This is a genomic window from Frigoribacterium sp. CFBP 13707 (assembly GCF_014842245.1).
In the GTDB taxonomy this organism is placed as follows: Bacteria; Actinomycetota; Actinomycetes; order Actinomycetales; family Microbacteriaceae; genus Frigoribacterium; species Frigoribacterium endophyticum.
In genome coordinates, this window is the sequence record NZ_JACYVL010000001.1 from 121,566 (window position 1) to 178,756 (window position 57,191).

General features: G+C 74.1%; 48 protein-coding genes and 2 tRNA genes (2 of these 50 cut by a window edge). 15 read left to right on the forward strand and 35 right to left on the reverse strand.

All coding sequences use genetic code 11. The features are described from left to right. Together IFT45_RS00580 and IFT45_RS00585 are read left to right on the forward strand one after the other, a co-directional pair. Nucleotides 1–655, forward strand: the 3' portion of a protein-coding gene (locus IFT45_RS00580) for a DUF4184 family protein (protein WP_192126174.1). The gene continues 158 nt to the left of window position 1, outside the view; only the last 655 of its 813 coding nucleotides appear in the window; its start codon lies off the left edge, out of view; it ends in the stop codon at nt 653–655. Nucleotides 656–930: 275 nt separating this feature from the next. Continuing rightward, nucleotides 931–2,382: a serine hydrolase gene (locus IFT45_RS00585; RefSeq protein ID WP_192126176.1), complete on the forward strand. Its 1,452-nt coding sequence runs from the start codon at nt 931–933 to the stop codon at nt 2,380–2,382. A gap of 28 nt (nt 2,383–2,410) precedes the next feature. Here IFT45_RS00585 and IFT45_RS00590 read toward each other — a convergent pair whose 3' ends face one another. The 5 genes from IFT45_RS00590 to IFT45_RS00610 all read right to left on the reverse strand — a co-directional run bounded on the left by IFT45_RS00590 (nt 2,411) and on the right by IFT45_RS00610 (nt 7,030). Beyond that, nucleotides 2,411–2,866, reverse strand: coding sequence for an SRPBCC domain-containing protein (locus IFT45_RS00590; protein ID WP_056056505.1), 456 nt, complete (start codon nt 2,864–2,866; stop codon nt 2,411–2,413). Continuing rightward, the gene (locus IFT45_RS00595; RefSeq protein WP_192126178.1) at nt 2,863–4,329 is read right to left on the reverse strand and encodes an NAD(P)/FAD-dependent oxidoreductase; all 1,467 of its coding nucleotides are present in this window, start codon (nt 4,327–4,329) and stop codon (nt 2,863–2,865) included. The genes IFT45_RS00590 and IFT45_RS00595 overlap by 4 nt, the downstream gene beginning before the upstream one ends. Continuing rightward, nucleotides 4,326–5,354 carry an SDR family oxidoreductase gene (locus IFT45_RS00600; protein ID WP_056056507.1) on the reverse strand — a complete coding sequence of 343 codons (1,029 nt, stop codon included), beginning with the start codon at nt 5,352–5,354 and terminating at the stop codon, nt 4,326–4,328. Before IFT45_RS00600 ends, IFT45_RS00595 begins: the two co-directional genes overlap by 4 nt. 148 nt (nt 5,355–5,502) lie before the next feature. Then, nucleotides 5,503–6,195 carry a hypothetical protein gene (locus IFT45_RS00605; RefSeq protein WP_192126180.1) on the reverse strand — a complete coding sequence of 231 codons (693 nt, stop codon included), beginning with the start codon at nt 6,193–6,195 and terminating at the stop codon, nt 5,503–5,505. 94 nt (nt 6,196–6,289) lie between these two features. Further along, a complete protein-coding gene (locus IFT45_RS00610; protein ID WP_192046077.1) occupies nt 6,290–7,030 on the reverse strand; it encodes a DedA family protein in 741 nt (246 codons plus the stop codon). 203 nt (nt 7,031–7,233) lie between these two features. Here IFT45_RS00610 and IFT45_RS00615 point away from each other — a divergent pair, with 203 nt between their 5' ends. After that, nucleotides 7,234–7,557, forward strand: a complete 324-nt coding sequence (locus IFT45_RS00615) for a hypothetical protein (protein ID WP_056056509.1) — start codon at nt 7,234–7,236, stop codon at nt 7,555–7,557. A gap of 83 nt (nt 7,558–7,640) precedes the next feature. Here IFT45_RS00615 and IFT45_RS00620 read toward each other — a convergent pair whose 3' ends face one another. The 10 genes from IFT45_RS00620 to mnmA all read right to left on the reverse strand — a co-directional run bounded on the left by IFT45_RS00620 (nt 7,641) and on the right by mnmA (nt 18,936). Then, nucleotides 7,641–8,039, reverse strand: a complete 399-nt coding sequence (locus IFT45_RS00620) for a DUF3054 domain-containing protein (protein WP_056056510.1) — start codon at nt 8,037–8,039, stop codon at nt 7,641–7,643. 31 nt (nt 8,040–8,070) lie between these two features. Beyond that, entirely contained in the window at nt 8,071–8,715 is a 645-nt protein-coding gene (locus IFT45_RS00625) for a spermidine/putrescine ABC transporter substrate-binding protein (protein ID WP_192126182.1), read from the reverse strand. A 55-nt stretch (nt 8,716–8,770) separates the two neighbouring features. Further along, nucleotides 8,771–9,613, reverse strand: a complete 843-nt coding sequence (locus IFT45_RS00630; RefSeq protein ID WP_192126184.1) for a DUF3097 family protein — start codon at nt 9,611–9,613, stop codon at nt 8,771–8,773. Then, on the reverse strand, nt 9,606–10,430 hold the full coding sequence (locus IFT45_RS00635; protein WP_192126186.1) for a hypothetical protein: 825 nt from the start codon (nt 10,428–10,430) through the stop codon (nt 9,606–9,608). The genes IFT45_RS00630 and IFT45_RS00635 overlap by 8 nt, the downstream gene beginning before the upstream one ends. 37 nt (nt 10,431–10,467) lie before the next feature. Continuing rightward, on the reverse strand, nt 10,468–11,967 hold the full coding sequence (gene gatB / locus IFT45_RS00640) for an Asp-tRNA(Asn)/Glu-tRNA(Gln) amidotransferase subunit GatB (RefSeq protein ID WP_185233255.1): 1,500 nt from the start codon (nt 11,965–11,967) through the stop codon (nt 10,468–10,470). Next, nucleotides 11,967–13,517: an Asp-tRNA(Asn)/Glu-tRNA(Gln) amidotransferase subunit GatA gene (gatA, locus tag IFT45_RS00645; protein WP_192126188.1), complete on the reverse strand. Its 1,551-nt coding sequence runs from the start codon at nt 13,515–13,517 to the stop codon at nt 11,967–11,969. The genes gatB and gatA overlap by 1 nt, the downstream gene beginning before the upstream one ends. A 2-nt stretch (nt 13,518–13,519) precedes the next feature. Then, nucleotides 13,520–13,819, reverse strand: a complete 300-nt coding sequence (gene gatC, locus IFT45_RS00650; protein ID WP_056056516.1) for an Asp-tRNA(Asn)/Glu-tRNA(Gln) amidotransferase subunit GatC — start codon at nt 13,817–13,819, stop codon at nt 13,520–13,522. A 61-nt stretch (nt 13,820–13,880) separates the two neighbouring features. Next, on the reverse strand, nt 13,881–15,371 hold the full coding sequence (locus IFT45_RS00655; protein ID WP_192126190.1) for an alpha/beta hydrolase: 1,491 nt from the start codon (nt 15,369–15,371) through the stop codon (nt 13,881–13,883). Between the two features lie 105 nt (nt 15,372–15,476). After that, nucleotides 15,477–17,807, reverse strand: coding sequence for an NAD-dependent DNA ligase LigA (ligA, locus tag IFT45_RS00660; protein WP_192126192.1), 2,331 nt, complete (start codon nt 17,805–17,807; stop codon nt 15,477–15,479). A gap of 10 nt (nt 17,808–17,817) precedes the next feature. After that, a complete protein-coding gene (mnmA, locus tag IFT45_RS00665; RefSeq protein ID WP_185233261.1) occupies nt 17,818–18,936 on the reverse strand; it encodes a tRNA 2-thiouridine(34) synthase MnmA in 1,119 nt (372 codons plus the stop codon). An 82-nt stretch (nt 18,937–19,018) separates the two neighbouring features. On the opposite strand from mnmA, the gene IFT45_RS00670 reads away from it, so the two are divergent. The 3 genes from IFT45_RS00670 (at nt 19,019) to IFT45_RS00680 (ending at nt 21,339) form a co-directional block, all read left to right on the forward strand. Next, nucleotides 19,019–20,317: an MFS transporter gene (locus IFT45_RS00670; protein ID WP_185233263.1), complete on the forward strand. Its 1,299-nt coding sequence runs from the start codon at nt 19,019–19,021 to the stop codon at nt 20,315–20,317. A gap of 68 nt (nt 20,318–20,385) precedes the next feature. Further along, nucleotides 20,386–20,470: transfer RNA gene (locus IFT45_RS00675), tRNA-Leu, on the forward strand. A 143-nt stretch (nt 20,471–20,613) separates the two neighbouring features. Continuing rightward, entirely contained in the window at nt 20,614–21,339 is a 726-nt protein-coding gene (locus IFT45_RS00680; protein ID WP_056056521.1) for a DedA family protein, read from the forward strand. 43 nt (nt 21,340–21,382) lie between these two features. On the opposite strand, the gene rdgB is transcribed toward IFT45_RS00680, so the two are convergent. The 3 genes from rdgB to murI are packed head-to-tail and all read right to left on the reverse strand — an operon-like array spanning nt 21,383 to nt 23,639. Continuing rightward, a complete protein-coding gene (gene rdgB, locus IFT45_RS00685; protein ID WP_192126194.1) occupies nt 21,383–21,979 on the reverse strand; it encodes an RdgB/HAM1 family non-canonical purine NTP pyrophosphatase in 597 nt (198 codons plus the stop codon). After that, a complete protein-coding gene (rph, locus tag IFT45_RS00690; RefSeq protein WP_192126196.1) occupies nt 21,976–22,725 on the reverse strand; it encodes a ribonuclease PH in 750 nt (249 codons plus the stop codon). Before rph ends, rdgB begins: the two co-directional genes overlap by 4 nt. 59 nt (nt 22,726–22,784) lie before the next feature. Next, nucleotides 22,785–23,639 carry a glutamate racemase gene (murI, locus tag IFT45_RS00695; RefSeq protein ID WP_056056524.1) on the reverse strand — a complete coding sequence of 285 codons (855 nt, stop codon included), beginning with the start codon at nt 23,637–23,639 and terminating at the stop codon, nt 22,785–22,787. Between the two features lie 80 nt (nt 23,640–23,719). On the opposite strand from murI, the gene IFT45_RS00700 reads away from it, so the two are divergent. Next, a complete protein-coding gene (locus IFT45_RS00700) occupies nt 23,720–24,970 on the forward strand; it encodes a nicotinate phosphoribosyltransferase (RefSeq protein ID WP_244634353.1) in 1,251 nt (416 codons plus the stop codon). Between the two features lie 11 nt (nt 24,971–24,981). On the opposite strand, the gene IFT45_RS00705 is transcribed toward IFT45_RS00700, so the two are convergent. From IFT45_RS00705 to IFT45_RS00715, 3 genes are read right to left on the reverse strand one after another with little or no spacing between them, the layout of a single operon-like run. Continuing rightward, nucleotides 24,982–25,242, reverse strand: a complete 261-nt coding sequence (locus IFT45_RS00705) for a DUF3039 domain-containing protein (protein ID WP_185233269.1) — start codon at nt 25,240–25,242, stop codon at nt 24,982–24,984. 25 nt (nt 25,243–25,267) lie between these two features. Next, nucleotides 25,268–26,833, reverse strand: coding sequence for an ABC transporter permease (locus tag IFT45_RS00710; RefSeq protein WP_156370056.1), 1,566 nt, complete (start codon nt 26,831–26,833; stop codon nt 25,268–25,270). Then, a complete protein-coding gene (locus IFT45_RS00715; protein ID WP_244637584.1) occupies nt 26,809–28,290 on the reverse strand; it encodes an ABC transporter ATP-binding protein in 1,482 nt (493 codons plus the stop codon). The genes IFT45_RS00710 and IFT45_RS00715 overlap by 25 nt, the downstream gene beginning before the upstream one ends. Before the next feature lie 367 nt (nt 28,291–28,657). Between IFT45_RS00715 and IFT45_RS00720 the strand changes: the two genes are divergently transcribed. From IFT45_RS00720 to IFT45_RS00740, 5 genes are all read left to right on the forward strand, one after another. Then, a complete protein-coding gene (locus IFT45_RS00720; RefSeq protein WP_056058840.1) occupies nt 28,658–29,332 on the forward strand; it encodes an NTP transferase domain-containing protein in 675 nt (224 codons plus the stop codon). A 92-nt stretch (nt 29,333–29,424) separates the two neighbouring features. Continuing rightward, entirely contained in the window at nt 29,425–30,222 is a 798-nt protein-coding gene (locus IFT45_RS00725) for an ABC transporter permease (protein WP_056056527.1), read from the forward strand. Beyond that, the gene (locus tag IFT45_RS00730; protein ID WP_056056528.1) at nt 30,222–31,013 is read left to right on the forward strand and encodes an ABC transporter ATP-binding protein; all 792 of its coding nucleotides are present in this window, start codon (nt 30,222–30,224) and stop codon (nt 31,011–31,013) included. The genes IFT45_RS00725 and IFT45_RS00730 overlap by 1 nt, the downstream gene beginning before the upstream one ends. 9 nt (nt 31,014–31,022) lie before the next feature. After that, the gene (locus IFT45_RS00735) at nt 31,023–31,790 is read left to right on the forward strand and encodes a hypothetical protein (RefSeq protein WP_192126198.1); all 768 of its coding nucleotides are present in this window, start codon (nt 31,023–31,025) and stop codon (nt 31,788–31,790) included. A gap of 91 nt (nt 31,791–31,881) precedes the next feature. Then, on the forward strand, nt 31,882–32,160 hold the full coding sequence (locus IFT45_RS00740; RefSeq protein WP_056056530.1) for a hypothetical protein: 279 nt from the start codon (nt 31,882–31,884) through the stop codon (nt 32,158–32,160). Between the two features lie 12 nt (nt 32,161–32,172). Here the strand turns inward: IFT45_RS00740 and IFT45_RS00745 are convergent, their stop codons facing one another. The 6 genes from IFT45_RS00745 to IFT45_RS00770 form a co-directional block, all read right to left on the reverse strand. Next, entirely contained in the window at nt 32,173–32,478 is a 306-nt protein-coding gene (locus IFT45_RS00745) for a helix-turn-helix domain-containing protein (RefSeq protein ID WP_185233271.1), read from the reverse strand. Between the two features lie 78 nt (nt 32,479–32,556). Continuing rightward, the gene (locus IFT45_RS00750; RefSeq protein ID WP_371810813.1) at nt 32,557–33,846 is read right to left on the reverse strand and encodes a CDP-glycerol glycerophosphotransferase family protein; all 1,290 of its coding nucleotides are present in this window, start codon (nt 33,844–33,846) and stop codon (nt 32,557–32,559) included. Nucleotides 33,847–33,903: 57 nt separating this feature from the next. After that, the gene (locus tag IFT45_RS00755) at nt 33,904–34,788 is read right to left on the reverse strand and encodes a glycosyltransferase family 2 protein (RefSeq protein ID WP_185234071.1); all 885 of its coding nucleotides are present in this window, start codon (nt 34,786–34,788) and stop codon (nt 33,904–33,906) included. After that, on the reverse strand, nt 34,785–35,594 hold the full coding sequence (locus IFT45_RS00760) for a CDP-alcohol phosphatidyltransferase family protein (RefSeq protein WP_192126200.1): 810 nt from the start codon (nt 35,592–35,594) through the stop codon (nt 34,785–34,787). Before IFT45_RS00760 ends, IFT45_RS00755 begins: the two co-directional genes overlap by 4 nt. 7 nt (nt 35,595–35,601) lie before the next feature. Next, entirely contained in the window at nt 35,602–36,645 is a 1,044-nt protein-coding gene (locus tag IFT45_RS00765; RefSeq protein WP_056056535.1) for a glycosyltransferase family 2 protein, read from the reverse strand. A 166-nt stretch (nt 36,646–36,811) separates the two neighbouring features. Continuing rightward, nucleotides 36,812–38,503, reverse strand: coding sequence for a S1C family serine protease (locus IFT45_RS00770; protein ID WP_197982099.1), 1,692 nt, complete (start codon nt 38,501–38,503; stop codon nt 36,812–36,814). Between the two features lie 178 nt (nt 38,504–38,681). Here IFT45_RS00770 and IFT45_RS00775 point away from each other — a divergent pair, with 178 nt between their 5' ends. After that, nucleotides 38,682–39,881 (forward strand): aminotransferase class I/II-fold pyridoxal phosphate-dependent enzyme, encoded by a 1,200-nt coding sequence (locus tag IFT45_RS00775; RefSeq protein WP_192126202.1) that lies wholly within the window; start codon nt 38,682–38,684, stop codon nt 39,879–39,881. Here the strand turns inward: IFT45_RS00775 and IFT45_RS00780 are convergent. From IFT45_RS00780 to IFT45_RS00795, 4 genes are all read right to left on the reverse strand, one after another. Further along, on the reverse strand, nt 39,878–41,008 hold the full coding sequence (locus IFT45_RS00780; RefSeq protein WP_192126204.1) for a glycerate kinase: 1,131 nt from the start codon (nt 41,006–41,008) through the stop codon (nt 39,878–39,880). The genes IFT45_RS00775 and IFT45_RS00780 overlap by 4 nt on opposite strands. Before the next feature lie 183 nt (nt 41,009–41,191). Next, nucleotides 41,192–41,265, reverse strand: a tRNA-Met gene (locus IFT45_RS00785). Nucleotides 41,266–41,406: 141 nt separating this feature from the next. Beyond that, nucleotides 41,407–44,352 carry a UPF0182 family protein gene (locus IFT45_RS00790; RefSeq protein WP_197982100.1) on the reverse strand — a complete coding sequence of 982 codons (2,946 nt, stop codon included), beginning with the start codon at nt 44,350–44,352 and terminating at the stop codon, nt 41,407–41,409. A gap of 102 nt (nt 44,353–44,454) precedes the next feature. Continuing rightward, nucleotides 44,455–45,558 (reverse strand): PDZ domain-containing protein, encoded by a 1,104-nt coding sequence (locus IFT45_RS00795; protein ID WP_192046351.1) that lies wholly within the window; start codon nt 45,556–45,558, stop codon nt 44,455–44,457. A 105-nt stretch (nt 45,559–45,663) separates the two neighbouring features. Here IFT45_RS00795 and IFT45_RS00800 point away from each other — a divergent pair, with 105 nt between their 5' ends. Next, on the forward strand, nt 45,664–47,112 hold the full coding sequence (locus IFT45_RS00800) for a zinc-dependent metalloprotease (RefSeq protein ID WP_192126206.1): 1,449 nt from the start codon (nt 45,664–45,666) through the stop codon (nt 47,110–47,112). Between the two features lie 847 nt (nt 47,113–47,959). Here IFT45_RS00800 and IFT45_RS00805 read toward each other — a convergent pair. After that, a complete protein-coding gene (locus IFT45_RS00805; protein WP_192126208.1) occupies nt 47,960–49,672 on the reverse strand; it encodes a UvrD-helicase domain-containing protein in 1,713 nt (570 codons plus the stop codon). Next, nucleotides 49,669–50,601, reverse strand: coding sequence for an NAD(+) diphosphatase (gene nudC, locus IFT45_RS00810; protein WP_056056538.1), 933 nt, complete (start codon nt 50,599–50,601; stop codon nt 49,669–49,671). The genes IFT45_RS00805 and nudC overlap by 4 nt, the downstream gene beginning before the upstream one ends. A gap of 74 nt (nt 50,602–50,675) precedes the next feature. On the opposite strand from nudC, the gene IFT45_RS00815 reads away from it, so the two are divergent. Continuing rightward, complete coding sequence (locus IFT45_RS00815; protein WP_192126210.1) at nt 50,676–51,677, forward strand: phosphotransferase; 1,002 nt, start codon at nt 50,676–50,678, stop codon at nt 51,675–51,677. Between the two features lie 7 nt (nt 51,678–51,684). On the opposite strand, the gene IFT45_RS00820 is transcribed toward IFT45_RS00815, so the two are convergent. Both IFT45_RS00820 and IFT45_RS00825 read right to left on the reverse strand, forming a co-directional pair. Then, nucleotides 51,685–54,987, reverse strand: coding sequence for a UvrD-helicase domain-containing protein (locus IFT45_RS00820; protein WP_192126212.1), 3,303 nt, complete (start codon nt 54,985–54,987; stop codon nt 51,685–51,687). Next, a protein-coding gene (locus IFT45_RS00825) for a UrvD/REP family ATP-dependent DNA helicase (protein WP_192126214.1) crosses the window boundary here: on the reverse strand, nt 54,984–57,191 show its 3' portion. Its footprint extends 957 nt past the window's final position; 2,208 of the gene's 3,165 nt are visible here — the last part of the coding sequence; its start codon lies beyond the right edge, outside the window; the stop codon is at nt 54,984–54,986. The genes IFT45_RS00820 and IFT45_RS00825 overlap by 4 nt, the downstream gene beginning before the upstream one ends.

The window sequence follows — 57,191 nt, forward strand, 5'->3', positions numbered from 1 at the left end:
CGTGGTCTCCGTGCCGCTCGGGGCGTTGCTCTACCTGGTGTGGCTCCGGGTGCTGCGACCCGGCGCCGGGGTGCTGCTGCCCCCGGTCGTCGGCACGCGCCTCCCGCCGAGCTGGACCGTGCCCGGAGCGGTCTCGCCCGGCCACCTCCTCCGGGTGCTCCTCGCCGTCGCCGTCGGCGTGCTCACGCACGTCGGGTGGGACGCCTTCACCCACCCCGGGCGGCTCGGCAGCACCCTGCTGCCCGCCCTGGCGGAGCCGTGGGGCCCCTTCGTCGGCACGCAGTGGGCGCAGTACGGGTCGTCGGTCGTCGGGCTCGCCGTGCTCGCGGTCGCCGGGGCGCGGTACCTGCGGCGCGCACCCGTCAGCGCTCGGCCTCGACCGTCACGGTCGCGGACCGTCTCGTGGTGGCTCGCCGTCGCCGCCCTGGTCACGGGCCCCGTCGCCGTGGCGGTCACCCGCGGGCTGCCGTCCGACGTCGGCACGGCGAAGTCGTTCGTGTTCTTCGCGGGCACGGCCTCGGGCGCGCTCCTGCTGCTGCTGGCCGTCGGGGCGTCCGTCGCCGTCCAGCTCGGACGACGCGTCGGAGGGCGCACCGAGGGCGTCGCGACCCCCGAGGAGCCGTTCGACGGTCGGGGCGAGGGCGCTGCACCATGACCGGGTGCCTGAACTCGACGAACTCCGCGCCACCGCCCACCCGGCACAGGCAGCCGGCCCGAGCTGCAGAACCCGACCACGCGCCTCCTGATGACCGGAAAGTCAGGTACCAGGACGCCGGGAGCAGGCGAACGGTCGGCAATTGCGACAGAGAGCGGCTGGGCACGGCGGGCGGGCGGGGCAGGGCGGGGCAGGGCGGGGCGGGGGCGGGGGCGATCCGCCGGCCGGCGGGGCAACGGACGCCCAGGCCGAGAGGCGCGTCGTAGGCTCGGCCCGTGACCTCGACGACGACCACGCTGCCCACCCGCTCCCCCTCCGACCTGGGCGTCGACGCCCGGGGGCTGCTCGCCCTCGTCGACGGCCTGGAGGCGACGCCCGGCGTCGAGCCGCACGGCCTCGTCGTGGTGCACCGCGGCGCCGTCGTCGCCCGGGGCTGGTGGGCGCCGTACTCGGCCGAGCGCCCGCACCTCGTCTACTCGGTGAGCAAGAGCTTCACGGCCACGGCGCTCGGCATCGCCGCCGACGAGGGACTGCTGACGATCGACGACACGGTCATCAGCTGGTTCCCCGAGCTCGACGCCGAGGTGACCGACGACCGGACGCGCCGGATGCGCCTCCGCCACCTGCTCGCCATGTCCAGCGGCCACCTGACGGAGACGCTCGACCGTGCCGAGACGCTCGACCCCACGAACGTCGTCCGCGGCTTCCTGCTCACGCCGCCCGAAGCCGAGCCCGGCTCGGTCTTCGCGTACAACCAGCCCTGCACGTACACGCTCGCGGAGGTGGTGCGCCGCGCCTCGGGGACGTCGCTGGTCGGCTACCTGCGCCCCCGCCTCCTCGACCCCCTCGGCGTCGACGTCGCCGCGTGGCAGCGCGACGCGAGCGGCGCCGAGCTGGGCTTCAGCGGCCTGCACACGAACACCGACGCGGTCGCGGCCCTCGGCCAGCTGCACCTGCAGCAGGGCCGGTGGGGCGACGAGCAGCTCGTCTCCGCCGCCTGGGTCGCCGAGGCGTCGCGGTCGCACGCCTCGACGGCCCACGAGGGGTCGGCCGACTGGCAGCAGGGCTACGGCTTCCAGTTCTGGGTCTCCACGCACGGGTACCGCGCCGACGGCGCCTACGGCCAGTTCAGCCTGGTCGTGCCCGAGCACGACCTCGTCGTCGCGATCACGAGCCAGACAACCGACACGAGGGCGCTGCTCGACCTCGTCTGGGCCACCGTGCTGCCCGCCCTCGGCGCCGGCGGCAGCGCCGACGACGACGCCCGCCTCGCCGAGCGGCTGGGCGCACTGACGCTGCCCGGCGTCGCGGCCCCGACCGGCGACGGCGCGGCGAACGACGACACGACCAGGGGCGTCCAGACGGTCGGCGCCCCCGCCGCAGGCACCTGGACCGTCGCCGCGGGCGGCGACCAGCCCGGCCTCACCGCCGTCGAGGTCACGGCCGAGGGCACGCCGACGCTCACCCTCGTCGAGGGTGACCACCGCCTCGAGGCCGCCCTGGGGCTCGGCGAGTGGCGCACCACCGGCCCGCTCGCCACCTGGGCCGAGCAGCACGGCGACCACCTGCTCGTCGACGTCGTCTTCGTGGAGACGCCCCACCGCCTCCACCTCGACGCCGACCGGGGCACCGGCACGGTGAGCGTCCGGTGGCAGACGGCGCCCCTGCACGGCCCCGACCTGCGGACCCTGCGGGCCCCCGGCCCCGACGACGTGGCGACGCGCTAGGGCCGGGCCGGCCGTCGGGAGTCGCGGGTCAGGTCGGGTGGACGGTGTCGCGCAGGCGCCCCTCGGCCAGCCAGGCGAGGCGCCGCAGCGCCTCGTGGTTGCGCCAGGTGAGCGGCACGTCGAGCACGGCGTCGGGCACGAGCGCGCCCGGGCCGCTCACGGCCTCCTCCGTCATCGTCACGAAGCAGCCGCCGGCACGGTCCGCGACGTCGATGCCGACCCGGGCCTCCCCCGCCGGCCAGCCACGGGCGAGGAAGACGGCCCGCCGCGGGGCGTCCCACTCGAGCAGCGTCGTCGAGTCGTCGATGACGAGCGGCCACACGCCGAACGAGTGGTGGATCTTCGCGCCGGCCCGGGGCCACTCGCGCTCGACGTCGCGGATGCGCGACGCACCGACGACCCAGCTCGGGAAGAGCCAGCCGTCGCTGAGGACGTCGAAGACGTCGCGCGGCGACGCCTCGAGGAACCGGTGCACGACGCTCACGAGTCGCCCCCTCCGTCGGGCCCCAGACGGGGCAGGTGGTCGATGCCGAACTCGTGGCGCAGAGCGCTCTGCGCGGCGTAGGCACCCCCCATGCCGTGCACGCTCGGGCCCGGCGGCACCGAGGACGACGCGAGGTAGGTGCCGGGCACGGCCGTCCGCCACGGGTCCGTCGAGAGCACGGGGCGCACGATGAGCTGCTTCAGGCTCGGGGCGCCGGAGGCGATGTCGCCCCCGACGTAGTTCGGGTCGTAGGCCTCGAGCTCGTCGGCCGACCGGGCGCTGCTGGCGAGGACCAGGTCGCGGAAGCCGGGCGCGAAGCGCTCGATCTGGCGGGTGATCGCCTCGGTCATGTCGACGGTGCTGCCGTTGGGCACGTGCGCGTACGTCCACAGCGACTGCTGGCCGGCCGGGGCTCGGCTGTCGTCGACGACGCCGGGCTGGACGGCCAGGACGAACGGCTCGGCCGGGTGCACCCCGCGGGCGACGTCGTGCTCGGCCCGGGCGATGTCGGCCCGGGTGCCGCCCAGGTGCACGGTCGGTGTCCGCCGCAGCTCCTCCGCCGCCCAGGGCACCGGACCGCTGAGGGCGAAGTCCACCTTGGAGGCGCCTCCCCCGTACCGGAACCGCTCGAGACGACGTCGGTAGCCGGCGGGCATCTCGTCGCCCGCGATGGCGATCAGCTGGCGCGGGGTCACGTCGAGCAGTTTCACGCGCGCGTCGAGCTGGCGCAGGCTGGTCACGTCGACGCCCGTCTCGATGACGCCGCCGTGGGCTCGCAGGTCGTCGGCGAGCGCGTCGGCGATCACCTGGCTGCCGCCCCGGGGCACCGCCCAGCCGTAGCCGTGGCCGTGGACGGCGAGCGCGAGGCCCGCGGCGCCCGCCGACAGGCTCGGCATGGGGCGGATGGCGTGGGCCATCACGCCCGCGAGCAGCGCCCGCGCCTCCTCCGTGCGGAGCCCGGCGTCCCACCAGGGGCCGCCCTGGTGGAGGATGCGCAGCCCGAACTCGACCACCGTCTGCGGGTGGCGGGGCAGCTGGAGGATCGGCGACAGCGTGAACTGCGAGAGCTCGGCCTCGATGTCGACGAGGCGCGAGAACATGCGGCGCCAGGTCGCACCGTCACGGCCGAGGCCCTCGACGGTCCGCTCGAGGTCCCGGTGGGCGACTCCGGCGCGGCCGCCGTCGAGCGGGTGGCCGTACGAGACCTCGGGCACGATCATGTCGACGCGCTGCTCGAGGCCCCAGCGCCGGAAGAACCCGGACGCCATCGCCATCGGGTGCACGGCCGAGCAGACGTCGTGCCGGAACCCGGGCAGGGTCAGCTCCTTCGTGCGGGTGCCGCCGCCGATCGTGTCGTCGCGCTCGAGCAGCTGCACGCGCAGGCCGGCCCGGGCGAGGACGACCGCCGCCGCCAGGCCGTTCGGCCCGGCGCCGACGACGACCGCGTCGAAGGCGTGGCTCATGCGCCCTTGCGCCCTCCGACCAGGGCACGGACGACGGCGACGCCCGCGCCGACCGCCCCGGCGCCCGCCAGGGCGTAGCTGAGGCCGCGGTTGCGCGTGTACCAGACCTGGGGGCTGGTGCTGCGGGCCTGGTCGTCGAAGATGCCGTGGGCGCCGTGGTCGCCGCTGGTGGGCTGGTAGAGGTTGTCGGGCAGCATGGCCTCCGACTTCTCGGGGGCCTGCTGGCCCGAGTAGCCCGACTTGGCCAGGTAGACGTCGAGGAAGTTCGCCACGAAGCGGTTGCCGAGCACGGTCATCACCGTGGGCTCGCCGAGCCACGTGCGCCGTCGCGGCTTGTCGGCCACGTCGGCGATCGCGATCGCGCCCACCTCGGGCTGGTAGATCGGCGGCACCGGCTTGGGGTGGTGCGGCAGGCGCGAGCGCACCCAGTTGAACTGGATGGTGTTCAGCGCGGGCATGTCGACGGTCGAGATCTCGACGGCGCTCCCGTTGTGGATCAGCTCGGTGGTCACCGACTCGGTGAAGCCCTGCACCGCGTGCTTGGCCCCGCAGTACGACGCCTGCAGCGGGATGCCGCGGTGCGCGAGCGCCGACCCGACCTGGATGACGTGGCCGCGGTCGCGCGGCACCATGCGCGAGAGGGCGGCGCGGGTGCCGTTGACGAAGCCGAAGTAGTTGACCGCCGTGGCGCGCTCGAAGTCGGCCGGGTCGGTCTCGAGGAACTCCCCGAAGACGCCCACCATGGCGTCGTTGACCCAGAGGTCGATCTCGCCGAGCTCCTGCTCGACGCGCGTCGCGGCGGCCTCGACCTGCTCGCGGTCGGCCACGTCGGTCGGCACGGCGAGGCCGCGACGACCGGCGGCCTCCACGTCGGCGACGGCGCCGTCGAGGCCGTCCTGCCCGCGGGCGAGCACCGCGACGTCCCAGCCGCGCTCGGCGAGCTCACGCACGACGGCCCGGCCGAGCCCGGCCGAGCCTCCGGTGACGACGGCGACGCGGGGCTTCGTGGGGGTGCTCTTCGACATGGTTCTCCTGGCTCGTCGGCGGCCCGCTGGCTCAGGCCGTGCCCGGTCGACGGTAGTCCGACCCCGCTGGGCGGCGTCCGCCCCGGGGGACGTCACGGGGACGACCCGTCGGGCGCCGCCCTGGGGAGGGACTGCAGGAGGCGCGGTGTCAGATGTCGAAGCCGCCCAGGTCGCCGCCCCCGAAGTCGCCCCCGCCGAAGTCGCCGCCGCCCCCGAAGTCGCCGCCCCCTCCCCCGAAGTCGCCCCCGCCGCCGTCGCCCGCGTCGCCGCCGTCCTGGCCCGCGTCCCCGCCGTCCTGCCCGCCGTCACCGTCGGCACCGCCCTCGCCCTCTCCGCCCGCGACGTCGCTGCCCGCGTCGGGCAGGAACGCGCCGACGAGCGCGGAGCCCACGACGTAGCCCGCGACGGTGCCGAGCAGCGACCCGCCGATGATCGAGCCCATGCCCATGCCCGGGCGGCCGCCTGCCTGCGCGCCCTGGCCGCCGGCCGCACCGCCGCCTCCCAGGGTCCGTTCGAGGGTGCCCGGCTTCCGCAGCTCCGACCGGGTAGCCGCCTGCGCGAGCGACCCGGCGTCGTCGCCGCGGGGCTGCTCGCCCTGGCCGGCCTCACGGCTGAGCTCGTCGAAGACCAGCCGGCGCTGCTCGGGGCTCAGCTTCTCGAAGGCCTCGGCGTGCACCTGCTCGATGGTCTCGGGCGGCGCCGTACGCAGCAGGTAGCGGTAGCGCTCGACGGCGATCTCGTCGTCGCTCCGCGCCGGTGCCCGCCCTCCCGGTGACGGTGCCTGCGCCTGCTGGCCCGCGGCCTCGTCGTCTCGTCCGAGCAGCCTGTCGAGGAATCCCATGGTGCCGTCCTGTTTGTCGGGTCGGGGCGTCGGCCCCGACGGGTCTCCGACAGTACGGACGACCGGCCCGCCGCGCCTGGACGCGCGGTGCGGATCAGCTCCGAGCGGAGTCGCGGGCGGAGGCCCGACGACGGCGCACGGCCCGCAGCACCAGCCACAGCACCACCCCGCCGATCGCCGCGTAGACCGCGTAGTCGAGGTACTTCGCATAGCGGTCGATCAGCTCGTACTGGGTGCCGAGGGCCGCCCCGAGCAGGATGAGGAGGGCGTTCCAGAGCCCGCTGCCGACGACGGTGAAGAGCGTGAACGAGGCGAGCGGCATCTTCTCGGCGCCGGCCGGCAGCGAGATCAGGCTCCGGACGCCGGGCACGAGGCGCCCGAAGAAGACCGCCGACCGCCCGTGCCGGTGGAACCAGTCGGCCGCCTTCTGGAAGTCCTCCCGGTCGACGAGGGGGAGCTTCGACAGCAGCGTGATGCTCCGCTCGAGGCCGATCACGGCGCCCAGCCAGTACAGGACGAGCGCGCCCACGTAGGCGCCGAGCGTGCTGACCACGATCAGCAGCACGATGTTCATGTTCCCCTGCCCGGCGAGGAACCCGGCGAGCGGCAGCACGATCTCGCTCGGGATCGGCGGGAACACCGTCTCGACGAAGGTCAGCAGCCCCACGCCCCACTCGCCCAGGGCGTCGATGACGCGCGCCGCGACGCCGACGAGGCCGTCGAGCTCCTGCACGGACGAGGAGGCGCCCTGCGCGACGACCGTGGACGGCAGGCCCCCCGACGGGCCCGCGAGGGCGGCAGAGGCGGACGGGGCGAGCACGGCGGTGGAGGTCATGGGTCCCTGGGTCGGTTCGGTGCCCGCGGTCGCCACGGGTCGGATCGGCTCCGTCGAGCATGCCAGCACGGGCTGGACGACCGCCCACAGGCTCGTGTCGCGTGCCGGACCGGGCCCGCCGTGCACGGTAGATTGGCGCACGACCGCACCCTCGCCTCCTCGTCCCCGGTGCGGAGCAGACGACAGGACTGAACAGGACTTCCATGGGATCGCTGATCTACGGCACCTCCGGCATCGAGGTCGAGTTCGATGACCGCGTGCTCGAGCACCTCCAGATCGTCATCGCCACGAAGCTCCGGCGCCGCGAGTCGTTCTTCTTCTCGTGGCGCGACACCCAGAAGGTCGGCGACGGGCGCAGCAGCATCTGGCTCGACCCGGGCATCCCCCTCTACTTCAAGTACTCCGGCGGCCGCGTGCCCGCCATCAACCGCGACTGGCTGACCGAGCTGACGGCCTCGTCGAACAGCTCGTCGGGCCTGGTGCTCACCGACGAGCCCAGCACCGACAACAGCGTCAAGCGCAAGTAGCGCGGGCAGGCCACCAGGCCGATCGACCGCCGGGCCCCCGCGGAGTCGCGGAGCGACCCTCGAGCCCTGCTCCGCCGCCGTCGTCAGCGCCGGGTGCGCCCGCCCCGCCGGGCCAGCGCCGCGACGCCCCGCCACCCCAGCAGGAAGACGCCGAGCACGACGATCGTCACGACGACGAAGCTCAGCTGCACGCCCTGCCCGCTCGCGACCCGGAGCAGCACCCCGAGCACGGCCGTCGACACCCAGACGACCGCGCCGGAGGCGAGGCGCGGCAGCGGCCAGCGCACGCCGACCACGCTCAGCCAGCCCACGACGAGGCCGACCGCGAACGGCCAGAGCGTGGTGGCGAGCCCGGGCAGGTCGAGGCCCTCGGCGTGGCTGCGGCGGCCGATGACCACGAAGGCCACGACCAGGACGGCGTCGAGGGCGAGCGCCCACCACGGCGGACGGCGGGAGGGGGCGGCGGAGCGGGGCGTGGTCATGGTGTCCTCAGGGGGTGCGGGCGGGTCGGGCTCAGCGCGGCGGCTCGAGCGTGCGCGAGAGCTCGGCCAGCAGCTCCTCGACCTGCGGCTCGACGAGCCGGTCGACGGCGTCGGCGATCCGCTCGCGCTGGGCGACGACCGCGAAGCAGAGCGCGGTGCCGACCGACTGCGCGTGCTCGTCGGCCAACGCGAGCTCGCGGCGCAGGGCCGCCTTCGCCTCGTCCGAGAACTCGGGCTCGTCGTCGAGGCCGTCGGCAGCGTGCCGTGCGGCCTCCTCGGCGGCGAGGCCCTCCAGGGTGAACAGGAACGGCTGGCCGGGCTCCGGCTCGGGGTCGACGTCGAGGCCGTCGAACTCGAGGGCGAGGCCCTCGTCGGGCCGGTAGCCGTCGACGCCGACCTCGGCGGCCCGTCGGAGCTCGCGGGTCACGAGGGGCAGGTTGCGGGTGGTGTACGAGTCGACCTCGTCGTCGACGATGTGCCGGAGCCGGTTCAGCAGCGCGTGCTGCACAGCGTGGGGCACGTCGCCGTCGAACCCGGCGGCGACCGCGACGGGCGAGCCGAAGCAGACCCGGCAGACGCGCGTGCGGGCCCGGGCGGTGCCGATCCGCCACCGGGGCAGCCAGCGCAGCCAGGCGTCGACCGCCGTGCGCACCTGCCCCTCGAGGGAATCGACCATGACGACGAATCTAGGGCCCGAGGCCGGGAGACGCCCGACACGCCCGGGCGAGCCGTCAGCCCTGGTCGACGGTGACGAAGTCGATCAGCTGCTCGACCCGGCCGAGCAGCGCGGGCTCGAGGTCGCCGAAGGCACGCACGCGGCCGAGGATGCGCTGCCACGCCGCGGCGATGTCGGCCTGGTCGTCATGGGGCCAGCCGAGGGCCTCGCAGACGCCGTGCTTCCACTCGACCGAGCGGGGCACCTCCGGCCAGCGCGTGAGCCCGAGGCGTGCGGGCACGACGGCCTGCCAGACGTCGACGAACGGGTGCCCGACGACGAGCACGTGACGGCCGTGCGGGCCCCTCGTGACCGCCTCCGCGATGCGGCTCTCCTTCGACCCGGGCACGAGGTGGTCGACGAGCACGCCGACGCGGCGCTCGGCGGTCGGCCGGAACTCGGCCAGAACCTCGGCGAGGTGGTCGACGCCCTCGAGGTACTCGACGACGACGCCCTCGACGCGCAGGTCGGCGCCCCAGACCTTCTCGACGAGCTCGGCGTCGTGCCGGCCCTCGACGAAGATGCGGCTCTGGCGGGCCACCCGCGCGCGGGCGTCGCCGGCGGCGAAGGAGCCCGAGGCCGTGCGGGCACGACCCTGCGGCGCCGCCCTCGGCACCCGGAGCGCCACGGGCGCACCGTCGATCAGGAACGAGCCCGAGAGCGGGAAGGCGCGGACGCGCCCCTTCCAGTCCTCCAGCTCGACCGTGCCCGCCTCGACGCGCACGACCGCTCCCGTGAAGCCGCTCCGCGACTCCTCGACGACGAGGTCGCGCACCGCGTCGGTGGGGGTCGGCGCGGGGCGCGACGAGCGCTTCCAGTCGCCGCTGAGCACGTCTCGGCCGTACCGGTCGTCATCCACGGGTCGAGCCACCTCCCTGGTGGGGTCGTGAGCCCGGCGCACGGGGCGCCCGGGGTCGGGGCTGGTAGGGCCGGGGCGGGCCCGGGCGGTCGGCACCCGCGGCCGGAGCTGCACCGGCGCCGCGAGCCGTCGTCGAGGCCGGGCCCGCGGCCCGGGACGTCGCGGCGGGAGCGGCCGGCGCCCCGCCGGCGCGGGAGGGGCGCGAGGAGGCGGCGGTCGCGTCCGCCACGGAGCCGCGGCCCCCGGCGCGGGTCGGGGCCGAGGCCCGCGCCGGGGCCGCCGACGCGGCCGCCGCCGCCGCCGGACGAGCGTCCGGCGTGAAGCCCGCCGTGAACGCGACGACGAGCCCGCCGAGCAGCAGGAGCACGGTGAGCCCGGAGACCGCGGCGGGCAGCCACCACGTGGCGAGGGCGCCGCCGCGCTGCGCGAGCATGGTCACGACGAGCTCGAGGGCGACCGACCACCACGCGACGGCGAAGCCCCGGGCCAGCCAGGCCGCGAGCCGGCGACGCAGCTCGGGTCGGCGGCCCGCGGCCTTCCAGTGCTCGGCGTGGGGCACCAGCACGTGCCGGGCGGGAGTCCACGCGAGGAAGGCCGCGCAGACCAGGTAGGCGACGAGCGTGCCGACGAGCAGCAGGGCGACGACGAGCACGAGGTCGACCCGGCTCGCGGCGAACGCGACGGCTCCGGTCTCGGGCTCGTGCACGAGGCCGACCCGGTCGGGCAGCGCCCACCACGAGACGAGCAGGGCGACGCCGGCGACGGCCAGCGCGAGGCCGGCCGGCGCCGCGGCGCGGATCGTCGGCGGCACGGTCACGACGACCGGCCGCCGACGACGGGAGCGGGCGCGACGATCAGGCCTGGGCCCTCTCGAGCACGAGCTCGCGGACGCGAGCGGCGTCCGCCTGGCCCTTCATCGCCTTCATGACCGCACCGATGACGGCGCCCGCGGCCTGGACCTTGCCGTCGCGGATCTTCGCGAGCACGTCGGGCTGGCTGGCGAGGGCCTCGTCGATGGCGGCGATCAGCGCGCCGTCGTCGGAGACGACGCGGAGCCCGCGCGCCTCGACGACCTCGGAGGGAGAGCCCTCCCCGGCGACGACGCCCTCGAGCACCTGGCGCGCGAGGCGGTCGGTCAGCTCGCCGGTCTCGACGAGCGCGATCAGCTCGCTGACGTGGCGGGGCGAGACGAGGGTCGACGCGTCGACCCCGGCCGCGTTGGCGAGGCGGGCGATCTCGCCCGTCCACCACTTGCGGGCCGCCTGCGGCGAGGCCCCGGCGGCGACCGTCTCGACGAGCTCCTGGAGCAGGCCGGAGTTGACGACGTCCTGGAACTCGAGGTCGGCGAAGCCCCAGTCGGCCTTGAGCCGACGACGCATCGCGACGGGGGCCTCGGGCAGCGCGAGGCGCAGCTCCTCGACCAGCTCGCGCGACGGCACGACCGGCAGCAGGTCCGGCTCGGGGAAGTAGCGGTAGTCGTCGGCGTCGCTCTTCGGGCGGCCGGCGGAGGTGCGGCCGGTGTCCTCGTGCCAGTGCCGGGTCTCCTGCGTGATGGTGCCGCCGGCGGCGAGGATCGCGGCCTGGCGCTGGATCTCGTGACGGACGGCACGCTCGACCGAGCGGAACGAGTTGACGTTCTTGGTCTCGGTGCGGGTGCCGAGCTCCACCTGGCCGTGCGGCCGGAGCGACACGTTGGCGTCGCAGCGGAGGTTGCCGCGCTCCATGCGCGCCTCGCTCACGCCGAGGCCACGCACGATGTCGCGGATCGTCGAGACGTAGGCGGCGCCCAGCTCGGGGCCGAGGGCCCCGGCGCCGATGATCGGCTTCGTGACGATCTCGACCAGCGGGATGCCCGCGCGGTTGTAGTCGACGAGCGAGTACTCGGCCCCCTGGATGCGGCCGGTCGAGCCGCCGACGTGCGTCAGCTTTCCGGCGTCCTCCTCCATGTGGGCGCGCTCGATCGGCACGTGGAAGACGGTGCCGTCGGGCAGCTCGACCTCGACCTCGCCCTCGTACGCGATCGGCTCGTCGAACTGGCTGACCTGGTAGTTCTTGGGGTTGTCGGGGTAGAAGTAGTTCTTCCGGGCGAAGCGCGAGCTCTCGGCGATCGAGCAGCCGAGGGCGAGGCCGAGGCTGATCGAGTACCTCACGGCCTGCTCGTTGACGACGGGCAGCGAGCCCGGGAGGCCCAGGTCGACCGGGGTGACGTTCGTGTTCGGGGCGCCGCCGAAGAAGTTCGGCGCGTCGGAGAACATCTTGGTCTTCGTCGCGAGCTCGACGTGCACCTCGAAGCCGATGACGACCTCGTACTTCTCGAGGGCCTCGTCGTAGTCCATCAGGTCTGCCTTGGCCATCAGATGACTCCCTCGGTGGCGGCGTTCTGTTCGGTGGCGCTGAGGTCGGGGGCACGGGAGATGAGCGTGTGGCCCCAGCCCTGCTCGAGCAGCTGCTCGAGCGCGGCGCCGTAGGTGTAGAGACGGGCGTCCTGGCGGGCGGGGGCCATGAACTGCAGGCCCGTGGGCAGCCCGTCCTCCTCGGCGAGGCCCATCGGCACCGTGATGCCGGGGATGCCCGCGAGGTTCGCCGGGATCGTCGTGATGTCGTTGAGGTACATCGACAGCGGGTCGTCGAGCTTCTCGCCGAGCGGGAACGCCGTCGTCGGGGCCGAGGGCGAGACGAGCACGTCGACCTGGTCGAAGGCCGCGGCGAAGTCGCGCTGCACCAGCGTGCGCACCTTCTGCGCGCTGCCGTAGTACGCGTCGTAGTAGCCCGCGCTGAGGGCGTAGGTGCCGAGGATGATGCGGCGCTTGACCTCGGGGCCGAAGCCGGCCTCGCGGGTGGCTGCCATGACGTCCTCCACCGTGCCCTTGCCCTCGGGCACGACGCGGAGGCCGAAGCGCACCGAGTCGAACTTCGCGAGGTTGGACGACGCCTCGGCGGGGAGGATCAGGTAGTACGCGCTGATGGCGTACTCGAAGCTGGGGGCCGAGACCTCGACGATCTCCGCGCCGGCGCCCGAGAGCAGCTCCAGGGCCTCGGCGAAGCGGGCCTTGACGCCGGCCTGGAAACCCTCGCCGTTCAGCTCGCGGACGACGCCGATGCGCACGCCCTGCAGCGCGCCTCCTGCCAGGCCTGCCCGGGCCGCCTCGGCGAACAAGGGCCACTCGTCGCGCAGCGAGGTGGAGTCGCGGGGGTCGTGGCCCTTGATGACGTCGTGCAGCAGGGCGGAGTCGAGCACCGTGCGGCTCACGGGCCCGACCTGGTCGAGCGAGCTCGCGAGGGCGATCGCCCCGTAGCGGCTGACCGAGCCGTAGGTCGGCTTGACGCCGACGGTGCCCGTGACGGCGCCCGGCTGGCGGATCGAGCCGCCGGTGTCGCTGCCGAGCGCGAGAGGCGCCTCGAAGGCGGCGACGGCGGCGGCCGAGCCACCGCCGGAGCCGCCGGGGATGCGGTCGAGCGACCACGGGTTGTGCGTCGGGCCGTAGGCCGAGAACTCGGTCGAGGAGCCCATCGCGAACTCGTCCATGTTCGTCTTGCCGAGGGGCACCATGTCGGCGGCGCGCACCTTGCGGACGACGGTGGCGTCGTACGGCGGCACCCACCCCTCGAGGATCTTGCTGCCCGAGGTCGAGGGCATGTCGAGCGTGCAGAGGACGTCCTTGACGGCGATCGGCACGCCGGCCAGGGCCCCGAGCTGCTCGCCGGCGGCGCGGCGACGGTCGACGTCGGCGGCGGTGGCGAGGGCCGCGTCGCTGACGTGGAGGAAGGCGTGGACGTCGCCGTCGACGGCGGCGATGCGGTCGAGGTGCGCCTGGGCGACCTCGACGGCCGAGACGTCGCCGGCGGTGAGCGCCGCGGAGAGGTCGGCCGCGCTGAGGCGGACGATCGAGGAGGCGTCGGTCATGGCTACTGCTCTTCTCCGAGGATCGCGGTCACGCGGAAGCGCGAGCCGTCGTGGTCGGGGGCGCCCGAGAGGGCCTGCTCGACGGTGAGCGTCTCGCCCACGACGTCGGGGCGGAAGACGTTCTCGAGCGGGATGGGGTGGCTCGTGGCGGGGACGTCGTCGGTCGCGACCTCGGCGACCTTGGCGACGTTGTCGACGATGTGGCCGAGCTCCCGCGTCATGGTCTCGATCTCGTCGGGGGTCAGGGCGATGCGGGCGAGACCGGCGAGGTGCTGCACCTGCTCGCGCGTGATTTCAGACATGCTGCTCCGTCACATGGTGGAGTGGGGGCCCCGGTCGGGGCACCGGTCGATCTTACGGGGCTCAGTCGCGCAGGTAGACGTCCTGCGGGCGGACGAGCGCGAGCTCCGGCCCGTCGGGCCGCGGCTCGCCCGGGCCGCGCTCGTCGCCGTCGACCATGTCGCCGTGGCCGAGGGCGATGAGGGCCAGGCTCCTCATCGACTCCGTGCCGGGCAGGAGGTAGTCGTTGTGGCCGAGCGCGGCGCGGAGGGCGCGGCCGGTCACGGTGTCGTCGCCTCCCCCGGTGTGCAGCAGCACCGCGCCGAAGGCGCCCGTGCCCGGGTCGACCCCGAAGAACCCGCTGCCCGCCACCGGGTCGAAGCTGCCCGCCGCGGCGTAGACGTCGTGGTCGGCCACCGACAGCATCGCCGCCGTCGGCACGACGCTGCCCGGCGAGCCGAGCAGCGCGAGGGAGTCGACGCTCACTCGGCCCGACGACAGGGCGAGCGTCGCGGTGGTCGACCCGTACGAGTGCGCCACGACGGTCACCCGGGGGGCGTCGGAGGCGCGGGCCGCGTCGAGACCGCTGAGGGCGTCCTCGAGGTGGCCGGCCCCCTGACGGGCGAGGTCGAGCGTGTAGACGTTCGTGAGGTCGGGCGTGCGGTAGCCCATCCAGGCCACGACGGCGACGCTGTCGAGCGGACGGGCGTCGGAGCGCGCCAGGAGGTACGTCCAGGCGCGCTGCTCGTCGTGCAGCTGCCCCGCGGTCTCGGCCCAGTCGACCATCTGCCCGTGCACCGTGAAGAACATGCCGGGCACGAGCACGCTGACGTCGTCGGCGGTGTCGAGGCTGCCCACCGAGACGGCGGCCCGGCCGGGCATGACGGTGTCGAGGGCGATGAGCTGGCGGTCCTCGTCGCCCGCGCTCCGGTCGGCGAGCGCGAGCTGGACCTGCCCGAGCATGGCGGAGCGGGCGTCGTCACCGTCCTGCTCGGCGGCGGTCTCGTCGCGGTCGTGGAGGGCCAGCGTCGCGGCGCCGAGGAAGAGCCGGTTGGCCTGGTCGCGCACGGAGTAGGGCACGCCCTCGAGCTGCCCGACCACGCCGGGCACGGCGGCGACGAGGCCGAGCCGGCGCGAGTCGTCGAGGCCGGCCCACCACGCCGCCGTGGTCGGTGCGTCGGCACCGGCCGTCAGCACCGCCGACAGGCGCGACGCGTCGTCGCCCACCGGGTCGAACGAGTCACCGAGGGCCGTGAGGGCCGGCGAGGAGGCGCCCTCCAGCTCGGCGAGGCACGCGGGCACCGTGAGGTCGGGGGCCGCGGTCGACGGCAGCGCGCCGGTCGTCGTCGACGGCTCGGCCGTGGCGAGTGCGCGGCAGACCGCGACCTGCTCGAGGCCGGGCGTCGTGTCGACGGTCGCCGGCTCGTCACCGCGAGGCGGCGCGGCGGGCTCGGCGAGCGGAGGACCACCCGGCTCTCCGGGCGCGGTCACCGCGACCCCGGGCACGACGGGAACATCGACCGCTCCGGCGAAGTGGATCGATGCAGAAAGGATGGCTGTGGCGAGGAACAGCACGTCGGGTGTTTCCCCCTCGATGGGTGCCAGTGCCCCTGCGCCCTACAGCAGAGGTCGACACGTGCTCACATCGTAGGAGGGGACCCGTTCGGGGGGCCAGTGATCTCAGGCCTCCGGGTCGTCGCTGCCCCCCGAACTGGGGTCGCCGAGCGCAGCCGGGCCCTCCTTAATGAGGACTTGAAATTGTGCCGCGTCGATGATCCGTACCCCGAGCTGCTCGGCCTTCGTGAGCTTGGACCCGGCGCCGGGGCCGGCGGCCACGAAGTCGGTCTTCTTGCTCACGCTGTTGCCGGCCTTGCCGCCCGCCGCGAGGATCGCCTCCTGCGCCCCCTCGCGGCTGAACCCCTCGAGGCTGCCCGTGGCGACGACGGTCAGGCCGGCGAGCACGCCCCCCGCCTCGACGGCGGCGCCGGGGCCGGGGTGGCCGGGGGTGTCGAACTGGACGCCCGCGGCGGCCCAGCGGTCGAGGATCTCGACGTGCCAGTCGACCTCGAACCAGGCGAGCAGGGCGTCGGCGATGATGCCGCCGACGCCGTCGACGGCCGCGAGCTCGTCGCGGCTGGCGGAGCGCATCGCGTCGAGCGAACCGAAGTGGTTCGCGAGCGCGCGGGCGGCCACGGGGCCGACGTGGCGGATGCTCAGCCCGACGAGGATCCGCCAGAGCGGGCTGGTCTTCGCCGCCTGCAGGTTGGCGAGCATCTCGATGGCCGTCTTCGACGGCACGCTGGTCTCGTCGCCGGCGAACTCGGCCGCCTCGGGGTCGAACGGGCCGTCGGCCTTGCCGCGGCGACGACGGAAGGGCGTGACGAGCTTGGGCGCGCCGTCGTCGCCGAGCTTCTCCATGCCGGTCTCGGAGTCGCGGACGACGACCTTGACGGGGAAGACGTCGGCCATCGTCAGGTCGAAGAGCCCGGCCTCGGTGCGGAGCGGCGGCTCGGCGGGCTCGACGGGCTGGGTCAGCGCAGCCGCCGCGACCTCGCCGAGGCCCTCGACGTCGAGCGAGCCGCGGGAGGCGATGTGCTCGACGCGCCCGCGCACCTGCGCCGGGCAGCTCTCGGCGTTCGGGCAGCGCAGGTCGACGTCGCCCTCCTTCGCCGGGGCCAGCGGGGTGCCGCACTCGGGGCAGTCGACGGGCATGACGAACTCGCGCTCGCTGCCGTCGCGGAGCTCGACCACCGGGCCGAGCACCTCGGGGATCACGTCGCCGGCCTTGCGGAGCACGACGGTGTCGCCGATCAGCACGCCCTTGGCGCGGACGACGTGCTGGTTGTGGAGCGTCGCCTGGCGGACCTCGCTGCCGGCCACCTCGACCTTGCGCATCACCGCGAACGGCGTGGCGCGGCCGGTGCGGCCGACGCTCACGACGATGTCGAGAAGCTCGGTGTTGACCTCCTCCGGCGGGTACTTGAAGGCCGTGGCCCACCGGGGCGCCCGGCTCGTCGCCCCGAGCTCGTCGTGGAGCGCGAGGTCGTCGACCTTGACGACGATGCCGTCGATCTGGTGCTCGACCGACGACCTCCTGACCCCGTAGTCGTGGATGAACCGGGCGACCTCGGGCACGGTGTCGTACACGCGGTAGTGCGTCGAGGTCGGCAGGCCCCACGACGCGAGCAGCTCGTAGACCTCGCTCTGGGCGCGGACCTCGGTGTCGCGCTCGAGCTCGCGGACGGGCCAGGCGCCGATGCCGTGCACGAGCATCCGCAGGCTGCGCAGCCGCGCGTCCATCAGCTCGCGCTTGGCCGGGCTCTTGCCCTCGATCTTCTGGCGCAGCGAGCCGGCCGCGGCGTTGCGCGGGTTCGCGAAGACGCGCTCGCCGGCCTCGCGCTGCCGGGCGTTCAGCTGGTCGAACTCGGCGACGGGGAAGAAGATCTCGCCCCGCACCTCGACGATCGCCGGGTGCCCGGTGCCGCTGAGCCGCTCGGGGATCGTGCCCATCGTGAGCACGTTCGCCGTGACGTCCTCGCCGACGACCCCGTCGCCGCGGGTGGCGGCCGTGACGAGCACGCCGTGCTCGTAGCGCAGGTTGATCGCGAGGCCGTCGATCTTGAGCTCGCAGAGGAAGCGCACGCGCTCGGCGCCGGCGTCGCGCTCGACCTTGCCCGCCCACTCGGCGAGCTCGTCGTCGCTGAAGACGTTGTCGAGGCTGAGCATGCGCTCGGCGTGCTCGACCGGCGCGAACTGCGTCGTCTCGGCCCGGCCGCCCACGGTCTGCGTCGGGCTGTCGGGCTTCTGCAGCTCGGGGTGGGCGCGCTCGAGGGCATCGAGGCGACGCACGAGGGCGTCGTAGTCGGCGTCGCTCACCGTCGAGGCGTTGCCCTCGTAGTACTGGTCGCGCAGCTCGAGCACGCGCGACGTCAGCGCCTCGACCTCGTCGCGCGCGGTCGCGAGGTCGTCGGGCACCTCGGCGTCAGCGGCGGCGTCGTCGATGTCGGCCACCTCGAGCCCCCTAGGCCGAGACCGGCACGGCGCTGACCGTGCGGTCGATCGTGCACTGGCCGAGCACGCGGGTGCCGACGTAGACGACGGCGGTCTGCCCGGGGGCGACGCCGCTGAGGGGCTCGTGGGGAGTGATCACGAGCTCCTTCTTACCCTCGACCTCCGTCACGCGCGCCGTCGCGGGCTCGGGGTCGGAGTGGGCCCTGATCTGGACGTCGCAGGCGAACGGCACGGTGGGGTCGGCCGGGGCCGCACCCGCCCAGGTGTACGAGCCTCCGGCGATCTCGGCGATCTCGAGCGCCTCCTTCGGGCCCACGACGACGGTGTTGTCGACCGGACGCACCTCGAGCACGAAGCGCGGCTTGCCGTCGTCGGACGGGAACCCGATGGCGAGCCCCTTCCGCTGCCCGACCGTGAAGGCGTGCGCGCCCTCGTGGGTGCCGATGCGGGCCCCGCTGCGGTCGAGGATGTCGCCGGTCTCGGCGCCGACCCGCTCGGCGAGCCAACCGCGGGTGTCGCCGTCGGGGATGAAGCAGATGTCGTGGCTGTCGGGCTTGGTCGCGACGCTGAAGCCGCGGGCGGCGGCCTCGGCGCGGACCTCGGCCTTCGACGGCGTGGCGCCGAGCGGGAACATCGAGTGCGCGAGCTGCTCGGCGGTGAGCACCCCGAGCACGTACGACTGGTCCTTGGCCCAGGCGGAGGCGCGGTGCAGCTCGCGCTGCCCCTGGTCGTCGGTGACGATGGTCGCGTAGTGGCCGGTGCAGACCGCGTCGAAGCCGAGCGCGAGGGCCTTCTCGAGCAGCGCGGCGAACTTGATCCGCTCGTTGCAGCGCATGCACGGGTTGGGGGTGCGGCCGGCCGAGTACTCGGCGACGAAGTCGTCGACCACGTCGAGCTTGAAGCGCTCGGAGAAGTCCCACACGTAGTACGGGATGCCGATCAGGTCGGCCGCGCGCTGCGCGTCCATGCTGTCCTCGATGGTGCAGCAGCCGCGGCTGCCCGTGCGGAGCGTGCCCGGCATCCGGCTCAGCGCCAGGTGGACCCCCACGACGTCGTGCCCCGCCTCGACGGCCCGTGCCGCCGCCACCGCCGAGTCGACGCCGCCGCTCATCGCTGCCAGTACCTTCATCCCTCCAGTGTAGGCAGCGCCCCCGACGTCGGGCGGGCGGCGCCGACGAGCCCGCGGGGCCGGGCATAGTGTGGCGGGCGTCATGTCGTCCCCCACCCCCGCCGCCTCCCTCCGGTCGGTCGCCCTCGCGGCGTTCCTGCCGGCCGCCCTCTTCGCGATCGGCGAGGGGGCGATCATCCCGATCATCCCGGTCGTCGCGAGCGACCTGGGGGCCAGCCTCCCGTTCGCCGCCTTCGTCGCGGCGCTCATCCTCGTCGGCGAGCTGATCGGCGACGTCCCGAGCGGGTGGCTGGTCTCCCGCATCGGCGAGCGCACCGCGATGATCTCGGCGGCCCTCGTGAGCACGGTCGGCCTGCTGACCTGCGTCGCGGCCCCGAACGAGTGGGTGCTGGCCCTCGGCGTCCTCCTGATCGGCCTGTCGACGGCGGTCTTCGCGCTGGCCCGGCACGCGTTCATGACGAGCTTCGTGCCGGTCGAGATCCGCGCGCGGGCCCTCTCGAGCCTCGGCGGCGTCTTCCGGTTCGGCTTCTTCGTCGGCCCCTTCCTGGCTGCCGGGGTCATCCACCTCACCGGCTCGACCCAGTCGGCGTTCTGGATCCACGTCGGGGGCTGCCTCGGCGCCGCGGCCGTCCTGCTCGTGCTGCGCGACCCCACGGCCGTCCTCGGCGAGCGCCGGGCCGCCGCGGCCGCCGCCGGGTCGCCGGTCGACCCCGCCGCCGGTGCGACGGCGGGCCCGACGCCCGGCGAGGTCGCGGTCGAGAAGGAGGCGCGGGGCCTGTTCGCGACGCTCGCCCGCCACCGTGGCGTCCTCCTCCGTCTCGGCAGCGGGGCGGCCCTGATCGGCGCCATGCGCGCGGGTCGCCAGGTGATCCTGCCGCTGTGGGCCGTCAGCATCGGCGTCGACGCCCCGCAGACCGCCCTCGTGATCGGCATCGCCGGCGCCGTCGACTTCGCGCTCTTCTACACGAGCGGCCAGATCATGGACCGCTGGGGACGGCTCTGGAGCGCGGTGCCCTCGATGGTCGGGCTCAGCGTCTCGTACCTGGCGCTGTCGCTCACCCACGACCTCGACGCGCGGGTGGGCTGGTTCATCGCCGTGGCGATGTTCATGTCGCTGGCGAACGGCATCGGCAGCGGGATCCTCATGACGCTCGGCGCGGACCTCGCCGACCGGGCCGACCCCGCTCCCTTCCTCGGCGCCTGGCGCTTCACCGGCGACGCGGGCAGCGCGGCGGCGCCGCTGCTCATCTCGGGGCTGACGGCGCTCGTGTCGATCTCCGTGGCCAGCGGGGTCATGGGCCTGCTGGGCCTCGCGGGGGCCGCGATCCTGCTGCGCTACGTGCCGCGGTACTCGCCGCACGTGCCGCGCGACCGCCGCTGAGGGCAGGCCTCCTGCGCGGGCCGACCCGCGACTCCCCCACGGCCAGCCGGTAGACTCTGCCCGCTCCGGCGGGAGTGGTGAAACTGGCAGACACGCAGGATTTAGGTTCCTGTGCTTTCGAGCGTGAGGGTTCAAGTCCCTTCTCCCGCACCAGGCGACCCGGGCACCGGGTGCTCTCGGCCACCTCCGAGCCGCGGGGCCCCGCGGGCCCACTACATTGTCCCCATCACCGGTCGACGGCCCTCGTCGGCCGCACCCGGTCGACCCCAGGGCCGCCCGCACCCGAAGAGAGACCGATGCTGCCCCTGGCGACCATCTCGTGGCTCGACCCCGAGTACCTCCTGTCGGCCTTCGGCCCCTGGGCCGTGGTGGGCGTCTGCCTCCTGGTCTTCGCCGAGACCGGGCTGCTCGTCGGCTTCCTCTTCCCCGGCGACACGCTGCTGATCATCACCGGCATCCTGGCCGCGACCAACCCCGGCGCCCTGGGGCTGCCCATCTGGCTGATCGCGATCTTCATCGCGATCGCCGCGTTCGCGGGCGGCGAGCTCGGCTACCTGATCGGCCACAAGGTCGGGCCCCGCATCTTCGAGCGGAAGGAGAGCGGGCTCTTCAGCGTGGCGAACGTCAAGCGCACCAACGCCTTCTTCGAGCGGTTCGGGCCGATGGCCGTCATCATCGCGCGCTTCGTGCCGGTCGTGCGCACCTTCGCCCCGATCATGGCGGGCGTGGCCCACATGAGCTACCGGCGCTACTCGCTCTTCAACGCGATCGGCGCGGTGGTGTGGGGCCTCGGCGTGACGCTCACCGGCTTCGGCATCGGCCACATCCCGCCGGTGGCCGACTTCGTCAGCGCCTACATCGACCTGATCCTGCTCGGCGCGGTGCTGGCGACGGTCATCCCCATCGCGATCCACTACCTCCACGGGGTGCACCAGGCGAAGAAGCACGAGGGCGACAGCGCCGCGACCGACGGCACGGCCGACGACGCGGCGCCCGTCGAGACGGCGCCGACGCAGGCCTGACGGCCGGGCCGTCAGCCCGCCGGGCCGTCAGCGCGCCGGGCCGTCAGCCCGCCAGCGCCGCCACGTGCGGCGCGATCGCGCGGAACGCGCGTGAGCGGTGGCTGACCGCGTTCTTCTCGTCCGGCGTGAGCTCGGCCGAGCTGCGGGTCTCGCCCTCGGGGCGGAACACCGGGTCGTAGCCGTGCCCGCCCGTGCCGACCCGCGCCTCCAGCACGGCCCCCGGCCACTCGCCGTACTCGACGTGCTCGAGCTCCGTCGAGCCGTCGGGGCCGGGCACCACCAGGGCCGCGGCGCACGAGAAGTGCGCCGCGCGGTCGGGCACGCCGACCAGGTTCGCCAGCAGGAGGTCGATGTTGTCGTCGTCGTCCCGCGTGCCGGCGTACCGGGCGGAGTGGATGCCGGGGGCCCCGCCGAGGGCGTCGACCGAGATGCCGCTGTCGTCGGCGAGCGACGGGAGGCCGGTGTGGGCCGCGGCCGCCCGCGCCTTGATGAGGGCGTTCGCGGCGAACGTGTCGCCGTCCTCGACGGGCTCGGGGCCGTCGTACGCCACGAGCTCGACGCCCGGCGCCGTCTCGGCGAGGATGCGTCGGAGCTCGGTGACCTTGCCCTGGTTGTGCGTCGCGATGACGACCCGGGTCACGCGCCCAGCACCTCACGCTGGATCGCCGTGAGGTCGGCCCCGCCCGCGACGGCCAGGTCGAGCAGCAGGCCGAGCTCGCTGCGGTCGAAGGGCGCGCCCTCGGCGGTGCCCTGCACCTCGACGAAGAGCCCCGAGCCGGTGACGACGACGTTCATGTCGGTCTCGGCGCGCACGTCCTCGACGTAGGCGAGGTCGAGCATCGGGCGACCGTCGACGATGCCCACCGAGACGGCCGCGACACTGTCGGTGAGGGGCGTCGCCTTCTGCGCGATGAACTTCTTCTCGCGGCCCCACTCGATCGCCTGCGCGAGCGCGACGTAGGCCCCGGTGATGGCGGCGGTCCGGGTGCCGCCGTCGGCCTGCAGCACGTCGCAGTCGAGCACGATCGTGTTCTCGCCGAGGGCCTTCGTGTCGACGACGGCCCGGAGGCTGCGGCCGATCAGGCGCGAGATCTCGTGCGTGCGGCCGCCGATCTTGCCCTTGACGCTCTCGCGGTCGTTGCGCGAGTCCGTCGCGCGGGGCAGCATCGAGTACTCGGCGGTGACCCAGCCCTTGCCCTTGCCGGCCAGCCAGCGCGGCACGCCGTTCGTGAAGGAGGCGGTGCAGAGCACCTTGGTGCCGCCGAACGAGACGAGGGCGCTGCCCTCGGCCTGGGCGCTCCAGCCCTTCTCGATGGTGACGGGGCGGAGCTGGTCGAGGCGGCGGCCGTCGACGCGGACGGTCTCGGTGGTGGTGGTGTCGCTCATGGGGGTCCCCTGTCGGGTCGGTGCTGCGGAGGTCGGTGCTGCGGAGGTCGGTGCGGTGGTCAGGAGGCGCGGCGGGCGCGGGCGGCGCCGGGCAGCTCGATGGCCCCGGTCTCGAGGTGGCCCACCCTCGAGATCTCGGGCCCGAGGAAGCGCTTGGCGAGCCGGAGGAACGACGACTTGTCGGGTCCGGTCGCGTCGAACTCGTACCGCGGCGGAGCGGAGCCGGTGGCCTCGAGGTCGTGGTCGACGAGCGTCCGGTACACGTCGGCGGCCGTCTCGTCCGCGCTCGAGACGAGCCGCACCTCCGGCCCCATGACGTACTGGATCGCCGCCGACATCAACGGGTAGTGCGTGCAGCCGAGCACGAGGGTGTCGACCCGTTCGGCGCGGAGGGGCGCCAGGTACTCCTCGGCCACGGCCCGCAGCTCGGCGCTCGACGTGTCGCCCGCCTCCACGAACTCGACGAAGCGCGGGCAGGCCTGCGTGAAGAGCTGCAGGTCGGCGGCGGCCGCGAAGGCGTCCTCGTAGGCCCGGCTGTTGACCGTGCCCTCGGTGCCGATGACGCCGATCCGCTTCGTGCGGGTCTGCTGCACGGCGGAGCGGACGGCCGGCTGGATGACCTCGACGACCGGGATCCCGCTGCCGATCGTGTAGCGCTCACGGGCGTCGCGGAGCACGGCGGCGGAGGCGGTGTTGCAGGCGATCACGAGCAGCTTGACGCCCTGCGCCACGAGGTCGTCCATCACGGCGAGCGCGTAGCGACGGACGTCGGCGATCGGCTTGGGCCCGTAGGGCGAGTGCACGGTGTCGCCGACGTAGAGGACCGACTCGCGGGGCAGCTGGTCGATGATGGCCCGCGACACGGTCAGCCCGCCGACTCCGCTGTCGAAGACTCCGAGGGGTGCGTCCGTCACGCGTCGAGCCTACCGGGCCGTCCGCCCGTAGGCTGGGCCGCGTGACCAGTGCACTGCTGACCGACCGGTACGAGATCACCATGGTGGAGGCGGCCCTGCGGGCCGGCACCGCCCACCGCGAGAGCGTCTTCGAGCTCTTCGCGCGACGGCTGCCGGAGGGGCGGCGCTACGGCGTCGTGGCCGGCACGGGGCGCTTCCTCGCCGAGCTCGCGCGGTTCCGCTTCGGCGACGCCGAGCTCGAGTGGCTGCGCGAGGGCCGCATCGTCGACGGCCCGACGCTCGACTGGCTCGCCGACTACCGGTTCTCGGGCACGATCCGCGGCTACGCCGAGGGCGAGGTCTACCTCCCCGGCTCGCCCCTGCTCGTGGTCGAGTCGACCTTCGCCGAGGGCGTGCTGCTCGAGACCCTGGCCCTCAGCGTCTTCAACTACGACTCGGCCGTGGCCAGCGCGGCGGCCCGCATGGTCTCCGCCGCCGACGGCCGGCCCCTCGCCGAGATGGGCTCGCGGCGCACCGGCGAGCGGAGCGCCGTCGCCGCCGCGCGCGCGGCGTACATCGCGGGCTTCGGCGCGACGAGCAACCTGGAGGCCGGTCGCACCTGGGGCGTCCCGACGATGGGCACGGCCGCCCACGCCTTCACTCTGCTGCACGACTCCGAGGAGGACGCCTTCCGGGCGCAGGTCGCGACCCTCGGCCCGGGCACCACCCTGCTCGTCGACACCTACGACATCGAGGCCGCCGTCCGCACCGCCGTCGAGGTGGCGGGCACCGGCCTCGGGGCCGTCCGCATCGACAGCGGAGACCTGCCCTCGCTGGTGGCCCAGGTGCGCCGCCAGCTCGACGACCTCGGTGCCACCGGCACCCGCATCACGGTGACGAACGACCTCGACGAGTACACGATCGCCGCCCTCCGCGCCGCACCGGTCGACAGCTACGGCGTCGGCACGTCGGTCGTCTCCGGCTCGGGCCACCCCGCGGCCGGGATGGTCTTCAAGCTCGTCGCCCGGCAGGACGACGACGGCCGGTGGGTGTCGGTCGCCAAGAAGTCGGCCGACAAGGCCACGGTCGGCGGCCGCAAGTCGCCGGTGCGCACCCTGACGTCGGGAGTCGCGCAGCAGGAGGTCGTCCGTGTCGACGACGCCGAGCCCCGTGAGGGCGAGCGCGCGCTCCTGGTCGACCTCGTCGTCGACGGGGTGGTCGACGACCGGTGGCTGGGCGAGGCGGGCACCCGACGGGCGAGGGAGCACCGGGAGGCGGCGGTCGCGGAGCTGCCCGCGGGCGCCTTCCGGCTGGGTCGCGGCGAGCCCGTCCTGCCGACCGTCTACGAGTGAGGCGGTGAGGGCTACTCGCCCTTCATCTTCTCGTAGATCTCCTTGCAGGTCGGGCAGACGGGGAACTTCTCCGGGTCGCGCCCCGGGGTCCACTTCTTGCCGCAGAGCGCCTTGACGGGCTTGCCGCTCAGCGCCGACTCCATGATCTTGTCCTTCTTCACGTAGTGCGAGAAGCGCTCGTGGTCGCCCGGGTCGATCGCCTCCTCGGTGAGGAGCTTCTCGAGCTCGCGATCGAGGACGTCGAGGCCACCGCCGGTTTCCGTGTTGCTCATGGCGACCATCGTACGTCGAGGCGACTCAGCTGCGCAGCGTGAAGGCCAGCAGCTCCGGTGCGCGCCGGGCGAACACCCGGGCACCGACGACGACGCCCACGACCAGCGCGACGAGGCCCACGCCGAGGCCCGCCGCGAACGACCAGGCACCCGCCGGCTCGACGCCGGCGAGCAGGTGACGCCCGGCGAACCAGAACGCGGGGCCGGTGAGCAGCAGGGCCCCGCCGATCATCGTGACCTGGGCGGTGACGGCCGCCCCGCCGTTCGCCTGCGGCTGCTGGAACGGGTCGTCGTGCGGGCGCACCGCGGGGTACGGCATGGCGGCCGACACGACGCTCGACAGGCCGAGGCCGCTCAGCAGCAGCCCGGCACTGACGCCGAGCTCGGGCAGCAGGGCCGTCCAGTCGCCGAAGCCCCAGACCGCGACGAGCGAGCCCACCACGACCAGGGGCACGCCGAGCATCAGCGGGGGCGCGAGCCTCCCCACCCGGTCGGCGAGGCCCCGGGTGTCGGCCGCGACGTGCAGCCACAAGGCCGTGCTGTCGTAGGCGACGTCGTTGTGGGGCAGGAACCCGAGGATGAGGCACATCAGGGGCACGGGCACGAGCGCGAGCCAGTTCCAGCTGACGCCCGCGATGCCGAGCGGCAGCACGAGCAGCGGCAGGATGGGCAGGATCACGAGCGACATGCGGTACCGGGCGTCACGCGCCCAGTAGGTGAGGCTGCGGGCCGCCACCGCCCCGGTGGGGCTCGCGACGACGAAGTCGAACCAGCCGAGGCCGGCCGCCTCGTCGGCCACGTCGGGCTCGGGCTGGTCGACGAAGGCCCGGGCCACGAGGAGGCGCCAGGCCAGCCACAGCAGGGCCAGCGTCAGCAGCGCGACGGCCAGGTCAGCGACGACCCGGCCCGTCTCGCCCGCGGCCGCGTGGCCCGGCAGCGCGAGCGCGGCACCGAACGGCGTCCAGGCCAGCGAGTCGGCCACGACGCCCGTTCCCGACGCCCCGGGGAGGGACGCTCGGACGAGGTCGACGACCAGCGGCACGAGCAGCAGCGCCAGCACGACGCCGCCCGCGGCGAGGAACTGCCGCGACCGCTTCGTGGTCAGCACCACGGTGTTCACCGTCGAGGCGACGAGCAGCAGGCCGCAGGCCGTGAGCCCGGCCAGGACGGCGGCGACGACGGCCAGGCCGGCGACGTCGGCGCCGGAGTCCCACGACCGCACGTAGCCGGTCGACAGCACGAGCAGCGCGAGGGTCGGCAGGCCGACCAGGGAGCCCAGGGCGAGCCCGGCGGCGGCCGGCCCCTCCGGGACGCCCAGGACGGCCAGGCGGCGAGGGTCGCTCCAGGCCGGCCGGACGGTCGCGAACGGCACCACGGCGAAGCCGAGCATCAGCAGGGACCCGCCGCCCACGACGAGGGCCCGTGTGTCGGAGAGGGGGGAGTCGCGGAGGCTGCCGACGAGGCCGGCCAGCGCGAGCGAGACGAGGAGGACGAGGAGGACCGAGACCACGGAGATCGTGAGGCGACGGGGGCCGAAGCGCACCGTGTTCGCGATCGTCTGCAGCCTCAGTCGGAGAAGCTCTGCAACCATTCCATGCCCTCCGTGACGGCGCGGCCGCCCGCGATCTCGACGAAGGCCTGCTCGAGCGACCGGCCCGCGCGGACCTCCTCGACGCTGCCGCTCGCCAGCACGTGGCCGTCGACGATGACCGCGACGCAGTCACAGATGCGCTCGACCAGGTCCATGCTGTGGCTCGAGAGCAGGACCGTCCCGCCGCCGGCGACGTACCGCTGGAGCACGTCGGTGACGGTCGCCGCCGACACGGGGTCGACGGACTCGAAGGGCTCGTCGAGCACGAGCACCCGCGGCGAGTGGATGACCGCCGCCGCCAGCGCGATCTTCTTCGTCATGCCGACGGAGTAGTCGCTCACGAGGCGGCCAAGGGCGTCCTGCAGCCCGAACGCCGTCGCGAGGTCCGCCGACCGCTTGCGGGCCGTGGCGCCGTCGAGGCCCCGGAGGGTGGCGGAGTAGTAGAGGAGCTGCGCGCCGGTGAGCCGGTCGAACAGCCGGAGGCGGTCGGGCAGCACGCCGAGGGCGCGCTTGGCGGCGGCGGGGTCGCTCCACACGTCGGCGCCGAGGACGGTGACGCTGCCCTCGTCGGGGCGGAGGAGCCCGGTGACGATCGAGAGGGTCGTGGTCTTGCCGGCGCCGTTGGGGCCGACGATGCCGTAGAAGGAGCCGGCGCGCACCTCGAGGTCGACGCCCTCGACGGCGACGGTGCCCCCGTAGCGCTTGCCGACGCCCTTGATCGAGAGCACGACGGGGCGCTCGTCGGGGTCCGCCGCGGGCGCCTCGTCGGCACGGGTGCCCGTCTCGGCGTCGGCGTCGGTCTCGGCGTCGGCGTCGGCGTCGACGTCGGGCATGGGAGAGGCGCCGTCGACGTCCGGCTCCGGGTCGGTCGTGAGGTCCTGCTCGGGCTCGGGCTCGACGGCGGGCTCGAGCTCGGGCTCGACGATGGGCTCTGGCTCCGGCTCGGACTCGGGCTCGACGGCGGGCTCCGGCTCCGGCTCGACGACGGGCTCGGGCTGGGCGTCGACCTCCGGCTCCGTCTCGACGACGGCCGCCTCCGCGGCTCGCGCCGCCACCGCGTCGTCCGCCCGGGCTGCGGCCTCGGCCTCGGCCTCGGCCTCGGCGGCCTCGGCAGCCGCGGCCGCGGCAGCCGCGGCGGCGCGGGCGCGAGCGTTCGCGGCCCTCGTCGCGGCGGCCTTCTTCGCCGCCGCCGACCGGTCGGCGGCGGTCCGCGTCGACGCCGGCTTGCGCTTCGCGGCCGGTCGGGCCGTCCGTGCAGCAGCGGCGGCGGGGCGCTCGGCCGTGCCCGCCCCCGGCGTCGTGGCCTCCCCCGAGGCCTCGGCCCGCGCCTCCCCCGGCTCGTCGCCGGTCGTCACGTCGTCGCTCATGTCGTCCCCCCGGGGCAGCTCGGCGGCCCGTCCGCTCACGGTGGAGTCGGCATCGGCGACGTCGTCCTGATCGTCGCGCGCGAGGGCCATGTGCCCACCGTACCAACGCCCCGGTGCCCCGGCGGCCCGGCGGCGCGCATCACGGAACGGTCACGACTCGGGCTCCACGAGACGCCGGACGGGGTCTGCCGGTAGTCTGTGCCGAGCACGATGACGTGTCCAGATCGAAGCTCCGCGGTGAACACCGCTCGAACACGAGACGAGGATCGACGCCCGGGACGGGCCCGATCCCCACCGGCGGGGCACCGGGAGAACGGCGACCAGTCCGCTCTCGCCCCCTCCGTCGCCAGATCACCGCCGACGGGGCAGACGCCAAGGAGACCCCGTGACCACGAACGCCTCGAGCAAGAACAGCAGCAGCGACCGCGCCGCCGAGCTCGCGACCCAGCAGGTCGTCATCCTCGCCGCCGGCCTCGGCAGCCGCCTCGGCCGCTCGCTGCCCAAGTCGCTCACCGAGCTGAGCGACGGCCGCACGATCATGCAGCAGCAGTTCGAGAACATCCACGCCGCCTTCGGCCCCCGTGCGCGCGTCACCGTGGTCGTCGGGTACAAGTTCGAGCACATCGTCGAGGCCTTCCCGCACGCGTCGTTCGTCTACAACGAGCAGTACGACCAGACCAACACGTCGAAGAGCCTCATGCGCGCTCTCCGCGCCAGCTCGGCGGGCGGTGTCCTGTGGATGAACGGCGACGTCGTCTTCGACCCCGAGGCGCTCCGCCGTGCCGCGCGGCTCGTCCGCGACGACCAGTCGTTCGTGACGGTCAACACCTCCAAGGTCTCCGACGAGGAGGTCAAGTACACGACCGACGCCGAGGGCTACATCGCCGAGCTCTCGAAGCAGGTCAAGCACGGCCTCGGCGAGGCCGTCGGCATCAACTACGTCTCCCGGGCCGACAAGCCCGCCCTGCTGCGCCAGCTCGGCAAGGTCGACGCCCAGGACTACTTCGAGCGCGGCATCGAACTGGCCATCGACCAGGACGGGCTACTCTTTGAGCCCGTGGACATCTCCGACCTCTACGCCGTCGAGGTCGACTTCGCGGAGGACCTCGAGCGCGCGAACCTGTTCGTCTGACCGTCAGCCCGACTGACCACCAGCACGTCGGGCGACCTGGCCGTCGAGGCTCGCCCTGCCCCCCGAGGTGTCCCTGACCGCAGAGGACACCCGTGAGCACAGCCCAGGCCGAGCGCCCTCGGCGATCGTCGTCGGCGCGCTACCGCCAGACCCTGTGGCTCCTCACGAGCCGTGACCTGAAGGTCCGGTACAGCACCTCGGCTCTGGGCTACGTGTGGTCGATCCTCGACCCGCTGGTCATGGCGGGGATCTACTTCTTCGTCTTCCAGGTGGTGTTCCGCCGGTCGGTGGGCGACGACCCCTACATCGTCTTCCTCCTCAGCGGCCTCCTGCCGTGGATGTGGTTCACCGGGGCGGTCTCCGACAGCACCCGCGCGTTCCTCCGCGAGGCGAAGCTCGTGCGGTCCACGAAGATCCCCCGGACGATCTGGGTGCTCCGCCTGGTCGCCTCGAAGGGCATCGAGTTCGCCCTCAGCCTGCCCGTCCTCGCGCTCTTCGCCGTCCTCGGCGGCGCCCAGCTGCACTGGCAGGTCGTGTTCTTCCCGGTCGCCATGGCGCTGCAGGCGGTCCTCGTCGCCGGAGTGGGCCTCCTCGTCGCCCCCCTCGTGGTCTTCTTCCGAGACCTCGAGCGCGCGACGAAGCTCGCCCTGCGCTTCCTGTTCTACGCGTCGCCGATCATCTACGGCACCCGTGACCTGCCCGAGAGCCTCCACCTCCTCGCGGCCTTCAACCCGCTGAGCGGCATCTTCGGGCTGTACCGCTCCGCGTTCTTCCCCGAGCAGCTCGACCTGACGGAGGCCCTCGTCGGCGCCGGCATGTGCTTCCTGCTCCTCGCTGTCGGGCTCGCGGTCTTCCGCTCGAGCGAGCGCGCCGTCCTGAAGGAGATCTGATGACCTCGAGCACGCGGCCGGGGCGGGCGACCGTCGAGGAGGGCGACGCCCCCGTCATCCGGGTCGACGACGTCGGCATCCGGTTCCGCCGCAACAAGCGCGGCCGCCGGTCGTTCAAGGACCTCTTCTCCGACAGCAGCCGCCGGTCGCGCCCCGGAGAGTTCTGGGCGCTCCGCGGCGTCAGCTTCACCGTGCAGCGGGGCGAGGCGATCGGGGTCGTCGGGCGGAACGGGCAGGGCAAGTCCACGCTGCTGAAGCTCGTCGCGGAGGTGATCCTCCCCGACACCGGCACCGTCTCGGTCGTCGGCGGGGTGGCCCCGCTGATCGAGATCACGGGCGGGTTCGTCGCCGACCTGACGGTCCGCGACAACGTCTACCTGACAGCCGGCCTGCACGGCATGAGCCGGGCCGAGATCGACGAGCGCTTCGACGAGATCATCGACTTCGCCGAGATCTCCGCCTTCGTCGACACCCCCTACAAGCACCTCTCCAGCGGCATGAAGGTGCGCATCGCCTTCTCCGTCATCTCCCGGCTCGACGAGCCGGTCATCCTGGTCGACGAGGTCCTGGCGGTGGGCGACAAGGCGTTCCGCGAGAAGTGCTACGCACGCATAGAGGAGATGCTCGCCGACGGCCGGACCCTCTTCCTCGTCTCGCACAACGAGCGGGACCTCAAGCGCTTCTGCTCGAGGGGCCTGTACCTCGACGGCGGTCGGCTCGTCCTCGACGGCCCCCTCGACGAGGCGCTGGCCCGGTACGCCTCCGACCACCCTCCCCGCCCGGCGGCGTAGGCTCCAGCGATGCCCGACCAGACCGTGCCCGAGACCCCGCAGCCGCTCCCGCCCGTCCCGTCCGACGTCGTCGCCGAGGCCGACGAGTCCGGTCCGTTCACCGAGTCGCCGTGGCTCAGGCGCCTCGACGCGGTCCTCGCGGTGCAGCGGCCGGTGGCGGTCGCCCACGTGCGACGGCTCCGTCGTCGTCACCCGAAGGCGACGCCCGAGAAGCTCGTGCGGATGCTCGAGCGCGAGTACCTGACCGCCGTCACGGCGGGCGGGGCCGCGGTCGGTGCCAGCGCGGTCGTCCCCGGCATCGGCTGGGGCATCTCCCTGGCGCTCTCCGGCGTCGAGACCGCGGGCTTCCTCGAGGCCAGCGCCCTGTTCTCCCAGTCCGTGACGGAGGTGCACGGCATCGCCCTGACCGACCCCGACCGGGCCCGTGCCCTCGTCATGGCGATGCTGCTCGGGGCACCGGGGGCGTCGCTCGTGCGTCAGTTCGCCGGCGAAGCCCTGGGCACCGCGCCGGCCCGCACGGCGTTCTGGGGCGAGCTCGTGACCCAGAAGCTGCCCAAGACCGCCATCGACGGCCTCATGGGCAAGGTGCGGAAGCAGTTCGTCCGCCGCTTCGCCGCCTCGCAGGGCGCCAGCATCCTCGGCCGCGCCGCACCGTTCGGCATCGGAGCCGTCGTGGGAGGCGCGGGCAACCACGCGCTCGGACGCAAGGTCGTGCAGAGCGCCAGGACGGCCTTCGGCCCGGCACCCGCCGCCTTCCCCCTCGACATCCACAGCTAGCCACCCCGTCCGTCGCCGCCGTCCCTCCCCACGGACCCGTCGCCCACAGGCTGACCGCACGAGTGTCGGCGGGACGACCTACGGTCACGCCATGGACACCACGACCGCCTACCCCGTCCCCCTCGCCGTCGACCGCTCTCGTGGCCCGCGGGTGCAGCGTCTCCTCAACGTGGGCGACGAGCCCCTGCTCGACCTCCGGGTGACGCTGCTCGACACCGGCCTCCTCGTGCCCGTGGCGACCTCGCGGCTCGAGCCCGGCGGCTCGATGAGCGTCAGCGTCATCGGCCCGGAGCTCGAGCGGCGGGGCATCGCCGTCGTCCGCTGGTTCCGCCCCGGCGGAGACGAGTACCTCTGGCGCTTCAGCTTCTGACGGTCGCCGAGGTCAGCGGCCCGAGCGGGCTCGTCGCTCGGCGACGTACTCGGCCGCGGTGAAGGTCTCGATCACGGGCGGCAGGTGCTCCGCGCTCATCCCCGTGACGAAGGTCGCCGGGTCGACGCCCAGCACGACGGCCAGGCGCACGATCGTGTGCAGCACGGGGTTGCCGACCCCTCGCTCGATCTTGCCGTAGTTCGACACGTTCATGCCGGCGAGGTGCGCCACCTCGTCCTGGCTGAGCCCCAGGCGCTGGCGCTCCTGGCGGACTCGATCGCCGAAGAGGTGGGCGGCGGGCGACGAGGGCTCAGGCATGCATCATGAGTACGCGTCCTGCGCACAGAACTCCAGATGCCGTGCCGCCCGGGCATGCATCACCGGTGACTGAATGCCCTAGAGGCCGTCGTCGCCGGTGTCCGACGGATCCGCCTCCTCGACGGCACGCGGGGGCTGGGGGTCCCGCGCGGCGTACTCGTCGCGCCGGGCCACGAGACGGGCGACCGCGGCCTCGAACCGCTGCGTCGCCGCCCCGGGGGCCGTGTCGCCGAAGTGGTGCCGCACCCAGTGCTGCAGGCGCCCCTGCGCCTCCGGGTCCGCCTGGACCCTGTCCAGGACCTCCACCACCTGCGACGCGTCGTCCGCGGTCAACCACTCCGCCGAGCCGAGGTAGCCCCGCTCGTCGACGTCCGCCAGCGGCGACGTGGGGCGGGTGACCACGAGGGGCCGACCGGTCGCCAGGCGGTCGTAGACCATCGCCGAGATGTCGCTGACGGCGACGTCGGCGACCGCGAGCTGCCAGCCGAGCTCCCCCCCGGCGTCGTAGACGTGCTGGGCCGTCGGATCGGCGGCGTTGGCCGCCGCCACGGCGGCGACGATCTCCTCGTGGGCCCGCCGGTAGTCGCGGTCCACGACACCGCTCCGCGGGTGCGGGCGGTAGATGACCCGGTGGCGGCCGCTGGCCAGCAGCGCCGGCACGAGCCGTGTGCCGTGGCTGGCGATGGAGCCGTAGGCCGCGGCCGCCCGGTCGCCCTCCCAGGTCGGCGCGTAGAGCACCACGGTGCGGTCGTCGGGCGAGAAGGGCACGTCGCCCGCCGTGTGGTCGGCCTGGGGTCGGCCGACCGGGACGGCCCTCGCGTCGAGGTCGTAGTCCCAGAGGGCCGCGGCGAGGCGCTCCCGCGCGGCGTCGCCGGCCACGAAGGCGTAGTCGTACGCCTTGAACTGGTTCGTGGTCATGTACATCTTGTCGCTCTCGCCGTGGTTGACGAAGACGTGCCACATGCGCCCGTAGCGCATCATCTGGAAGTTCTTGGCGTTCTGGTTGACGTAGAGCGTGACGGCCAGCGGGTGCGCCTCCACGAAGGCCTCCAGGTCGGCCACCTGGCGGGCGTACACCACCGGGACGGGCGACTCCTCCATCAGCGCGAGCATGGCCCCCGGCGACCGGGAGACGATGGCCACCGGGAAGGTCTCGGCGAGGTGCGCGAGCGGCGCGTACCACTGGCGGATCTGGTACATGTTCACGGACGTGTCCGCGAAGTAGACGGCGACCCTGACGGAGCCGGGCTCCGGCGCGCGACGGACCCGCTCGCGGTCGAGCCGCTCGAGTCGCCGCCGCTGCTGGCGCGAGCGGAACGCCCGACGGGCGAGTCCGCGGGCGAGTGAGAGATCTCGTCTCAGGGGCACGAGGTCGTCCTCCGATCGGTGGCGGTCCGGGCGGGGTGCCGACCGGGCTGATCCAGGCTAGATCACCGGCGGCCGACCCGCCCTCGCCATCCGGGCCACGGCGGCCCACCCGATCGAGCGGCGCCCGCCCGGGCTCGTGCGCCAGCCCTCGGCCCAGCCGCCGAACCACTGGCCGAGACGGACGGGCGTGCGGGCCCAGCGCAGCACCTGGACGATCGTCCACGAGGCCACGTAGACGGGCACGAGCGGCCACGGGAGGTTGCGCTTCGCCAGCCACACCCGGTTGCGGGCGTTCAGGCGGTGGTACTCGGCGTGACGGGCCGGGTCGACGGCGGGGTGGTGGGCGACCAGGTCGCCGTCGTAGCGCACGCGGAGGCCCTGCGCCCAGACGCGCCAGGCGAGCTCGATGCCCTCGTGGGCGTAGAAGTACGGCTCGCCCCAGCCGCCGCAGGCGTCGAAGACGTCGCGGGGCAGGAGCGTGGCGCCCTCCCAGACCGAGAAGACGTCGCCGCTGTCGGTGGGCTCGCCCTTGCGGATGCGCGGGATCCACCGGCGAGGCGACGTCGCCCCTGCGGGGTCGACGACCCGGGGCTGGAGGAGCCCGACGTCGCCCTCGCGGCGCACCACGGCGATCGCGTCGGCGAGGAACGTCGGCGAGGGGAGGGAGGCGTCGTCGTCGAGGAAGAAGATCCAGTCCCCCGAGACCTCCTCGGCGCCGCGGTTGCGGCCGGCGGGGATGCCCACGTTGTCGGGCAGCGCGAGCACGGCGACCCCGTCGGGCACGGGCCCCGGCCCGCCGCCGTTGCCGACGCAGACGACGTCGAGCTCGACGCCCTCCTGCCGGAGGAGCGACGTGAGCCCCGCCGTCAGGTCGGCCGGCCGTCGGCCCTGCGTGAGGCTGACGACCCCGACCCGGGGCAGGCCGGCCGCGCCGGCGCTCAGGACCTGACCCGCTTCGAGGCAATGATCGCGACGAAGTGCCCGACGAGCGCGAGCACCGAGAGCGGCAGCAGCACGGCGACGAGCACACGGTCAGCGCCCAGCGGGTCGCCCACGACCAGCCCGACGACGGCCGCCAGGACGGCCAGCATCGTCAGCTCGACCGAGTGGTAGAGCCGGTGGAACGGCACGAACCTCGCCGCCGAGCGGAGCCGGGCGAGGAGCCGGCCGGAGGGCACCGTGGCGCCGCCCCGCTTGTCGGCCAGGCGGTCGAGGCCCGCGGCCGCCCGGGCGACGTGGACCATGTCGTTGAGCGCCTTGTTCAGCACCACGACGAGAGCGAGCGCGCACCCGAGCGTGGTCCAGAGGTAGTCGGCGGGCGCGTCGAAGGGCCAGCCCGCGGCCCGCACCCCCAGCACGACGGGGATGAGCGCCTCGGTGGAGTAGTGGCCGACCTTGTCGAGGAAGACGCCCGCCGGCGAGCTCGTGCCGCGCCAGCGCGCGACCTCCCCGTCGCAGCAGTCGACCAGCATCTGCAGCTGGCCGAGCACCAGGGCGAGCATCGCGCCGCCGATGCCGGGCACCAGGAGGGCCGCCGCCGTGGCCCAGCCGGTCAGGATCATCAGGCCGGTCACGCCGTTCGCCGTGACGCTCGTCCGCAGCAGCCACCACGTCAGGTACGGCGACACGTCACGCAGGTACAGCGACGCCGTCCAGTGCTCGGCGTTGGCGCGGCTGCGCACCTCGGGGGGCTGGGCGACGCGGCGGAGCTCGTCGATGGAGGTCGGCCTCGTGGGCAGCGAGGTCATGGCGCGGCTACCTCCCGGTGTGAGCGGTGATGTTCTTCGTGAGCGACAGGAAGCCGAAGACGAAGCCGGATCCCCAGCCGAAGTGGATGGAGGGCAAGACTACGAGAAACCACAGCCGCGTGCGGAGGCTCTCGCCGCGCGCGGCGAGCACGGCCGCCGCGACCACGAAGAGCAGGTAGGCCCCCGGGGCCACGAAGCCGAGCAGCGCCCAGGCCCACGGGCTGCCCACGACCGCGCCGACGACGCCGACCAGGCCCACCACGAGGCCGACTCCCGCACCGACGACCATGGCCGGCGGCACGAGGTAGCGCAGCGTGTTCGCCTTCGGGAACCGCCGGGCGAGCTCGCCGCGCCAGAGCCCGGTCGCGACGAACTGCCGGACGAGCTTGCGGAGGCTCGGCCGGGGCCGGTAGGTCACGACGAGCTCCGGCGTGAACCAGACCGTTCCTCCGGTCGCCCGCAGCCGTCGGTTGAGCTCCCAGTCCTGGCCGCGCTTGACGTCCTCGTCGAAGAGGCCGACCTCGAGCAGGCGGGAGCGCACGAAGACGCCGAGGTAGGCGGTCTCGGCCGGCCCCTCCGCGCCTCCGACGTGGTGGGGGGTGCCCCCGAGGCCGACCCGGCTGCCGTACGCGCGCGCCACCGCCCGTTCGAAGGGGGTGCGCCCCTCGGCGAGCATGATGCCGCCCACGTTGTCGGCCCCGCTGCGCTGCAGGGCCGCGACCGCGAGCCGCGTGTACTCGGGGGGCAGGACGGAGTGCGCGTCGACGCGGACGGTGACGGGGTGCACCGAGGCCCGGATGGCGACGTTGAGGCCGGCCGGCGTCGAGCCGACCGGGTTGGGGATGCTCCGGATGCGCGGGTCGGCCGCCGACATCTCGGCGACGACCTCGTCGGTGCGGTCGACGCTCGGCCCGAGGGCGAGCAGCACCTCGAAGGGGCCCTGGTAGTCCTGCGCGACGAGGCTCTCGACGGCGGCGCGGATCTCCGCCTCCTCGTTGAGCACGGGCATCACGTACGAGACACCGGGGAGGGGCGTGTCGGGCAGTGCCATGGTGTCGGGCCTCGGGCTCACGGCGCTGGGCGCACGGTCGGGGACGGGGGATGCCGCCGGCATCCCCGCGAGCTTACCAACAGGCGAGGGCGGGCCCGGGAGCCCCGGGCCCGCCCTCGCGGCGTGCTGTCGCGGCGTGCTGTCGCGGCGTGCGCCGCGCTCGGCCTCAGCTCGTGAGCGTGCCGAGCGTGACGGAGGCGGTGGCCGACTTCCCGTCACGGACGTACGTGAGGTCGGCGGTGCTGCCGCCCGCCAGGAAGCGCACCTGCGCGGTGATGTCCGTGCGGCTGGTGACCGGCACGCCGTTGAACTCCGTGACGACGTCGCCCTTGCGCAGGCCCGCCGCCTCGGCGGCTCCCCCGCTGCTGATCTCCACGATCACCGCTCCGACGCGGTCGGCGCCCTGCACGTTCGCGGCGTCGTCGACGCTCGCCCCGAGGAGGCCGTGCGACGCCGAGCCGTTGGCGATGATCTCGTCGGAGACGCGCTTGACGAGGTTCGACGGCACGGAGAAGCCGACGCCGATGCTGCCCGACGACTCGCCCGAGCTCGCGATCGCGACGTTGAGGCCGATCAGCTCGCCCTGCGCGTCGAGCAGCGCGCCGCCCGAGTTGCCGGGGTTGATCGAGGCGTCGGTCTGGATGACGGGCAGCGAGATGACGCTGCTCGCCTGGTTCTGCGTGCTGCCGTCGCCGTTGTTGAACGAGAACGGGCCCTGGCCGTTGTTGTCGTTCTGCTGGCCCTCGTCGGAGCCGTCGGTCGGGGCGGCCGACGACTGGACCGTGATGCTGCGGTTGAGGGTCGACACGATGCCGTCCGTGACCGTGTTCGAGAGCCCGAGCGGGGCACCGATGGCCACCGCGGTGTCGCCGACGTTGAGCTTCGACGAGTCGGCGAAGGTGATGGGGGTGAGGCCCGTGGCGTCGATCTTGAGGACGGCGAGGTCGACGGTCGGGTCGAGGCCGACCACGGTGGCCGGCAGGATGCGGCCGTCGCTCAGGGTGACCGAGATCGTGCCGGAGGCGCTGGCGCCGTCGAGCGTGACCACGTGCGTGTTCGTGACGAGGTAGCCGTCGTCGGAGACGATGACTCCGGAGCCGGTGCCGCCCGACTGGCCGGCCGTCACGTTGATGGTGACCACCGACTCCGTCGCCTTCGCGGCCACGGCGGTGATCGCCGTCGCGTCGGCGTAGTCGTTGACGGTCAGGTCGCGGGACTGGCCGACGACCGTGGAGCTGCCGCCGCCGGCCACCGCGCCACCGACGACGCCGCCGAGGGCCCCGCCGCCGATCAGGCCGACCGCGAGGGCCGCCGCGACGACGCCCCGGCCACGGCGGGACTTCTTCTCCGTCGGCGCGGGTGCCGCCCAGGTGCCCTGCGGCTGCCCGTCGGCGGTCGGCCACCCGGCCTGCGGGGCCGTCTGCTGGTCGTGCCAGCCGGCCGTCTGCGGGTGGTCGCCGGCCTGGGCGTAGCCGGGCTGCTGGTAGCTGCCGGGCTGCTGGTACGAGGCAGGCTGCTGGTAGCTGCCGGGCTGCTGGTACGACGCGGGCTGCTGATACGACGCAGGCTGCTGGTAGCTGCCGGGCTGCTGGTACGACGCGGGCTGCTGGTAGCTGCCGGGCTGCTGGTACGACCCGGGCTGCTGGTAGGACGGCTGCTGCCCGCCTGCCTGCTGCTGAGACGCCTCCTCCTCGGCCAGCGACCTCGGGGCGCTCCCCGGCAGGGGCGGCGCACCGAAGCTGACCCGTGGCTCGTCGCCCTGCCCACGAGGGGCCTCGGACGGGTCGCGCGGCGTGACCGGCTCCGGGGGGCGGGTGGCGTCGTCGGAGTCGTCGGTGCCTCGGGGGGTGTCGTTCATGGTCGCGGTGCTCCTTCCAAGCCCCGCTAGCCTGGTCCCTCTGCCTGTGGGGAACATATGGCGAGCCTGAGCGGGTCCTGCGGCCACGGTATGCGCCCGCCGCACGTCGGGTCCGCGCCCGTCACCGGACGACGCGGGGCTGGCCGGTGTGGCGGGCGGCGGCTACGGTGTCGGGACCATGACTGCACCAGCCCCCTGGCAGCGCGTCGCCCGCGGCGCCCGGCTGCTCGACGACGACGGCCGGCTCGCCACCACGATCTTCGCCGAGATGTCCGCCCTGGCCGCCGCGACGGGAGCGATCAACCTCGGGCAGGGCTTCCCCGACGAGGACGGTCCGCGCGAGGTGCTCGACGCCGCGCACGCGGCCCTCGACGCCGGCCTGAACCAGTACCCGCCCGGGCGCGGCGTGCCCGTGCTGCTCGAGGCGGTCGCGGAGCACCAGGCACGGTTCTACGGCCTGCAGCTCGACCCCGCCCGCGAGGTCCTCGTGACGGCCGGCGCCACGGAGGCCCTGGCCGCGACCCTGCTCGCCCTCGTCGACGAGGGCGACGAGGTGCTCACCCTCGAGCCCTTCTACGACGCCTACGGCGCGGTCATCGGCCTCACGAAGGCGACCCACCGGACGGTCCCGCTCCGGGGCACGGACTTCCGCGTCGACCACGACGAGCTCCGGGCCGCCTTCTCCGACGCCACGGCGGTCGTCCTCGTGAACGACCCGCACAACCCGACGGGCAGCGTGCTCGACGACGAGACCCGTCAGCTGCTCGTCGACCTGGCGATCCGCCACGACGCCGTGATCGTCACCGACGAGGTCTACGAGCACATGCTCTTCGACGGCCGCCGCCACGTCCCGATCGCGACGCTGCCGGGCGCTGCCGACCGCACGGTCACCATCTCCAGCGCGGGCAAGACGTTCAGCGTCACGGGCTGGAAGATCGGCTGGGCGACCGGCCCGGCCGAGCTGCTGACGCGCATCCTCACCGTCAAGCAGTACCTCACCTACGTCAACGGCTCGGTCTTCCAGCCGGCCGTCGCCGTCGGCCTCGGCCTGCCCGACTCCTACTTCGCGGGCCTCGCCGACAGCCTGCAGCGACGCCGAGACCTCCTCACGGCGGGGCTGACGGCCGCCGGCTTCGGGGTGTCGCCCTCGAGCGGCTCGTACTTCGTGGTGGCCGACTCCCGCCCGCTCGGCTTCGACGACGCGGCGCAGCTCGCCCGTCGGCTGCCCGAGCTCGCCGGGGTCGTCGCCGTGCCCGTGAGCGCCTTCTGCCGGCCGGAGCTCGCCCGCGAGCACTCGTCGCTGCTGCGGTTCGCCTTCTGCAAGACGACCGCGGTGCTGGAGCGCGCCGGCGACCAGCTCGCCCGCCTGCGGACCTAGTCGACCGGGGCGCTCGCGTCTCCCTCGCGGAGGGCGGTCTCCCGGCGCGCGAGCTCGCGACCAGCCTCGCGCAGCCACGGCTCTGGCCGGGCCGACGACTCGGCTGCTCCGCCGGCGAGCTCGCCCAGCTCCACGACAACGTCGAACGAGCCGGTCGCCTCGGCCACGGACCCCGCGACGAGGGCGGTGCGCACCCCGGCCCGGGCGGCCTCCGAGCAGACCCAGGAGACGACCTTGCCCTCGGCGGTCTGGGCGTCGTACCGGCCCTCCCCCGTGACGACCACGTCCGCCGTCTCGACGAAGGAGCGGGCGTCGACGGTCTCGGCGACCGCCTCGGCACCGGACTCGAGCACCGCGCCCCAGAGCAGCAGGCCGAAGCCCGTGCCCCCGGCGGCCCCCGCGCCCGGGGTGGCCGGGTCGACGTCGACCAGCGACGCGAACGAGGCCAGCGCCGCCTCGAGCGCGAGCACGTCGTCGGGGCCCGCGCCCTTCTGCGGCCCGAAGACGGCGGCCGAGCCCCTCGGCCCCAGCAGCGGGCTGCGGACGTCGGTCAGGCCGACGACGCCGTCGACCGGCAGGGCGCGGAGCCCGCTGAGGTCGAGCCGTGACGCCGCGGCGAGGCCGTGGGAGCCGTCGGCGACGGGCTCCCCCAGCGAGTCGAGGAGGCGCGCGCCGAGCTCGGTCAGCATCCCCGCGCCGCCGTCGGTGGAGGCGCTGCCGCCGAGCGCGACGAGCACACGTCGCGCCCCGGCGTCGAGGGCGGCAGCGACGACTCGACCCAGCCCGCGGGTGTGGGCGTCGTACGGCTGGGGATGCGTCAGCAGGCCGAGGCCGCTCGCCGCGGCGAGCTCCACAACGGCCACCGCGCCCGGCAGCAGCAGCCAGGACGCCGTGACGGGCCGCCCGTCGGGCCCGGGGACGGAGAGCTCGTGCCGCACCGCACCCGGCACGGCCGACTCGAACGCGTCGAGGGTGCCCTCTCCCCCGTCGGCGAGCGGCAGGAGGCGCACGACGTCGTCGGGGCGGACCTCCCGCCAGCCCTGCGCGAGGGCGGCGGCGGCGGGCGCCGCGGCGATCGTGCCCTTGAAGGAGTCCGGGGCGACGACGACGGAGAGGGGCGACTGCATGTGCACACAGTGACACGTCCCGGCGCCCGCGGCGAGGGCGGCGTCGGCGACGGTGCCGACGTCGACGACCGAAGGGACCGCGAGGCCTGCCACACCGGCCTCCGGCAGGCCGCGACCCGTGCGGCGGGAACGACGAAAGCCCTGGTCAGGAGACCAGGGCTTTCGTGTGTGTCGCGTTCTCTGTTGCGGGGGCAGGATTTGAACCTACGACCTCTGGGTTATGAGCCCAGCGAGCTACCGAACTGCTCCACCCCGCGGCACAAGAAGAAACGCTACCAGGCGATCTGTGACCTGTCCAATCGGCACGACCACCGGCCCCGAGTCGCCGCCTGCAGGACGACCACCGCCCCTCGACCGGGGTCGAGGGGCGGTGGTCGTCACCGGTGCAGCGGTCGGCGCTACTGGCCGGCGGTCGCGGCCTCGCTCGCGGTCACCGCGGCCTCGAGGGCGGTCTGGAGGCGCTCGTCAGCCTCCGCCGCGGCCACCAGGTCGTTCGACTGGTACGCCGCGCTGCGGTCCTCGAGGGCGGACTGAGCATCCGCGAGGGCCTGGTCGAGCTGCGAGTTGCCGGTCGCGCCCGTGTCGGCGCCGGCACCCGTGTCGGGGGCGTCGCCCGTGCCCGCGTCACCGGTGTCGCCCGTGCTCGTGTCGCCTTCCGGCACTCCCTCGTCGCCCGCCTGGGCACCCGAGTTGCCGCCGAAGAGCGAGTCGAGCGCTCCGTTGAGGGTGTCCTCGAAGGCGATCTTCTCGCCGAACGAGACGAGCACCTTCTGCAGCACGGGATACGACGTCTCGCTGTTCGACTTCACGTAGATCGGCTGCACGTACAGCAGGCCGCCTCCCACCGGCAGCGTGAGCAGGTTGCCCCGCACGACGCTGGTGTCGCCGCGGGTGAGCAGCGCCAGCTGGTTCGCCACGGCCGTGTCGGTGTTGAAGTTGTTCTGCACCTGGCCCGGGCCGGGGACGGTGTCCGTCTTGGGCAGGGTCAGCAGCGAGAGCTTGCCGTAGTCGGGCGAGATCTCGCCGGGCGTCGTGCCCGCGTCGGCGTTCGCGGCCAGGTACCCGGTCAACACGTTCCGCGCGTTCTCCCCCGACTGCTGGGGGATGTACGTCGAGTAGATCGAGAACGCCGGGTCCTGGTCGGGCAGCTGCAGGGTCAGGTAGTACGGCGGCTGCAGCGGCGGGTTCGCCGTGTTGCTCGTCGGCTCGTTCGGGGTCACCCACGCGTCGTCGCTCGAGTAGAACGAGTCGGCGTCGGTCACGTGGTAGGTGCCGAGGATGGCGCGCTGCACCTTGAACATGTCCTGCGGGTAGCGGACGTGCTGCATCAGGTCGACGGACATGTCGCTCAGCGGCTTCGTCGTGGACGGGAAGATCTTCTGCCACGTCTTCAGGATCGGGTCCTCGGTGTCCCACGCGAAGAGGTCGACCGACCCGTCGTAGGCGTCCACGGTCGCCTTGACCGAGTTGCGGATGTAGTTGATCTCGTTCGACGCGTAGACCGGTCGCTCGGTGTAGGTGTCGGCGATCGCGTCCGACAGGGCCTGCGGCTTCGAGTAGGGGTACTCCGGGGTCGTCGTGTAGGCGTCGACGATCCACTTCACCCTCCCGTCGACGACGGCCGGGTACGGCGCGCTGTCGATGGTGAGGTACGGAGCGACCTTCTGCACCCGCTGGGCCGGGTCGCGGTCGTAGAGGATCTGCGACTGGTCGTTGACAGCGTCGGAGAGGAACACCTGCTCCGACTGGAACTTGATCGCGTAGATCAGCTTCTTGAAGGCGCTGTCGAGCTTCGGCCCGCCGTCGCCCTCGAAGGTCGTGGTCTGGTTCGTGCCGTTGTCGTTCGCGCCCGAGGGGTAGTCGAGCTCGATGTCGTCGCCGCCGTCGCCGCCGACGATCGAGTAGTCGGGTGACTCCTGGCCGAAGTAGATGCGCGGCTCGTAGCTGTCCGAGTCGCCGAGGGCGCCCGTGACCGGGATGCCCGACTCGAGGAAGACGGGCTGGCCGTCGGCCGAGCGCTGGTTGCCGTAGGCCGCCACGACGCCGTAGCCGTGCGTGTAGACGAACGTCGTGTTGTACGGGGTCGCCGAGTTGCCGAGCTGGTCCGTGTTGAGCTCGCGCACCGCGATGACGGTGTCCTGCTGCTGGCCGTCGATCGTGTAGCGGTCGACGGAGAGCTGCTCGGGGAAGCTGTAGTACTGGCGGTACTGCTGCAGCTGGGCGAAGGCGTCGGTGACGAGCGCCGGGTCGATGATGCGGATGTTCGCGGTCGTGACCGCGTCGCCGGCGAGCGCGCCCGCCTCGGCGTCGCTCTGCGCGTCGTAGGACTGCTCCTCGACGTCGGCCACCCCGTACGCCTCCCGGGTGGCGTCGATGTTCCGCTCGATGTAGGTCGACTCGACCGTCCGCTCGCTCGGCTCGACCTGGAACCGCTGGACGATCCAGGGGTAGATGCCGCCGACGATGATGCTGATGATGATCAGCGCCGCGGTGCCGATGACGGAGAGGCGCCACTTGCCCACGACCGCGGTGACGATGAAGAGGATCGCCACGACCGCCGCGGCGAGCGCGAGGATCTGCTTGCCGGGGATGCCCGCGGCGACGTCGGTGTAGGTGGCGCCGGTGACGAGCTTGTTCGTGCCGTCGGTGAGCGTCGCGTACTGGTCGAGCCAGAGGCTGAGGCCCTGGAGGGCCAGGTAGAGCGCGGCGGTGACGGCCAGCTGGATGCGCGCCACGCGGGAGATGCGCACGTCACGGCCCGAGAAGCGCAGCGCCCCGTAGAGGTAGCTCGTGGCCAGGGCCGCCAGGCCCGCGATGAGGACGACGGCCGACGCGAAGCCGACGGCGCCCTGGTAGAAGGGCAGCTCGAAGACGTAGAAGCCCACGTCGAGGCCGAACTGCGGGTCGGTCTCGCCGAAGGAGGTGCGGTTCAGCCACTGCAGGGTGACCTGCCAGCGCGTCGAGGTCGCGATGCCCGCGAACAGCCCGAGCACGATCGGCACGCCGAGCACCACGACGCGGCGGAGGGGCTCGATGACCTGCTGGTAGCGGTCGAGCTGCGAGTTGAGCTTCGCGTAGACGGGGCGGAACCGGAACGCCACGTCGATGCTGACCCAGACCGGGACGGCCATGGCGACGAAGCCCACGAGGAACATCACCGCGCCCGCGATCCACTGCGTCGTCAGCACGTTCGCGAACCCGAGCTGGTCGTACCAGAGGTAGTCCGTCAGCAGCGACGAGAAGATGAAGAACGCGATGACGAGGGCGGCGAGGATCGCCACCGTCACGAGGACCGGCGCTCGGGGCGAACGTCGCGGGGTGCGCGACGATGCAGGTGACGTCAAGAGGGTGCTCCTGGCTCAGGGGACGTGGACGGCCATCCTACGTGTCGAGCCTGACCGTTCCACCGTGCCCGCGCCTCCTCGCAGGGAGCTGTGCAGGGGCCCTCAGCCGGCCGTGCAGGTGGGCAGCGAGGCGGTGTCTCCCCCGTCGGCCACGGTCTCGAGCGCCGTCACGGCGTCGTCGAGGGTGGCGACCGCGTAGACGTCGAGGCCGGAGGGCACGTGGCCGACGACCTCGTCGCAGTTGCTGGCCGGCGCGAGGAAGACCGACGCCCCCGCGTCGCGGGCTCCGTACAGCTTCTGGCGGATGCCCCCGATCGGCCCGACGGTGCCCGAGGCCGTGATGGTGCCCGTGCCCGCGACCGTCTCGCCGCCGTTGAGCTCGCCGGGCGTCGTCTTGTCGATGATCCCGAGGGCGAACATCATGCCCGCGCTCGGGCCGCCGACCTTGTCGAGACGGAGCGTCACGTCGAAGGGGAACTCGTAGTCGACGCTCACGCCGACGCCCAGGAGCGGCGTGCCCTGCACCTCCTGCGGGGTGACCTGCTCGATCACCTGCTGACCGTCGCGCTCGACGACGACGTCGGCGGGGCCGTCGGCCCCGTGGTCGGCCACCACGGCGCGGAGGGCGTCGACGTCGCCGTTGGTCGTGAGGTCGACGCCGTCCACGCTGACGACGACGTCGCCCTCGCGGAGCACGCCCGCCGACGGTCCGTCGTCGGAGACCTGGCTGACCGTGACGGTGCTGGGCACCTGGTACCCCTCGTGCACGAGGGCGGCCGCGACGGCGGACTTCTGGGAGTTCTGCATGTCGACGGCGTTCTGCTCGTCGACCTGCTCATTCGAGACGCCGGAGGGGTAGATCGCCTCGACCGGCACGACGGCCCGGCTCGGCGAGAACCAGGCCTGGACGACGTCGAGCCAGCTGGGCCGGTTCGCGACGTCGCCGCGCACGCTGACGGTCAGCAGGTCGAGCGACCCGGCCGTCGGGTACGTCTCGGCGCCCTCGACGGTGATGAGCGGCTCGCTCTCGCCCTCGTAGTCGGCGCTGCCGAGGGTGTCGAAGACGGGGCCCGGCTGCTCGATCAGGTAGGGCGAGGGGAGGAAGGTGAGCGCGAGCCCGGCGACCAGGGCCACGACGAGCAGCCACCACCCGAGGGCGGCACGGCGACGGGGCTGCTCGACGGGTCGAGCCGGGGGCGTGAACATGGCCACGGACGGTCCTTTCGGTGTTCGCCACGGGCGCAGCGGCGGACCGGGAGGCGTCGGCCGGAACCCAGGCTGTTCCTGCGGCCAGCAGCTAGCGTAGTCAGCATGACTGATGAACCGCAGCGCGGCCCGGAGGACGAGTTCCGAGAGATGCTGCGCCAGTTCCTGGCGGGCGGCTCCGACATCGATCCGTCGAAGCTCGCGGGCGCGGCGGGGCTCCCGTCCGACCCGGCCTTCGTCGCCCGGCTGATGAGCCAGCTGCAGGACGCCGTGAGCCGCAGCGGCGACGGCATCGACTGGAGCGTCGCCACCCAGCAGGCGACCGCCGTCGGCACGGCCTCCGCCGTCGCCGCCGACCCGGCCGCCACCGCGGCCCTCGAGCAGGCCTTCACCCTCGCGGCCCTCTGGCTCGACGAGGTCACCTACGTGGCCGAGCTCACCGTCCCCCCGAAGCTCGTCAGCCGCGCCGAGTGGGCGCGCCTCACCATGCCGGTCTGGACGCAGCTGGCCGAGCCGGTCGCCGAGTCCATCGCCGACTCCCTCACCCGCGTGCTCTCCGAGCAGGCCCCCGACGAGATGCAGTCGCTCCTGGCCGGGGCGGGCCAGGTCATGCGCAGCGTGGGCGGCACCCTGTTCGCCCTCCAGCTCGGCCAGGTCGTCGGCCAGCTCTCGACCGAGGTCGTCTCGGGCGGCGACGTCGGCATCCCCCTGCTCGACGACCAGCAGGCCGCGATCGTGCCGCAGAACGTCGACGCCTTCGGCGAGGGCCTCGACATCGAGCCCGACCAGGTGCAGCTGTACCTCGCCGTGCGCGAGCTCGCGCACGCCCGGCTGTTCCGGCACGCACGCTGGCTCCGCCTCCACCTCATCTCGTCCATCCGCGAGTTCGCCCAGGGCATCCGCATCGACACGAGCCGACTCGAGGAGCTCGCGGTCGACTTCGACCCCGAGTCGCCCGAGCAGCTGCAGGACGCCCTCGCGAGCGGAGCGCTGATCCCCCCGAAGACGGACGAGCAGCTGGCCGCCCTGGCCCGCCTCGAGACGACGCTCGCCCTCATCGAGGGCTGGGTCGACGTCGTCACCGCCGAGGCGACCGCGCGCCTGCCGAAGGCCGGCGCGATCGCCGAGACCGTCCGCCGTCGCCGTGCGGCCGGCGGCCCCGCCGAGTCCGCGTTCTCGACGCTCGTCGGCCTCGAGCTCCGCCCCCGACGCCTCCGCGAGGCCGCGGCGATGTGGTCGGCCGTCAGCGCCGCGGTCGGGGCCGAGCAGCGCGACGCGCTCTGGGCCCACCCCGACATCGTCCCGACCGACGCCGACATCGACGACCCCCAGGCGCTCGTGGCGCGGCTGACCGCGTCCGAGCCCGCCTTCGACGACGTCGACCAGGCCATCGCCGACCTCCTGGCCGACACGGGCGACGACCGTCCCCGCGAGTCCACGGACGGCAGCGCGGTCGAGTCCGGGGCCGACGCCGCCGACGCGACCGACGCCGACGTCGAGACCGACCGAGACGACGACGACTCCCCCGACGGCGGTCCCTCCCCCGCTCGCTGACCGCGGGCCCGCCCGGGCGGGCCTGTGGACAACGCGGGGCGGCCGTTCCTGCTGCAGCAAGCTCGGGGCGTGCCCGCTCCCCGCCCCCTCCGCCTGCCCGACCACGTCCCCGTGCTGTGGCGCGACCCCGACACCCTCCAGATCGGGGTCGAGCGGGCCCTGGTGGTGCTCCGCGGGGTGAGCCGACTCGAGGAGGCGGTGGTCGCCGCCCTCGTGGCCGGTCGCGGCGACGGCGGGGTCACCGCGCTCGCCGCTCAGCTCGGCGCCGACGCCGGGTCCGTCGCCGCCGCCGTGCAGCGGCTCGAGCCGGCCCTGCTCGCCGACGGGCCCCGCGCGACAACTCCGCTCGTGCGCCTCGCGGGGTCGGGGCCCCTCGCCGACGCCGTCGGGCGGCTCGCCCAGGCGGAGGGCCTCGGGGTGCTGCGGGTCGACGCCGAGAGCGTCGCGGGCTCCCCCGGTGACCCGCGGAGCGCCTCCTCGGTGCCTGCCGGCCTGGGCCTGGTCGTCTCGGGCCTCGTCTCCGACCCGTGCGTGACGGCTGAGTGGGTCCGCCACGACGTCGTCCACCTGGTCGTGCGCTCGGGCGACCGCTCGGTGCGGGTGGGGCCGGTCGTCGTGCCGGGCGTGACGGCGTGCGTCCGGTGCCTGCACCTGCACGACGGCGAGGCCGACCCGGCGTGGCCCGCCCTCGCCGGTCAGCTCGTGACGGCCCCGCCGACGCCCCTGTCGTCGCTGGTGGTGCACGAGGCGGCCGCGGCGGCGGTGCGGCGACTGCTCGCCGTGGCCGAGCACGGAGCCGGCGACGACGCGGCGGCCGTCGACCGCCTCGACCGGGCGAGCGGCGAGGTCACGCGCTCGTGGACGACGCCGCGTCGCGACTGCGGGTGCGGAGCTCCTCCAGGAACCGGCTCGGTCGACGCTCGCCGCCCCGGCCCTGGCCCGCCGCGCCCCACGACAGCCGGAGGCGCTCCCGGGCCCGCGTGACGCCCACGTAGAGCAGTCGCCGCTCCTCGTCGATCGCCTCGAGCCCCTCCGCGTAGCTGATCGGCACGAGGCCCTCGCTGAGGCCCACGAGGTAGACGCTCCGCCACTCGAGCCCCTTCGCCGAGTGCAGGGTCGCGAGGGTGACGGCGGCCATCGTCGGCTCGTGCTGCCCCTGCTGACGGGCGAAGAGCTCGTCGACGAACTGCCGCAGCGTGGTGTCGGGGGGCGAGGCCTCGGCGAGCCCCATCAGGGCGTTCAGCGACTCCCAGCGGTCACGCACGGCGCCCCGCTGCTCGGGCGCCTCCTGCGTCCACCCCAGCGAGCGCAGCACGTCGCTGACCGTCTTGAACAGCGGCTCGCCCACGATGCTGACGGCCGCTCCCTTGAGCATCATCAGCGCCTCCTTGACCTCGCGCAGCTCGAAGAACCGCGTCGCGCCCTGGACCCGCGTCGAGACGCCCACGTCGGAGAGGGCGCGCTCCAGCGCCGCCGCCTGGACGTTGACGCGGTAGAGCACGGCGATCTCCTCCGGCGCGACGCCCGACGCGATCTCGTCGGCGATCGTCTGGGCCACGCCCCGCGCCTCCGCCATGTCGGTCGGGTACTGCGTCACCGGGGGCACCGGCCCGGCCGTCTCGACCGCGGGGTGCAGGTGGAGGGCGCCGGGCCGGCCGCGCATGAGCTGGTTGGCGGTGTCGACGATCTGGCGCGACGAGCGGTAGTTCTGCTCGAGGCGCACCACCGTCGCGTCGTCGTACCGGGAGCCGAACCCCAGGAGGTAGTCGGCGGAGGCCCCGGCGAACGAGTAGATGGTCTGGCTGGCGTCGCCGACGACGCAGAGGTCGTTGCGGTCGCCGAGCCACAGCTCGAGGAGGTGCTGCTGCAGGGGCGAGACGTCCTGGTACTCGTCGACGACGAAGAAGCGGTACTGCTCGCGGACCTGCTGCGCGACCCGGGGCTCGAGCTCGAGCATGCCGACCGTGGCCAGCAGGACGTCCTCGAAGTCGAGCTGGCGCCGTTCGTCCTTGATGTCCTCGTAGGCGGCGTGCAGGTCGAGCGCCGCCTCGACCGACACCGACTGCGGCAGCGAGCGCGAGGGCACCTTCAGCGCGTACTCGTCCATCGTGAGCCGGGAGACCTTGCGCCACTCGATCTCGCCGGCCATGTCGCGCAGCGAGGCGGTGTCGAGCTTGAGCCGCAGCCGCTCGGCGGCGTGCGCCAGCAGCTTGCCCTTGCCGTCGAGGAGGCGCGGCATCTGCCCGCCCATGGTCTGCGGCCAGAAGTACGACAGCTGCGAGAGGGCGGAGGCGTGGAAGGTGCGCGCCGAGACGCCCCCCGCGCCGAGGTGGCGCAGCCGCCCGCGGAGCTCGGCCGCCGCGCGGGAGGTGAAGGTGAGGGCCATCACGCGGTTGGGGGCGTACACGCCGGTCGCGACGCCGTAGGCGATGCGGTGCGTGATGGCGCGGGTCTTGCCGGTGCCCGCCCCCGCGAGGAGGCAGACCGGCCCGAGCAGCCGACGGGCCGCCTCGCGCTGCTGCTCGTCGAGCCCGGCGATGAGCTCAGCGGCCTCGGTCACTGGTCGAGCTCGCCGCCGAACCAGTCCTCGATGATGGCGCGGGCGATCGACGTGCGGCCCGGCAGGAGGACGTCGCCGAGGCTCGCCGCGAGCTCGTCGCGACTGAACCAGCGCAGGTCGAGGATCTCGGCGCCGTCGGGCTCGAGCACCCCCGGGTCGGCGGCGTCGACGACGGCCCGGAAGCCGAGCATGAGGCTCGCGGGGAAAGGCCAGGGCTGCGACCCGAGGTACTGCGGGTCGACGACCTTCACCCCGCTCTCCTCGAAGACCTCGCGCTGCACGGCCTGCTCGAGGGACTCGCCGGGCTCGACGAACCCCGCGAGGAGCGACCACCGGTTGGACTCCCACAGGGCGTTCGAGCCGAGCAGCAGCCGGTCGTCGGCGTCGGTGACGCCGACGATGATCGCAGGGTCGGTGCGCGGGAACACCTCGTGGCCGTCGTCGGGGTCGCGCCGGACCCAGCCGGCCTTGTCGCTGACGAGCTCGCGGCCGGTGCGCGGGGCGAAGCGGTGCGAGTCGTGCCAGTTGGCGAGGGCGACGGCCTCGACGGCCAAGCCCACGTCGCGGGCGCTGAGCGTCGAGCCCGTGGCCCGCGGGCTGCTCCACGCGTCGTCGTCGGGCTCGAGGGCGGCCGCCTGGTCGTCGTCGAGCAGCGCCGCCACGACGGGGGTGCCGACGGGCTCGGCGGCTGCCGGGTCGAGCGACCGGCCGAGGTAGAGGTGGTCGCGAGCCTGGCCGAGGGCGGCGGGCTCGAGCAGGGCCAGCGCCGACGGCGTCGCCATCAGGGTCCGGCCGCGCCAGACGGGCAGCACCCTCGTGTCGGCGGACGACAGCAGCTCGGCGACCACGCCCGGACGCTCGCGGGTGAGGTAGTCACGGTCGACCTGCTGCCGGGACAGCGGGAGGCGGGGCGTGAGCGGCGAGGACATCGGACGACCAATCATCGCGAGTTGACAGCGTGGCGCGCGGAGTGGCACCGGGCGCGGCGGCCTACCCTGAGGGCATGGCCAGATCTCATCTCACTCTAGCCGCGTTGGCCACGGCCGCCGTCGCCGAGCTCGACGTCGTGACCGCGTCGCCGCACGGCTCCTCCCAGGGCGGCGACTACGACTCCGCGGTCGTGGGCAGCAGCGACGGCGAGCAGCTGATCGTGCGGGTGCCGCGCAGCCAGCGCGCCGAGGCCACCCAGTCCGCCGACCTCGTCGCGCTCCGCGCCCTGAGCGCCGGGGTCCGCGGCCGCCTCCCCTTCGCCGTCCCGCAGTACCGGGGCCAGGCGCCGATCGGCCGCACGCGCGGCATCGTCTACGACTTCGTGTCCGGGCGCCACCTCCGCAGCAACGAGGTCACCTCCGGCTCCGGCCTGCCCACCGCCCTGGGCCGCGGCATCGCCGCGATCCACTCGCTCCCCACGAGCTTCGTCACCGACGCCGGGCTCACGAGCCACACGCCCTTCGAGGCGATGCGGTCGTCGGCGGCCCTCGTCGACCGGGCCGCCTCGACGCGGCTGCTCCCCGCCGCGCTGCTGGAGCGGTGGGAGGCGGCGATCCAGGACAGCGTGCTCTGGCAGTTCCAGCCCACGGTCGTCAACGCCTCGCTCGAGGCGTCGTCGGTGCTCGTCGTCGACGACGCCGTCAGCGGGGTGCTCGGCTGGCACGACCTCCAGGTGGGCGACCCGGCACGCGACCTCGCCTGGCTGCTCGGCGCCCCCGGGCGCGAGGCGATCGACTCCGCCTTCGACGCCTACAACGCCGCCCGCGGCACCAGCGACCACCAGCTGCGCCACCGGGCCACGCTGTACCGCGAGCTCGACCTCGCCAAGTGGCTGCTGCACGGCACGAGCACGAAGAGCACCGCGGTCGTCGACGACGCCGTGGGCATGATGACCGACCTCGTCGACCGGCTGCAGGCCAGCTCGCAGGGCGGCATCGGCGCCGGCGGCACGGCCGCCCTCGACCTCGACGGCGTCGAGGAGCTGCTCGCCTCGACGGAGCGCCGGCACTCCTAGGCCGCCCCTAGGTCGCGGCCGACGTCGGACGCCCGGCCTCGACCGCCTCCCAGAGGGCGACCAGCTCGGCCCGGTCGGCCACGTGCCGCGGCTCGACGACCACGTCGTCGGCGACGAAGTAGAAGACCGCGTCGATGCTCTCGGCCGGCACCCCCCGGAAGCTCGCCCAGGCCTCGCGGTACAGGGCGAGCTGCAGCTGCCGGAGCTCGAGGTCGGCGGCGTCGACGGGCGCGGCGCCCGTCTTCCAGTCGACGACCTGCCAGCGCCCGTCGCGCTCGAAGACGGCGTCGATCTTGCAGATGACGGTGCGGCGACCGAGCGGCAGGTGCACCTCGAGCTCAACCTCGACCGGCTCGACGCCCGCCCACGGCGAGCGCTCGAACGTGCGCTGCAGCTCGACGAGGCGCCGCGCGTCGTCGGGGTCGACCAGGCCCGCCGTGCCGCCGACGCGCTCGTCGTCGAGGTCGATCTCGGTGGCCCAGGCGTCGAGGACCTCCGCTCGCCCCGTCGGCCGGTACCGCTCCTCCACCCACTCGTGGAAGAGGGTGCCGAGCCGGGTCGCCCGGTAGGGCCTCTCGGGCAGGGGGCGGCGCAGCGACGCCGCGACCGCGGCCGGGTCGCTGACGTAGTCCTTGAAGCGCGAGGCGGGGATGCGCTGCGGGAGGTCGATCGACCCCGCCCGCTCGCGGATGGCGTCGCGCTCGCGGAGCAGGAGGTCGATGTCGGCCGACCACGGTCCGTCGACGACGTCGGGGCGGTCGGGCTCGACCGCGCGGGCGGCGATCTCACGGCTGACCCGGGCCGCCGCTCCCTCGACGGCGGCCCGTCGCGGGCCGAGCGGGTCGATGGGCCAGGCGAGCTCCCGGGTCGTGTCGGCCAGGGGGTTCTCGTCGTCGTCGGGCAGCTCGGGCAGCGCGCCCGGGGGCAGGACCCCCGCGTCGACCAGCTCGCGCAGGTAGCGGCTCGCCGCCCGGGGCTTGACGGTGGTCGACCAGAACGACCCGCTCAGCAGGACGGCGTCGCGGGCCCGCGTGAGGGCCACGTAGGCGAGGCGCCTCTCCTCGGCGAGGTGCCGCTCGACGAGCTCGGCCCGGAACGCGGCGAGGCCCTGGTCGAACTCCTTCTGGTCGTCGACGCCCCGCCAGGCGAGCTGCGGCAGCTCGGCGGCGTCGCCGCGGAACTCGAACGGCAGCTCGCCGAAGCCGAGCCAGCCGACGCCTTCCCGCGAGGTGCCGGGGAGCTCCCCCTCGACGAGCCGCGGCACGGCCACGACGTCCCACTCGAGGCCCTTGGAGCCGTGGACGGTCAGCAGCTGCACGGTGCCGGGCTCGCCGTCCTCCGAGCGCGGGCCCATGTCGTCGCGTCGCTCGGCCGCCGCGAGCCAGGAGAGGAAGCCCCCGAGGGTCGCCGACTCGTCGGTGGCCACGTAGCCGGCCAGCTCGTCCTCCAGCGCCTGCAGCCAGGCTCCGCCGTGCCCCTGGCCGGTCGCGGCGCCGACCTCGACGTCGAGGAGCATCTCCTGCTGCACCAGGGTCACCAGGTCGACCAGGTCGAGACCGACGCGGCCGCGGAGGAAGGCGAGCTGCGAGCCGAGGCGCCGGAGACGCGCGAGCCCCTCGGGGCTGAACTCGGCGAGCTGGCGGTGGCCGTCGGGAGCTGTCGTCACGAAGTCGAGCGCGTCGACGATCGAGCCGTGCTCGCCCACGGCGACCGAGGCGCGGAAGCCCGCCGCGACGTCGTCGTCGAGCTGCTGCTGGGCGTGGTCGTGGGAGAAGAGCCACGACGACACCGACCGCAGCACGGCGATGTCGTGCAGCCCGACGCGCCACCGCGCGCCCGCCATCAGCCGGATCAGCTCGGAGCCCGCCGCGGGGTCGTGGAGCACGCGCAGGCACGACACCAGGTCGACGACCTCGGGCCGCTGCAGCAGGCCCCCGACGCCGAGCACGTGGTACGGGACGCCGCGGGCGGCGAGCGCCTCGACGAACGCCGGCACGGTCTTCTTCGACCGGAAGAGGATCGCCGCCGTCCGCGGCTCGGCACCCCCGTGCCGGGCCGGGTCGAGCTCCCGCTGGAGCCAGTGGGCCACGCGGTCCGCCTCGGCGGGCAGGGTCTGCTCGAAGACGACCTCGACCCGGCCCTCGGGCGCCGCGGGGCGCGGGCTGAGCTCGGCGACGGCGCCCTGGGCCGCCGCGGCCAGCTCGGCGACGACGGCGTTGGCCGCGTCGAGCACCCGCGAGGCGTTCCGCCAGCTCGTCGACAGGCTGTAGAGAGCGCCCGGCGCGGCCCCGAAGTCGACCGGGAACCGCCCCAGGTTGGCGGCGGAGGCGCCGCGGAAGCCGTAGATCGACTGGTGCGGGTCGCCGACCGCCATCACGCCTGTGCCGCCGAAGAGGCGCGAGAGGAGGGTCGTCTGCACCACGCTGGTGTCCTGGTACTCGTCGAGCAGCACCACCCGGAAGCGTGCGCGCAGCTCGGTCACCACGTCGGGCGCCGTCTCGCAGACCTCGAGCGCGAGCGCGACCTGGTCGGAGTACTCCACGAAGCCGCGGCGCGCCTTCTCGTCCGAGAAGGCCCTCGCCAGCTCGAGCAGCGGAGGGAGGGCGGCGACGGCCGCCACGGCGTCGACCACCGACTTGTACGGCGTGCCCTTCGTCGACGGCAGGCCCGCGAGGTCGAGGAACCGCTCGGCGAGGTCGGCCACGTCGGCCGCGTCGGCGACGTTCTCGCTCAGCGCGTGGCTGAGCCTGAGGACGGCCTCGGTGAGCGAGTCGACGCTGCGGCCGAGCCCGGCGAGGCGGTCGTCGGTGCTGGCGACGACCAGCGAGCGCGCCAGCTGCCAGGACGACGCCTCGCCGAGCACCTGGGCCTCGCTCTCGCGCCCGACCCGGAGGGCGTTGTCGCGGAAGATGCCGTTCGCGAAGGCGTTGTAGGTCGACACGGTCGGGGCGTCGAACGGGTCGACGTCGTCGCCGAGCAGCCCCGCGGCCGAGAGCTGCTGCACGCGGCGCTCGATCCGTTCGCCGAGCTCGCCCGCGGCCTTCCGGGTGAAGGTGAGGCCGAGCACCTCGGAGACCCCGACCAGGCCGTTGGCGAGCAGCCAGACGACGCGGTTCGCCATGGTCTCGGTCTTGCCGCTGCCGGCGCCCGCCACCACGAGGGCCGGCTCGAGGGGCGCCTCGATGACGGCCTGCTGCTCAGCCGTGGGGCGGGGCAGGCCGAGCACCTCGGCGATCTCGACGGCCGAGCGGAGACCCCCTGCGGGGGCGGCCGGGGCGCCCGTCGTCGGGGGCGGGGCGGCGACGCTCACGAGCTGACCTCCCCGACGACGTGGATGCGGCAGGTGCCGCCGTTGCGCCCCTCGCAGTGCTCGTCGAGCCGGGCCACGAACACGCGCCCGGCCATGCCCTCCGCGGCGTCGGTCACCCGGTCGCGGAAGCCCTGGAGGGTCTCGGCGTCGAACGGCGCCTGGGCGGGCTCGCGGTACAGCTTGCCGCGCACCCCCGACGAGACGATGACGAGCTTCGCGCCCCCGGGTGCCGTGCCCTCGGGCACCTCCTCGATCGCCCCGTCGGCGAGCGCGACCTGGTAGCTGCCGAGCTGGGGGTGCTCCGCCACGGCGCGCGGCGAGGTGGGCACGGCTCGACCGGTCTTGAGGTCGACGATGACGGCCGCGCCCTGGGCGGTGCGCTCGACGCGGTCGATCGCCCCGCGGAGCCGGGCCGGGCCGATGTCGAGGGTGAACGACGACTCGGCGGCGAGCAGCTCCGCCCCGGAGGCCTCGAAGTCGCGCAGGTACGACGACAGGCTCTCGGTCATCTGCCGGGCTCGTCTCTTCTCGGCCTCGGCGATCCACGGCGACTCGAACTCGAGCTCGCCCCAGCGCTCCTCGACCGCGGCCCAGAGCGACTCGACGTCGGTCGCCGTGGCGTGCTCCATCACGTCGTGCAGCACCGTGCCGAGGCCCATCGCCGCGCTCGGGGCGGAGCCGCCGAAGCGGTCGACGAACCAGTGCAGGGGGCACTCCTCGAACGAGCCGAGCTGCGACGGCGAGACGGGCACGTGCGTCTCGGGCACCGCGAGGTCGACGAGCGGGGCCGTCGTCGTGGGCTCGGCCAGGCCGTACCACTGCCCGGGGTGGGCCCCCGCGACACCGGCCTCGGCGAGCTGGGCGAGCCCCCGGGCCGCCGCGTCGCCGCGGACGCCCCTCGGCGTCGTCACGAGCGCGTGGCGCAGGTGGCCCACGAGCCCCCGCAGCGACAGCGGGTGACCGCCGGAGGCGCGGGGCACGTCGGCGGGCAGCAGGCGGGAGAAGACGGACGGCCCCTCGGCGTCGTCGGCCGTCCACGATACGACGACCTGGCGGCGCGCCCGCGACACCGTCAGCGCGAACATGCGGAGCTCGTCGCTGAGGACGCCGGCGCGCGCGTCGGTCGGCGCGGCCGGGGCGGGGCCGTCCAGCTCGCCCGCGCGCAGCCGCTCGGCGGCGTCGACGAGCTCGTCGGGCCCGAGGAGGGCGCCCCGCACGCGGAGGTTCGGCCAGACGCCCTCCTGCACCCGGGCCGCGACGACCACGTCGACCTCGACGCCCACGGCGGAGGCGGGGGTGCAGACGAGGACGGAGTCAGCCGAGGCCTGGGGCGACAGGGTGTCCTCCGGCACCTCCGCGTCGAGCAGGGCGTCGAGGAACCCCACGGCGGGCGCCTCGGGCGTGCGCTCGACGTACCGCTTGGCGGCGGTGAAGAGGGCGACGACGCCGTCGAGGTGGCGGTCGGCCTCGGCGGCGACGATGCCGCGCCCGGCCGACCGGGTCGACCACTCGGTCGCGAGGCCGCTGCGCTCCCACAGCCCCCAGAGGACCTCCTCGATGCTCGCGCCCTCGTCGGCCGCCCGCCGGGCGGCGTCGAGGCTGGCTGCGACCCGGCCGGCCCGGGCGGCCGGCCTCGAGTCGATCGTCACGAAGCGCCCGGGGGCGCCGAGGGCCTCCGCCAGCAGGGCGTCGGCCGATCGCGTGCCGCCGCCCGCGAGCTCCTCCGCCCGGAGGGCGAGGCGGAGGCGCCGGAGCGAGAGGGGGTCGAACCCGCCGAGCGGGCCGAGCAGCAGGTCGGCGGCCACGTCGGCCGTGAGCGGGTCACGACCGACCGCCACCGAGGCGGCGAGGAGGAGGTGCCGAGCCCCGTGCTCGTCGCGCACGGCCCGGCCCGCCACCGGGGTCCGTGTGGGCACCTCGGCGAGCTGGAGGCTGCGCGCGACCGAGGTCACCTGCCCGCCGCTGCGGACGACGACCATCATGCGCGCCCAGGGGACGCCGCGCAGGAGGTGGTGCTCGCGGAGCAGCCGGGCCACGCCCGACACCTCGTGAGCAGGGCTGTCGGCCTGCACGGTGACCACCGGCGGCACGTCGCGCCAGGGCCCCTCGTCCGCCGTCGGACCGGCGGCGTCGGCCGCGTGCTGCCGCCCGGCGGCGGCCGTGCCGATGCGGGCCGTGACCCGGCCGACGAGCTCGCGCAGGAC

Coding starts and splice junctions, on each gene's coding strand:
- IFT45_RS00595 (WP_192126178.1), bottom strand. CDS start 4,329: ATGAGCCACGCCTTCGACGCGGTCGTCGTCGGCGCCGGGCCGAACGGC.
- IFT45_RS00600 (WP_056056507.1), bottom strand. CDS start 5,354: ATGTCGAAGAGCACCCCCACGAAGCCCCGCGTCGCCGTCGTCACCGGA.
- IFT45_RS00605 (WP_192126180.1), bottom strand. CDS start 6,195: ATGGGATTCCTCGACAGGCTGCTCGGACGAGACGACGAGGCCGCGGGC.
- IFT45_RS00610 (WP_192046077.1), bottom strand. CDS start 7,030: ATGACCTCCACCGCCGTGCTCGCCCCGTCCGCCTCTGCCGCCCTCGCG.
- IFT45_RS00615 (WP_056056509.1), top strand. CDS start 7,234: ATGGGATCGCTGATCTACGGCACCTCCGGCATCGAGGTCGAGTTCGAT.
- IFT45_RS00620 (WP_056056510.1), bottom strand. CDS start 8,039: ATGACCACGCCCCGCTCCGCCGCCCCCTCCCGCCGTCCGCCGTGGTGG.
- IFT45_RS00625 (WP_192126182.1), bottom strand. CDS start 8,715: ATGGTCGATTCCCTCGAGGGGCAGGTGCGCACGGCGGTCGACGCCTGG.
- gatB (WP_185233255.1), bottom strand. CDS start 11,967: ATGGCCAAGGCAGACCTGATGGACTACGACGAGGCCCTCGAGAAGTAC.
- gatA (WP_192126188.1), bottom strand. CDS start 13,517: ATGACCGACGCCTCCTCGATCGTCCGCCTCAGCGCGGCCGACCTCTCC.
- gatC (WP_056056516.1), bottom strand. CDS start 13,819: ATGTCTGAAATCACGCGCGAGCAGGTGCAGCACCTCGCCGGTCTCGCC.
- mnmA (WP_185233261.1), bottom strand. CDS start 18,936: ATGAAGGTACTGGCAGCGATGAGCGGCGGCGTCGACTCGGCGGTGGCG.
- IFT45_RS00670 (WP_185233263.1), top strand. CDS start 19,019: ATGTCGTCCCCCACCCCCGCCGCCTCCCTCCGGTCGGTCGCCCTCGCG.
- IFT45_RS00680 (WP_056056521.1), top strand. CDS start 20,614: ATGCTGCCCCTGGCGACCATCTCGTGGCTCGACCCCGAGTACCTCCTG.
- rph (WP_192126196.1), bottom strand. CDS start 22,725: ATGAGCGACACCACCACCACCGAGACCGTCCGCGTCGACGGCCGCCGC.
- IFT45_RS00700 (WP_244634353.1), top strand. CDS start 23,720: ATGGTGGAGGCGGCCCTGCGGGCCGGCACCGCCCACCGCGAGAGCGTC.
- IFT45_RS00705 (WP_185233269.1), bottom strand. CDS start 25,242: ATGAGCAACACGGAAACCGGCGGTGGCCTCGACGTCCTCGATCGCGAG.
- IFT45_RS00710 (WP_156370056.1), bottom strand. CDS start 26,833: ATGGTTGCAGAGCTTCTCCGACTGAGGCTGCAGACGATCGCGAACACG.
- IFT45_RS00715 (WP_244637584.1), bottom strand. CDS start 28,290: ATGGCCCTCGCGCGCGACGATCAGGACGACGTCGCCGATGCCGACTCC.
- IFT45_RS00730 (WP_056056528.1), top strand. CDS start 30,222: ATGACCTCGAGCACGCGGCCGGGGCGGGCGACCGTCGAGGAGGGCGAC.
- IFT45_RS00735 (WP_192126198.1), top strand. CDS start 31,023: ATGCCCGACCAGACCGTGCCCGAGACCCCGCAGCCGCTCCCGCCCGTC.
- IFT45_RS00740 (WP_056056530.1), top strand. CDS start 31,882: ATGGACACCACGACCGCCTACCCCGTCCCCCTCGCCGTCGACCGCTCT.
- IFT45_RS00745 (WP_185233271.1), bottom strand. CDS start 32,478: ATGCCTGAGCCCTCGTCGCCCGCCGCCCACCTCTTCGGCGATCGAGTC.
- IFT45_RS00760 (WP_192126200.1), bottom strand. CDS start 35,594: ATGACCTCGCTGCCCACGAGGCCGACCTCCATCGACGAGCTCCGCCGC.
- IFT45_RS00765 (WP_056056535.1), bottom strand. CDS start 36,645: ATGGCACTGCCCGACACGCCCCTCCCCGGTGTCTCGTACGTGATGCCC.
- IFT45_RS00770 (WP_197982099.1), bottom strand. CDS start 38,503: ATGAACGACACCCCCCGAGGCACCGACGACTCCGACGACGCCACCCGC.
- IFT45_RS00775 (WP_192126202.1), top strand. CDS start 38,682: ATGACTGCACCAGCCCCCTGGCAGCGCGTCGCCCGCGGCGCCCGGCTG.
- IFT45_RS00780 (WP_192126204.1), bottom strand. CDS start 41,008: ATGCAGTCGCCCCTCTCCGTCGTCGTCGCCCCGGACTCCTTCAAGGGC.
- IFT45_RS00795 (WP_192046351.1), bottom strand. CDS start 45,558: ATGTTCACGCCCCCGGCTCGACCCGTCGAGCAGCCCCGTCGCCGTGCC.
- IFT45_RS00800 (WP_192126206.1), top strand. CDS start 45,664: ATGACTGATGAACCGCAGCGCGGCCCGGAGGACGAGTTCCGAGAGATG.
- nudC (WP_056056538.1), bottom strand. CDS start 50,601: ATGTCCTCGCCGCTCACGCCCCGCCTCCCGCTGTCCCGGCAGCAGGTC.
- IFT45_RS00815 (WP_192126210.1), top strand. CDS start 50,676: ATGGCCAGATCTCATCTCACTCTAGCCGCGTTGGCCACGGCCGCCGTC.